Annotated in this window: 52 protein-coding genes, 1 tRNA gene and 1 pseudogene (2 of these 54 only partly in view); 28 read left to right on the top strand and 26 right to left on the bottom strand. The window is 67.8% G+C overall.

What is annotated here, in order from left to right; all coding sequences use genetic code 11:
- Positions 1 to 1,766, bottom strand: the 5' portion of a protein-coding gene (locus tag RBB84_RS16285) for an acyl-CoA dehydrogenase C-terminal domain-containing protein (RefSeq protein WP_006552663.1). It extends 70 nt beyond the left edge of the window; the window shows 1,766 of its 1,836 coding nt (coding positions 1–1,766); it begins with the start codon at positions 1,764 to 1,766; its stop codon lies off the left edge, out of view.
- 97 nt (positions 1,767 to 1,863) lie between these two features.
- Positions 1,864 to 2,472: a class I SAM-dependent methyltransferase gene (locus RBB84_RS16280; protein ID WP_064256142.1), complete on the bottom strand. Its 609-nt coding sequence runs from the start codon at positions 2,470 to 2,472 to the stop codon at positions 1,864 to 1,866.
- 163 nt (positions 2,473 to 2,635) lie between these two features.
- On the opposite strand from RBB84_RS16280, the gene RBB84_RS16275 reads away from it, so the two are divergent.
- On the top strand, positions 2,636 to 3,658 hold the full coding sequence (locus RBB84_RS16275; RefSeq protein ID WP_006552661.1) for a beta-ketoacyl-ACP synthase III: 1,023 nt from the start codon (positions 2,636 to 2,638) through the stop codon (positions 3,656 to 3,658).
- 41 nt (positions 3,659 to 3,699) lie between these two features.
- Complete coding sequence (locus RBB84_RS16270) at positions 3,700 to 4,407, top strand: HNH endonuclease family protein (RefSeq protein WP_006552660.1); 708 nt, start codon at positions 3,700 to 3,702, stop codon at positions 4,405 to 4,407.
- Between the two features lie 16 nt (positions 4,408 to 4,423).
- Here RBB84_RS16270 and RBB84_RS16265 read toward each other — a convergent pair whose 3' ends face one another.
- Together RBB84_RS16265 and RBB84_RS16260 are read right to left on the bottom strand one after the other, a co-directional pair.
- On the bottom strand, positions 4,424 to 6,544 hold the full coding sequence (locus RBB84_RS16265; protein ID WP_156666072.1) for a thiamine pyrophosphate-dependent enzyme: 2,121 nt from the start codon (positions 6,542 to 6,544) through the stop codon (positions 4,424 to 4,426).
- Between the two features lie 19 nt (positions 6,545 to 6,563).
- Positions 6,564 to 6,808: pseudogene (locus RBB84_RS16260) on the bottom strand (cytochrome P450); the annotation flags it as partial.
- 85 nt (positions 6,809 to 6,893) lie between these two features.
- On the opposite strand from RBB84_RS16260, the gene RBB84_RS16255 reads away from it, so the two are divergent.
- Genes RBB84_RS16255 through crcB form a run of 3 tightly spaced genes read left to right on the top strand, consistent with a single transcriptional unit; the run spans position 6,894 to position 8,604 of the window.
- Entirely contained in the window at positions 6,894 to 7,793 is a 900-nt protein-coding gene (locus RBB84_RS16255) for an alpha/beta hydrolase (RefSeq protein WP_006552657.1), read from the top strand.
- Positions 7,778 to 8,239: a CrcB family protein gene (locus RBB84_RS16250; RefSeq protein WP_019290899.1), complete on the top strand. Its 462-nt coding sequence runs from the start codon at positions 7,778 to 7,780 to the stop codon at positions 8,237 to 8,239. Before RBB84_RS16255 ends, RBB84_RS16250 begins: the two co-directional genes overlap by 16 nt.
- Positions 8,236 to 8,604 (top strand): fluoride efflux transporter CrcB, encoded by a 369-nt coding sequence (gene crcB / locus RBB84_RS16245; RefSeq protein ID WP_064256207.1) that lies wholly within the window; start codon positions 8,236 to 8,238, stop codon positions 8,602 to 8,604. The genes RBB84_RS16250 and crcB overlap by 4 nt, the downstream gene beginning before the upstream one ends.
- Here the strand turns inward: crcB and aroD are convergent, their stop codons facing one another.
- The 3 genes from aroD to RBB84_RS16230 all read right to left on the bottom strand — a co-directional run bounded on the left by aroD (position 8,605) and on the right by RBB84_RS16230 (position 11,502).
- Positions 8,605 to 9,375 (bottom strand): type I 3-dehydroquinate dehydratase, encoded by a 771-nt coding sequence (gene aroD, locus RBB84_RS16240; protein WP_064256143.1) that lies wholly within the window; start codon positions 9,373 to 9,375, stop codon positions 8,605 to 8,607.
- A 42-nt stretch (positions 9,376 to 9,417) separates the two neighbouring features.
- Positions 9,418 to 11,061 carry an MDR family MFS transporter gene (locus tag RBB84_RS16235; protein WP_064256144.1) on the bottom strand — a complete coding sequence of 548 codons (1,644 nt, stop codon included), beginning with the start codon at positions 11,059 to 11,061 and terminating at the stop codon, positions 9,418 to 9,420.
- A 117-nt stretch (positions 11,062 to 11,178) separates the two neighbouring features.
- The gene (locus tag RBB84_RS16230) at positions 11,179 to 11,502 is read right to left on the bottom strand and encodes a hypothetical protein (protein WP_024102029.1); all 324 of its coding nucleotides are present in this window, start codon (positions 11,500 to 11,502) and stop codon (positions 11,179 to 11,181) included.
- 110 nt (positions 11,503 to 11,612) lie between these two features.
- On the opposite strand from RBB84_RS16230, the gene RBB84_RS16225 reads away from it, so the two are divergent.
- Entirely contained in the window at positions 11,613 to 13,187 is a 1,575-nt protein-coding gene (locus RBB84_RS16225; RefSeq protein WP_064256145.1) for a hypothetical protein, read from the top strand.
- 4 nt (positions 13,188 to 13,191) lie between these two features.
- On the opposite strand, the gene RBB84_RS16220 is transcribed toward RBB84_RS16225, so the two are convergent.
- Positions 13,192 to 13,572: a hypothetical protein gene (locus tag RBB84_RS16220; protein ID WP_016696235.1), complete on the bottom strand. Its 381-nt coding sequence runs from the start codon at positions 13,570 to 13,572 to the stop codon at positions 13,192 to 13,194.
- Between the two features lie 66 nt (positions 13,573 to 13,638).
- Positions 13,639 to 16,950, bottom strand: coding sequence for a bifunctional proline dehydrogenase/L-glutamate gamma-semialdehyde dehydrogenase (locus tag RBB84_RS16215; RefSeq protein WP_064256146.1), 3,312 nt, complete (start codon positions 16,948 to 16,950; stop codon positions 13,639 to 13,641).
- Between the two features lie 180 nt (positions 16,951 to 17,130).
- On the opposite strand from RBB84_RS16215, the gene RBB84_RS16210 reads away from it, so the two are divergent.
- Positions 17,131 to 17,916 (top strand): DUF1206 domain-containing protein, encoded by a 786-nt coding sequence (locus RBB84_RS16210; RefSeq protein ID WP_006552648.1) that lies wholly within the window; start codon positions 17,131 to 17,133, stop codon positions 17,914 to 17,916.
- Positions 17,917 to 17,919: 3 nt separating this feature from the next.
- Here RBB84_RS16210 and RBB84_RS16205 read toward each other — a convergent pair whose 3' ends face one another.
- Complete coding sequence (locus RBB84_RS16205) at positions 17,920 to 18,348, bottom strand: hypothetical protein (protein WP_006552647.1); 429 nt, start codon at positions 18,346 to 18,348, stop codon at positions 17,920 to 17,922.
- Between the two features lie 236 nt (positions 18,349 to 18,584).
- On the opposite strand from RBB84_RS16205, the gene RBB84_RS16200 reads away from it, so the two are divergent.
- Positions 18,585 to 19,091, top strand: a complete 507-nt coding sequence (locus RBB84_RS16200; RefSeq protein ID WP_064256148.1) for a VOC family protein — start codon at positions 18,585 to 18,587, stop codon at positions 19,089 to 19,091.
- A 79-nt stretch (positions 19,092 to 19,170) separates the two neighbouring features.
- Here the strand turns inward: RBB84_RS16200 and RBB84_RS16195 are convergent, their stop codons facing one another.
- Positions 19,171 to 19,593, bottom strand: coding sequence for a hypothetical protein (locus RBB84_RS16195; RefSeq protein ID WP_064256149.1), 423 nt, complete (start codon positions 19,591 to 19,593; stop codon positions 19,171 to 19,173).
- Positions 19,594 to 19,693: 100 nt separating this feature from the next.
- On the opposite strand from RBB84_RS16195, the gene RBB84_RS16190 reads away from it, so the two are divergent.
- On the top strand, positions 19,694 to 19,936 hold the full coding sequence (locus RBB84_RS16190; RefSeq protein ID WP_016696229.1) for a DUF2630 family protein: 243 nt from the start codon (positions 19,694 to 19,696) through the stop codon (positions 19,934 to 19,936).
- Here the strand turns inward: RBB84_RS16190 and RBB84_RS16185 are convergent.
- Entirely contained in the window at positions 19,924 to 20,733 is an 810-nt protein-coding gene (locus RBB84_RS16185; RefSeq protein WP_197481827.1) for an alpha/beta hydrolase, read from the bottom strand. The genes RBB84_RS16190 and RBB84_RS16185 overlap by 13 nt on opposite strands.
- Before the next feature lie 205 nt (positions 20,734 to 20,938).
- Between RBB84_RS16185 and ahpC the strand changes: the two genes are divergently transcribed.
- The 3 genes from ahpC to RBB84_RS16170 all read left to right on the top strand — a co-directional run bounded on the left by ahpC (position 20,939) and on the right by RBB84_RS16170 (position 24,338).
- A complete protein-coding gene (gene ahpC / locus RBB84_RS16180) occupies positions 20,939 to 21,502 on the top strand; it encodes an alkyl hydroperoxide reductase subunit C (protein ID WP_016696227.1) in 564 nt (187 codons plus the stop codon).
- A gap of 146 nt (positions 21,503 to 21,648) precedes the next feature.
- On the top strand, positions 21,649 to 23,244 hold the full coding sequence (gene ahpF, locus RBB84_RS16175; RefSeq protein ID WP_033096297.1) for an alkyl hydroperoxide reductase subunit F: 1,596 nt from the start codon (positions 21,649 to 21,651) through the stop codon (positions 23,242 to 23,244).
- Between the two features lie 287 nt (positions 23,245 to 23,531).
- Entirely contained in the window at positions 23,532 to 24,338 is an 807-nt protein-coding gene (locus tag RBB84_RS16170; RefSeq protein WP_231912007.1) for a hypothetical protein, read from the top strand.
- A 160-nt stretch (positions 24,339 to 24,498) separates the two neighbouring features.
- On the opposite strand, the gene RBB84_RS16165 is transcribed toward RBB84_RS16170, so the two are convergent.
- Positions 24,499 to 24,569 (bottom strand) — tRNA-Gly (locus RBB84_RS16165).
- Complete coding sequence (locus tag RBB84_RS16160; RefSeq protein WP_006552640.1) at positions 24,560 to 24,757, bottom strand: hypothetical protein; 198 nt, start codon at positions 24,755 to 24,757, stop codon at positions 24,560 to 24,562. Before RBB84_RS16160 ends, RBB84_RS16165 begins: the two co-directional genes overlap by 10 nt.
- Before the next feature lie 223 nt (positions 24,758 to 24,980).
- On the opposite strand from RBB84_RS16160, the gene RBB84_RS16155 reads away from it, so the two are divergent.
- The 3 genes from RBB84_RS16155 to RBB84_RS16145 all read left to right on the top strand — a co-directional run bounded on the left by RBB84_RS16155 (position 24,981) and on the right by RBB84_RS16145 (position 27,392).
- Entirely contained in the window at positions 24,981 to 25,616 is a 636-nt protein-coding gene (locus RBB84_RS16155; protein ID WP_006552639.1) for a TetR/AcrR family transcriptional regulator, read from the top strand.
- A 34-nt stretch (positions 25,617 to 25,650) separates the two neighbouring features.
- Positions 25,651 to 26,241, top strand: coding sequence for a dCTP deaminase (dcd, locus tag RBB84_RS16150; protein WP_016696219.1), 591 nt, complete (start codon positions 25,651 to 25,653; stop codon positions 26,239 to 26,241).
- Between the two features lie 86 nt (positions 26,242 to 26,327).
- The gene (locus RBB84_RS16145; RefSeq protein WP_064256163.1) at positions 26,328 to 27,392 is read left to right on the top strand and encodes a hypothetical protein; all 1,065 of its coding nucleotides are present in this window, start codon (positions 26,328 to 26,330) and stop codon (positions 27,390 to 27,392) included.
- On the opposite strand, the gene RBB84_RS16140 is transcribed toward RBB84_RS16145, so the two are convergent.
- The 4 genes from RBB84_RS16140 to RBB84_RS16125 are packed head-to-tail and all read right to left on the bottom strand — an operon-like array spanning position 27,384 to position 33,968.
- Positions 27,384 to 29,030, bottom strand: a complete 1,647-nt coding sequence (locus RBB84_RS16140; RefSeq protein ID WP_197481829.1) for a glycosyltransferase family 39 protein — start codon at positions 29,028 to 29,030, stop codon at positions 27,384 to 27,386. The two genes, RBB84_RS16145 and RBB84_RS16140, sit on opposite strands and share 9 nt — an antisense overlap.
- Positions 29,027 to 30,502 (bottom strand): glycosyltransferase, encoded by a 1,476-nt coding sequence (locus tag RBB84_RS16135; protein WP_064256164.1) that lies wholly within the window; start codon positions 30,500 to 30,502, stop codon positions 29,027 to 29,029. The genes RBB84_RS16140 and RBB84_RS16135 overlap by 4 nt, the downstream gene beginning before the upstream one ends.
- Positions 30,487 to 31,971, bottom strand: a complete 1,485-nt coding sequence (locus RBB84_RS16130; protein WP_231911999.1) for an archaeosortase/exosortase family protein — start codon at positions 31,969 to 31,971, stop codon at positions 30,487 to 30,489. Before RBB84_RS16130 ends, RBB84_RS16135 begins: the two co-directional genes overlap by 16 nt.
- Before the next feature lie 5 nt (positions 31,972 to 31,976).
- Entirely contained in the window at positions 31,977 to 33,968 is a 1,992-nt protein-coding gene (locus tag RBB84_RS16125) for a hypothetical protein (RefSeq protein ID WP_064256166.1), read from the bottom strand.
- Between the two features lie 176 nt (positions 33,969 to 34,144).
- Here RBB84_RS16125 and RBB84_RS16120 point away from each other — a divergent pair, with 176 nt between their 5' ends.
- The 9 genes from RBB84_RS16120 to RBB84_RS16080 all read left to right on the top strand — a co-directional run bounded on the left by RBB84_RS16120 (position 34,145) and on the right by RBB84_RS16080 (position 41,599).
- On the top strand, positions 34,145 to 35,287 hold the full coding sequence (locus RBB84_RS16120) for a glycosyltransferase family 4 protein (protein ID WP_064256167.1): 1,143 nt from the start codon (positions 34,145 to 34,147) through the stop codon (positions 35,285 to 35,287).
- An 83-nt stretch (positions 35,288 to 35,370) separates the two neighbouring features.
- Positions 35,371 to 35,532 (top strand): hypothetical protein, encoded by a 162-nt coding sequence (locus RBB84_RS16115; protein WP_019290926.1) that lies wholly within the window; start codon positions 35,371 to 35,373, stop codon positions 35,530 to 35,532.
- A gap of 217 nt (positions 35,533 to 35,749) precedes the next feature.
- Positions 35,750 to 36,076 (top strand): SelT/SelW/SelH family protein, encoded by a 327-nt coding sequence (locus RBB84_RS16110; protein WP_024102010.1) that lies wholly within the window; start codon positions 35,750 to 35,752, stop codon positions 36,074 to 36,076.
- A gap of 108 nt (positions 36,077 to 36,184) precedes the next feature.
- Positions 36,185 to 36,841 (top strand): hypothetical protein, encoded by a 657-nt coding sequence (locus RBB84_RS16105; RefSeq protein ID WP_024102009.1) that lies wholly within the window; start codon positions 36,185 to 36,187, stop codon positions 36,839 to 36,841.
- A gap of 129 nt (positions 36,842 to 36,970) precedes the next feature.
- On the top strand, positions 36,971 to 37,765 hold the full coding sequence (locus RBB84_RS16100) for a hypothetical protein (protein ID WP_006552627.1): 795 nt from the start codon (positions 36,971 to 36,973) through the stop codon (positions 37,763 to 37,765).
- A gap of 91 nt (positions 37,766 to 37,856) precedes the next feature.
- Positions 37,857 to 39,359, top strand: coding sequence for a hypothetical protein (locus RBB84_RS16095; protein ID WP_156666076.1), 1,503 nt, complete (start codon positions 37,857 to 37,859; stop codon positions 39,357 to 39,359).
- Between the two features lie 118 nt (positions 39,360 to 39,477).
- On the top strand, positions 39,478 to 39,636 hold the full coding sequence (locus RBB84_RS16090) for a hypothetical protein (protein WP_156666077.1): 159 nt from the start codon (positions 39,478 to 39,480) through the stop codon (positions 39,634 to 39,636).
- Between the two features lie 73 nt (positions 39,637 to 39,709).
- Positions 39,710 to 40,357: a PhoU domain-containing protein gene (locus tag RBB84_RS16085; protein WP_024102005.1), complete on the top strand. Its 648-nt coding sequence runs from the start codon at positions 39,710 to 39,712 to the stop codon at positions 40,355 to 40,357.
- A gap of 42 nt (positions 40,358 to 40,399) precedes the next feature.
- Positions 40,400 to 41,599 (top strand): aminotransferase class I/II-fold pyridoxal phosphate-dependent enzyme, encoded by a 1,200-nt coding sequence (locus tag RBB84_RS16080; protein ID WP_064256169.1) that lies wholly within the window; start codon positions 40,400 to 40,402, stop codon positions 41,597 to 41,599.
- Between the two features lie 16 nt (positions 41,600 to 41,615).
- On the opposite strand, the gene RBB84_RS16075 is transcribed toward RBB84_RS16080, so the two are convergent.
- Positions 41,616 to 42,737, bottom strand: coding sequence for a glycosyl hydrolase (locus RBB84_RS16075; protein WP_024102003.1), 1,122 nt, complete (start codon positions 42,735 to 42,737; stop codon positions 41,616 to 41,618).
- A 165-nt stretch (positions 42,738 to 42,902) separates the two neighbouring features.
- Between RBB84_RS16075 and RBB84_RS16070 the strand changes: the two genes are divergently transcribed.
- Positions 42,903 to 43,985, top strand: coding sequence for a GNAT family N-acetyltransferase (locus RBB84_RS16070; protein ID WP_064256170.1), 1,083 nt, complete (start codon positions 42,903 to 42,905; stop codon positions 43,983 to 43,985).
- Here the strand turns inward: RBB84_RS16070 and RBB84_RS16065 are convergent, their stop codons facing one another.
- From RBB84_RS16065 to RBB84_RS16045, 5 genes are read right to left on the bottom strand one after another with little or no spacing between them, the layout of a single operon-like run.
- Positions 43,986 to 45,095: a cellulase family glycosylhydrolase gene (locus RBB84_RS16065; protein WP_350246277.1), complete on the bottom strand. Its 1,110-nt coding sequence runs from the start codon at positions 45,093 to 45,095 to the stop codon at positions 43,986 to 43,988.
- Between the two features lie 7 nt (positions 45,096 to 45,102).
- Complete coding sequence (locus RBB84_RS16060) at positions 45,103 to 46,650, bottom strand: flippase (RefSeq protein ID WP_231912001.1); 1,548 nt, start codon at positions 46,648 to 46,650, stop codon at positions 45,103 to 45,105.
- 12 nt (positions 46,651 to 46,662) lie between these two features.
- Positions 46,663 to 47,745 (bottom strand): glycosyltransferase family 1 protein, encoded by a 1,083-nt coding sequence (locus RBB84_RS16055; protein WP_064256173.1) that lies wholly within the window; start codon positions 47,743 to 47,745, stop codon positions 46,663 to 46,665.
- Positions 47,628 to 49,025 carry an O-antigen ligase family protein gene (locus RBB84_RS16050; protein WP_156666078.1) on the bottom strand — a complete coding sequence of 466 codons (1,398 nt, stop codon included), beginning with the start codon at positions 49,023 to 49,025 and terminating at the stop codon, positions 47,628 to 47,630. The genes RBB84_RS16055 and RBB84_RS16050 overlap by 118 nt, the downstream gene beginning before the upstream one ends.
- A complete protein-coding gene (locus RBB84_RS16045) occupies positions 49,022 to 50,833 on the bottom strand; it encodes an alpha/beta fold hydrolase (protein WP_064256174.1) in 1,812 nt (603 codons plus the stop codon). The genes RBB84_RS16050 and RBB84_RS16045 overlap by 4 nt, the downstream gene beginning before the upstream one ends.
- Positions 50,834 to 51,010: 177 nt before the next feature.
- Between RBB84_RS16045 and RBB84_RS16040 the strand changes: the two genes are divergently transcribed.
- The 3 genes from RBB84_RS16040 (at position 51,011) to RBB84_RS16030 (ending at position 54,546) form a co-directional block, all read left to right on the top strand.
- Complete coding sequence (locus RBB84_RS16040; protein ID WP_064256175.1) at positions 51,011 to 52,126, top strand: glycosyltransferase; 1,116 nt, start codon at positions 51,011 to 51,013, stop codon at positions 52,124 to 52,126.
- A gap of 357 nt (positions 52,127 to 52,483) precedes the next feature.
- Positions 52,484 to 54,004, top strand: coding sequence for a sugar transferase (locus tag RBB84_RS16035; RefSeq protein WP_064256176.1), 1,521 nt, complete (start codon positions 52,484 to 52,486; stop codon positions 54,002 to 54,004).
- Positions 54,005 to 54,087: 83 nt separating this feature from the next.
- The gene (locus RBB84_RS16030) at positions 54,088 to 54,546 is read left to right on the top strand and encodes a DUF6098 family protein (RefSeq protein ID WP_064256212.1); all 459 of its coding nucleotides are present in this window, start codon (positions 54,088 to 54,090) and stop codon (positions 54,544 to 54,546) included.
- Between the two features lie 90 nt (positions 54,547 to 54,636).
- Here the strand turns inward: RBB84_RS16030 and RBB84_RS16025 are convergent, their stop codons facing one another.
- Both RBB84_RS16025 and RBB84_RS16020 read right to left on the bottom strand, forming a co-directional pair.
- Positions 54,637 to 56,679, bottom strand: coding sequence for a CocE/NonD family hydrolase (locus tag RBB84_RS16025; RefSeq protein WP_064256177.1), 2,043 nt, complete (start codon positions 56,677 to 56,679; stop codon positions 54,637 to 54,639).
- A gap of 12 nt (positions 56,680 to 56,691) precedes the next feature.
- Positions 56,692 to 56,796: the 3' end of an ATP-grasp domain-containing protein gene (locus tag RBB84_RS16020; protein WP_064256178.1), read on the bottom strand. It continues 1,188 nt past the right edge of the window; the window shows 105 of its 1,293 coding nt (coding positions 1,189–1,293); its start codon lies off the right edge, out of view — the gene reads right to left on this strand; the stop codon is at positions 56,692 to 56,694.

The raw sequence follows: 56,796 nt of genomic DNA, 5'->3' as shown, positions 1-56,796 counted from the left end.
AGCTCCGGCAGGACGTTCTTGGCGAAGAAGGACGCGGCCGCGACCTTGCCCTCGTAGAACGCCTTGTCCGAGGCATCGACGCCGGCATCGAGCGCGGAGAGAGCGATCTCGGCGTGCTCGAGCAGCAGCCAGCCGATCATCAGGTCGCCGAACGCCTCGAGGAAGCGGACCGAACCGAGGCCGACCTTGTACAGCTCGGTGGGCTGTTCCTGCGCACCCATGAGGTACTGGGTGAGCGTCGCGACCATCGTCTGGGTCTCGCCGAGCGCGGTGGCCAGGAGCGTGCGCTCCTTCTTCAGACGCTGGTCGGCGTCGTCGCGCTCGACGAACTTCTTGATCTCACCGGCGATGTGGGCGAGCGCCACGCCACGGTCGCGGGCGATCTTGCGGAAGAAGAAGTCCTGCGCCTGGATGGCCGTGGTGCCCTCGTACAGCGAGTCGATCTTCGAGTCGCGGATGTACTGCTCGATCGGGTAGTCCTGAAGGAAGCCCGAACCGCCGAGGGTCTGGAGCGAATCCTTCAGGTACTGGTAGGCCCGCTCGGAGCCGCAACCCTTGACGACCGGCAGCAGCAGGTCGTTGATGCGGTGCGCGAGAGCGGCGTCGGCACCCGAGACCTGCTCGGCGACGACGTCGTCCTGGTGCGCCGCGGTGTACAGGTACACGGCGCGCAGACCCTCGGAGTAGGCCTTCTGCATCGCCAGCGAACGCCGCACGTCCGGGTGGTGCATGATCGACACGCGCGGGGCGGTCTTGTCGGACATCTGGGTCAGGTCGGCGCCCTGGATGCGCTCCTTGGCGTAGTCGAGGGCATTGAGGTAGCCGGTCGACAGGGTCGCGATGGCCTTCGTGCCGACCATCATGCGGGCGTGCTCGATGACGTCGAACATCTGTGCGATGCCGTTGTGAACCTCGCCGACGAGCCAGCCCTTGGCCGGAACGCCGTGGCCACCGAAGGTGACCTCGCAGGTCGCGGAGGCATTGAGGCCCATCTTGTGTTCGACGTTGGTGACGAACACGCCGTTGCGCTCGCCCAACTCGTCCTTCTCGAAGTCGAAGTGGAACTTCGGGACGAAGAACAGCGACAGGCCCTTGGTGCCGGGGCCGGCACCCTCGGGGCGGGCGAGGACGAGGTGGAAGATGTTCTCGAACAGGTCGTCGGAGTCGGCCGAGGTGATGAACCGCTTGACACCTTCGATGTGCCAGGAGCCGTCGTCCTGCTTGATCGCCTTGGTGCGACCGGCGCCGACGTCGGAGCCGGCGTCGGGCTCGGTGAGGACCATGGTGGCGCCCCAGCCGCGCTCGACGCAGGTGGCGGCCCACTTCTTCTGCTCATCGGTGCCGTTGTCGTAGAGCACGCCTGCGAAGGCGGGGCCGGCCGCGTACATGAAGGCCGCGGGCTGGGCGCCGAGCATCATCTCGTTGACGGCCCACAGGAGGCTGCGCGGTGAGTCGGTGCCGCCGAGCTCCTCGGGGATGCCCATGGACCAGTAACCGGCGTCCCACCAGGCGCGGAACGACTTCTTGAACGGCTCGGGAAGCGACACCGAATGGGTCTCGGGGTCGAAGACCGGCGGGTTGCGGTCGGCGTCGGCGAAGCCTTCGGCTGCCGGCCCCTCGGTCAGTGTCTTGACCTCGGCGAGAATGCCGCGCGCGGTGTCCTCGTCCAGGTCGCCGAACTTGCCTGCTTCGAGGACCTTCTGAATCTTCAGGAACTCGAAGAGGTTGAACTCGAGGTCGCGGAGGTTGCTCTTGTAATGGCCCATGTCGTCGGTGTCTCCCAGTGTGGTGCGGTCCAGCTGGCTTCAAGTACCGCCCAAGTTATTACTCGTCGGTAACATCTCCATGTTACTCGTCGGGCAACTAACTGCCAAGAGGTGGTTTGCTCGCCACGACGAGCGCGTCGATCGCCGTTCCCGCATCGGTTTCCCGATATCGCCGTTCGGCAATCCTGATGTCCAATCTGCCGTCGATTTCCTCGACGAGATCGGTTGGTGTGTAGAGGATTTCCTTGTCCTGGGGTCCGCCCACTCCTTCGTCGGGATTTATTGCGTCGTGCCCCAGGAATATGAGGATTCCTTCAGGTTTCAGTGAATTGATCGCGTGGTCGAGAAGCGCCTTCCGCTGTGGCGGAGGAAAATGCAGGAAGACCGAGAGGATCAGGTCATATTCTCCGTCGAACGAGTCGGCCGTCACATCCGCGCGGACGTAGCGGAGCCGGTCTCGTGAGCGGGACGGCGCCTGCGCAGCGATCTGCCGGGCCTTGTCGAGGGCGACCTCGGAGAAGTCGACGCCCACGACTTCCCATCCGCGCGTCGCCAACCACAGGGAGTGACGACCTTCACCGCAGCCGAGATCGAGGGCGCGACCGTGCGGTAGCGACGCCACGTGTTCGACGATCACCGGATTGGGCGGCGCGCCCCAGATCAGTTCCGACGCCGCGTACTTCTCGTTCCAGGCCTGTGCATCCATGACCGCGACGCTAGCCTCGCGTGGCGATTGGGACCCCCGCTTGCGGTGAGGGTTACGGAAGCGCATCGTCGGGGTAGCGCTGTGACGAAATCGTGACCTGCGATATCGTTGACCGGATGCGATGTGCCGACACGCGGTACGTCGAGGAGGAGGAGTTCGTCTGATGGGTGCACAGATCGCTGTCCCTGCCCCGCTGAGGAACAGCGCGCTGCTCGGTCTGGGTGTGCACCGCCCCGAGCGCATCGTCACCAACGACGAGATCTGCCAGCAGATCGACTCGAGCGACGAATGGATCCAGTCGCGCTCCGGCATCAAGGAGCGCCGCTTCGCGAAGCAGCATCCGGAGGAGTCGGTCGTCGACATGGCGACGAGCTCCGCCGAGCAGGCCCTCGTGGCCGCCGGCCTCACGGGTGCGCAGATCGACACCGTGATCGTCGCGACCTCCACCTACCCCTTCCAGACCCCGCAGGCGGCAGCTCTCGTCGCCGACCGCATCGGCACCGGCGGTGCCGCGGCGCTCGACATCCAGGCCGGCTGCGCGGGCTTCTGCTACGCCCTCGGTGTCGCCTCCGATCTCGTGCGCGCCGGAACGGCCGAGCACGTGCTCGTCGTCGGTGTCGAGCGCATGAGCGACACCACCGAGCCCACCGATCGCTCGGTGCGCTTCATCTTCGGCGACGGGGCCGGTGCCGTGGTCGTCGGCCCGTCCGACGAGGTCGGCGTCGGTCCCACCGTCTGGGGCTCCGACGGTTCGCAGGCCAACGCGATCCGTCAGGAACCCGACTGGGTCGATTTCGCCACCAACCCGGACCAGAAGCGTCCCTGGATCATCATGGAGGGCACCGCGGTCTTCCGCTGGGCCGCCTTCGAGATGAGCAAGTTCGCCCGGCAGATCGCCGACAAGGCCGGCGTGGCCCTCGCGGACCTCGACGCCTTCGTCCCGCACCAGGCCAACCTGCGCATCAACGACGTCATCGTCAAGCAGCTCGAACTGCCCGAGACCGTCGCGGTCGCCGACGACATCATCGAGACCGGCAACACCTCCGCCGCGTCCATCCCGCTGGCGATGGAGAAGATGCTGCGCACCGGCCAGGTCGGGGTCGGATCCACCGCGCTGCTCCTCGCGTTCGGTGCCGGCCTGTCCTATGCGGGCCAGGTCGTGAAGATGCCCCCGCTCGCGAAGTAGGAAGCAGCGGTAGCAATACGACTTCGTAGCAGTATCGACATATGGCGAGTATTCGCACGTCGTCCGTTCCCCGTTGGGTCTGGATCCTGTGCTTCGTCGTGGTCTCCGTGGCCGTCGTCCTCCTCGAACCGATCGGGGACGACGAGCCGGGCGGTACCGGCGGGGGCACGGTCGAGAACCCCTCCGAAGCCCTCGAGGCGCTGGAGGCACTGCCCGTCCGGCCCGCCGAATCGCAGAGCGGCTACGACCGCTCACTGTTCGGTTCGGCGTGGACCGACGAAGTGACCGTCGACCTGGGGCGCAACGGCTGCGACACTCGTAACGACATCCTGCAGCGCGATCTCGTCGACGTCTCCTTCGAGCCCGGGAAGAAGCAGTGCACGGTCACTGCCGGCACGCTCGAGGACCCGTACACGGGGAAGACGATTTCCTTCCGTCGCGGGGTCGAGACCTCGTCCGCCGTGCAGATCGACCACGTCGTCGCCCTGTCGGATGCGTGGAAGAAGGGCGCCCGCCATCTCGACGACCAGCAGAAGCGGAATCTTGCGAACGATCCGCGCAACCTGATCGCCGTCGACGGCCCCACCAACCAGGGCAAGGGCGACTCCGACGCGTCGGAGTGGCTGCCGCCGAATACCGCCTTCCATTGCGAATACGTCGTGCGGCAGATCGAGGTGAAGACGACCTACGAACTGTGGGTCACCCAGGCTGAACACGACGCGATGTCGCGGATCCTCTCCTCCTGCTGATACCGCTTCCTGCTGATCACGCCTCCAGCAGGGCCCGCGCGATGTCGTCCTCCGACATCAGTACGTGCGCCGCGGCCGGCCCGAGGGGCACGTAGCTGTCGTGGGAGGTGACCCGCGTGATCCGGCCCTGCCACGCATCGTCGACGAGCGTCGCGACGACCGATTCCGCGACACCTCCGCTGCGGCGCGTCTCGTCGACCACCACCACGCGCTCGAAGCGGCGGACGTGCTCGAGCAGCGCGGTCGTCGGCAGCGGCGACAACCACTGCAGGTCGAGGACGGTTGCCGCGACTCCCGCGCGACGGACGGCACGCAGACTCATCGGCACCCCGTTCCCGAAAGTCACCACCAGCACGTCGCGCCCGTCGCCGTAGACGCACACCGATCCCGGTGGAAGCCCGGCGGTGTCGGGGATCTGCTGCCACAGTCCGTCGCCCTCGTCGTAGAGGTCGCGCCGGTGGTACAGCGCGATCGGTTCCAGGTAGACGCACACCCGGCCCTCCTGACGAGCCAGCTCGACGCACGTGCGCAGCAGGGCGCCGGCCGTGGCGGGTGAACTCGGCACGGCCAGCACGAGACCGGGGATGTCGCGCAGCACGGCGACAGAATTGTCGTTGTGGAAGTGCCCGCCGAAGCCGCGCTGGTAGGGCAGGCCAGCGATGCGCACGACCATCGGATTGCGGTACCGCCCGTCGGAGAAGAACGCCAGACTCGCCGCCTCCCCGCGCAACTGGTCCTCGGCGTTGTGCAGGTAAGCCAGGTACTGGATCTCCGGGATCGGCAGCATGCCCGCGACGGCGAAGCCCAGCGCGGTGCCGAGGATCGTCTGCTCGTCGAGCAGGGTGTCGAACACGCGCAGGCGCCCGAAGCACTCCTGCAGCCCTCGGGTGACGCCGTAGACCCCGCCTTTGAGGCCGACGTCCTCGCCGAACACGCAGGCGTGGGGATCCTCCTCGAGGAGCTGTCCGAGCGTGCGGGTGACGGCCCGGGCGAGCGTGAGCGGTTCACCGGCAGGATGCGGATCGTCGTCGACGAGCACGAGCCCGGATTCGAGCGGGCGCATCACGTCGGCGGCGGTCGCCAGTCGCGGCGGCCGGGTCAGTGAGTCCGCGACGGAGCCGACTTCGACCCGTATCCGCTCGTACCGGTCGAGAACCCCTGCCGCATCGAGCATTCCGCGTGCGACGAGTTCACGGGCCGTACCCACCAGTGGGTCCCGCTCGTGGTCCGCGGCAAGATCCGACGGGCTGCGGTAGGCCGACTCGACGTCGGAACCGGCATGGCCGAGGAAACGCACTGCCCGCACGTGCAACAGGACCGGAGCCCGGGTCGTGCGCACCGTCTCCACGGCATCGGTTGCGGCAGCGAGCATCTCCACCGCATCGGCGCCGTCCACCGACCGGTACTCGATCCCCGGATACGACGACAGCGACCGCTCGAGCCAGCCGGGCGGGGTGGGCACACTGATGCCGAGTCCGTTGTCCTCACACACCAGCAGCAACGGCAACGGCAACCCGCGGTGCCGGCAGTAGGCGGCCGCGTTCAGGGCGCCGACGGCCGTCGAATGGTTCGCCGAGGCATCACCGAAACTGCACATCACCACCGAATCCCACGGCCACGCCGCGTCGAGCCCGAGTCGCTGCATCCGCGGTAGCGCGAGGGCGAGACCGACGGCCCGCGGCATGTGCGAGGCGATGGTCGACGTCTGCGGCAGGATGTTCAGGCCGGCGTTGCCGAACACCTTGTGCCGGCCCGCCGAGATCGGATCGAGCGTGGACGCCGCACATCCGGCGAGCACGTCGCGGATCGGGGTGCTGTCCTCGACGAGCGACGCGCGAGCCGCGTAGAAACCGCCCGAACGGTAGTGCAGCAGAGCGGGATCCGTCACCCGCGTGCACAGGCCCAGCGCGGCGTTCGATTCGTGGCCCGCCGATGCGATGGTGTAGAAGCCTTCGCCGCGTCCCTGCAGGGTGCGGGCCGCGACATCGAGGTGCCGCGACTGCACCTGGGCGTCGAAGTACCGCGCCAACAGGTCGTCGTCGACCCGCCGGTCGACCGGACGCGTCGGCGGTGCGTGCCCGGGCAGAGCGCGCACCGCGGTGACGAAACGTTCGTCGAGTTCGTCGGCGGCGGTCACTCCTTCTTTCTACGCCCGATCACCTCGGAAGGAGGTGGATCGGCCCCCCGTCGTTCGGGAACGGCAACGACGTGAAGTTCATCGGCGCGACGTAGTCGGCCGGCACGTGCCAGCGGAAACGCAACAGCAGATGGTGCAGCACCGTCTTGATCTCCGCTCCCGAGAAATGCATGCCCAGGCACCGATGCGCGCCACCGCCGAAGGGCGCCCACGCGCGTACTTGTGCACCTTGTCCTCGCGGCGCTCCGGCGAGAACCGCTCGGGAAGCGTGCATCACATCTCGGTTGCGTCGATTCGTCCCACGGGACGGTCGCTGGTCGGGCGTGCGGGTGCGTGCCATGCTGGCGCCATGGACGTCGAACGCCCCAAGCTCGAAGGCACCGTCGCGGTCGGGGAGGGCCGCCGGCTCGGTTTCGCCGAGTTCGGGTCGGCCCAGGGCCGCACGGTGTTCTGGCTGCACGGCACGCCGGGTGCGCGCCGCCAGGTTCCCATCGAGGCCCGCGCCTTCGCCGAACGGAACCACATCCGCCTCATCGGGATCGACCGCCCGGGGATCGGCTCGTCGACACCGCACATCTACGAGAACGTCCTCGCGTTCAGCGACGACCTGCGCATCGTCGCCGACACCCTCGGGGTCGACCGCATGGCCCTCGTCGGACTGTCCGGCGGCGGCCCCTACACCCTCGCCGCGGCCTATGCACTGCGCGAACGGGTCGTCGCGGCTGCGGTCCTCGGCGGTGTGGCACCGGTCGTCGGTCCCGAGTCGATCGACAGCAACCTGATGAAGCTGGGCGCCTTCGTCGCGCCGGCACTGCAGACCGCGGGCGTCCCCATCGGCGTGGCGATGAGCGCGGCGATCCGCGTGGTGCGCCCGTTCGCGTCGCCGATCATCGACCTGTACGGACGGTTCTCACCCGAGGCCGACCGCCGCCTGCTCGCCCGTCCCGAGTTCAAGACGATGTTCCTCGACGACCTGCTCAACGGCAGCCGACGTCAGATCTCCGCGCCGTTCGCCGACATCGTGGTATTCACCCGCGACTGGGGTTTCCGCGTCTCCGACGTGAAGGTGCCCGTGCGGTGGTGGCACGGCGACACCGACCACATCATCCCGATCGAACACGGCCTGCACATGGTGGACCTGCTGCCCGACGCCCAGTTCCACCACCTGCCCGGCGAGAGTCATCTCGGGGGTCTCGGTGCGTCGGAGGAGATCCTCACTACGGTTCTGAAGTTGTGGGACCAGGACTGACCGAGGGCGAACGCCCGCTGCCGAGAGCGCTGCACCTGCGACCGTCGGCGCTGGCGGCGGTCGCCGTGGGCGGTCTGCTCGGGACGAGTGCCCGCTACGGCCTCGGCCGGTGGTTCCCCGTCGAGTCCGGGGGCTGGCCGGTCACGACCTTCGCGATCAACGTCCTCGGTGCGCTGCTGCTCGGATTCCTGCTCGAGGCACTGATCCGCATCGGTCCCGACACCTCCTGGCGTCAGGTGGTCCGGCTCGGGGTGGGCACCGGTGCGCTGGGCTCGTTCACCACCTACAGCGCGCTCGCGGTCGACACCGACCTGCTGCTGCGCGACGGTGAACTCGTCGCCGCGGCAACCTATGCGCTCGGCACGGTGCTCGTCGGCCTTCTCGCGACCGGCATCGGTGTCGCGCTGGGCGCGTGGTTCGGGAGTCGCCGAGCGGCACGGCGATGATCGCGGTGTGGGTGGCGTTGGCAGGCAGCGCCGGTGCGGTGACGCGGTTCGTCGTCGACAGTGCTCTGCGTGCCCGCTCCGGATCGTCCCTGCCGTGGCCGACCGTGCTGATCAACGTCATCGGTTCGTTGCTGCTGGGGCTGCTCACCGGTGCGGTGCTGTTCCACGACGCCGCCGCGGAGTTGCTCGCCGTCGTCGGGGTGGGGTTCTGCGGCGGGTTCACCACCTTCAGCACGACCAGCGTCGACTCCGTCCGCCTGATCGTGGCGCGCCGCTACGGTGCCGCCTGCGCGATCGCGCTGGGCACCCTGGCGACCACGCTCATCGCGGCGGCCGCCGGGCTCGCTCTCGCCGCCGTGTGGTGATCAGCGAGCGCGGTCGATGAGGCCGAGAACCGAGCGCAGTTCGTCGGCGTCGACCTGCCCGGGTGCCGAGGCGGTGCCGACCATCCCGAACGTCGCCGCCGATCCGAAGACCTGCCCGGCGATCCGCGACACCACGCCGAGGCCGCCCATCGACATGGTGATCAACGGGCGGTCGGCGTGGTCCTCGTGCATGGTGCGGGTCGCGTCGAGCAGGGTGAGCACGTCGGCCGTCGACTGCGGCATGACGGCGATCTTGCAGATGTCGGCGCCGAGTTCCTGCATCTCGCGTAGCCGCGCGACGATCTCGTCCTTCGGCGGAGTGGCGTCGAAGTCGTGGTTCGACGCCACCACCGCAACACCGCAGGCGTGGGCCGCCGCGACGGTCCGCTCGACGGCGGCACGGTCGCGGCGGTACTCGACATCCACCAGATCCGCCGCGCCGCTCTCGGCGAGCGCGACCGTCAGATCGGCGTACGCCTCGTCGTCGATCGCGATCTCGCCGCCCTCGTCGGCGGTGCGGCAGGTCGCGAGCAGGGGAGTGCCCTGCAACTGCTCGGACAACGAGCCGGCCTGCGCGACCACCGAGGCGACGTCGTCGACGGTGTGGAAGAAGTCCACGCGCCATTCGACGACGTCGGCCCGCTCGGCGACGGCCGCGATCTGTTCGCGCAGCACCTCGGGGGTGCGGCCGGTGACGGGGACGAGGATCGTGGGTGCGCCCTCACCGATCACCACGTCCTTGACGCGAACCGGTGTGATCGTTCGTCCCACGTGCCGTCTCCGTTCCCTCGTCCGATGATCGGCCCTATTCGATCACGACCGCTTCGAACCGCTGTCCGCAGTGTCCGCACCGGACTCGGTCCCCTCGACGACCTCGACGGCGTCGTCCTTCGCCGCCTTCGACGGGTCGGCGATCGCCTCGCCACGCGCGACCATGAGTGCTTCGTCTGAGAGCGGGATCTCCTTGATGAAGCACGCCAGGACGAATGCGATGAGCAGGAACGGGATGAGGTACCAGAACACCGGCGCCAGCGAGTCGGCGTAGGCGTCGACGATGCCTTCGCGGACGGGATCGGGCAGCAGCTTCATCGCCGCCGGATCGACGGTCGCGGTGGCCTGGCCGGCCTGCTCCGGTGTCGCACCGGCCGCGGTGAAGACCTCGACGAGCTTCTCCGCCAGGCGGTTGGTGAAGATGGTGCCGAAGATCGCGACACCGAGCGCCGCACCGACCTCACGGAAGTAGTTGTTCGAGCTCGTCGCGGTGCCGATCTCGTCGGCGGGCACCGCGTTCTGCACGATCAGGATGACGACCTGCATGATCAGGCCGAGACCCAGACCGAAGACGAACAGCATCGAGCAGATCACCCACAGCGGGGTGTCGCCCTCGAGCGTGGTCAGCCACAGCATGCCCGCCGCGGTGATGAGCGAACCGACGATCGGATAGATCTTGTAGCGCTGGGTCTTGGTGATGGCCAGACCCGAGCCGATCGAGGTGATCATCAGACCGGCCATCATCGGCAGCAGCAACAGACCCGAGACCGCGGCCGAGGTGCCCGACGACATCTGCAGGAAGGTCGGCATGAACGCGATCGCCGAGAACATGCCGAGGCCGAGGACGAAGCCGATGGCCGTGGCGTTGACGAAGATCGAGTTGCGGAACAGCGACAGCGGGATGATCGGATCCTGCGCCCGCGACTCGACGAGCACGAACAGGCACACGAACACCACGAGTCCGGCGCCGAACATCCACGTGAGCGGAGCGGTCCAGCCGCGATCGGCGTCGCCACCGAAATCCGTGAAGAAGATCAGGCAGGTCGTGGCGAGGGAGAGCGTGAGCACGCCGAGGATGTCGATCCGCTTCGTCGGCTTCTTCACCGGCAGGCGCAGCGCGAACCAGGTGATGACGAACGCGATGATGCCGACCGGCACGTTGATGTAGAAGCACCACTCCCACGTCAAGTGGTCGACGAAGAAGCCGCCGATCAGCGGGCCACCGACGGCCGACAGACCGAAGATCGCGCCGAGCGGGCCCATGTACTTACCGCGTTCGCTCGCGGGCACGATGTCGGCGATGATCGCCTGCGACAGGATCATCAGACCGCCACCGCCGAAGCCCTGGATCGCGCGGAAGACCACGAAGGTCCAGAAGTCGTCGGTCATCGAGCACGCCGCGGAGGCGAGGGTGAACACACCGATCGCGATGAGGAACAGGTACCGGCGCCCGAAGACGTCGCCGAACTTGCCGTAGATCGGCATCACGATGGTCACCGCGAGCAGGTAGGCGGTGGTGATCCACGCCTGGTGTTCGACGCCGCCGAGTTGCCCGACGATCGTGGGCATGGCAGTGGAGACGATCGTCTGGTCCAGGCTGGCGAGCATCATGCCCGCGATGAGCGCGGAGAAGATGATCCAGATCCGTCGCTGGGTGAGAACCAGAGGTTCCGAAGTGGTGGTCACGGTGTTCCTGTCGGAATAGGAATATCGAGCTGTTAGGCGAAGGTGGCCTGCACAGAGGTGAGGCGATCGGAAATTGTTGCACTCGGTAACTTCTGCTGCAAGGCAATTTCCTCCGGGTCACTCGAACCAGGACCGCACGGGCGGTTTGACCCACATGATCTTCTCGTCCTCGTCGGTGCGGACCGCTGCCGGATGATCCGGGTGCTTCTGCGCCCACGCCGTCTTCTCGTCCATCAATCTCGCGGCGAGTTCCCAGGTCTCCATCGTGCGCGGCGGATGCGCATCCGCGGCCCGCGCCAGCTTGCGTCGCGTCTCGTCGGTCATGGCGAGCAGTTCGGCTCCCGAGATGCCGCGGTTCCATGCATACCGGGCCAGGGTCACGGCCTTGTCCCGCCGGTTCTTCTCGGCGCGATCGGTGTGGGCGAAGTCGGCGTCGCTCATGCTCCGAAGGTACGCGCCGGCCCGGATCGGGTTCACCGTCGACGATCCCGGATCCGGCCACGACGGTGCTGCCGTCTGTCTACCCTCGATGAGGGGGCCGAGGAGGCGTGATGACGGCCGACGAGATCCCGGAGGGCACACCCGACACGGTCGTGGCCCGTGCCGCCCGGCCGCCGCGGGTGCCGGTGTTCGACCCGACCCTCGGCATCGACGTTCCCCGGTCCTTCCGCGGCACACCGCCACACCGATTGGTGGCGCTCGGCGACTCCCTGCTGCAGGGCTTCCAGAGCGGCGCGATCTACAACACCGACGTCTCCGTCCCGGCGATCGTCGCCCACGAGCTCGGCGCCGATCTCCGATACCCGCGCTTCGGTGGACCGGGCGGACTGCCGCTGAACGTCGAAGTGCTGTTGCGCCGGATCGAGGAGCGGCACGGATCGACGCTCGAACCGTGGGAGCTGCCGACGGCGCTGTTCACGGCGCGCGGCTTCATGGACGAGGTCGAGGACTACTGGGAACGCGGACCCGGCGCGACACCACCGCTCGTCGGATATCTCCACAACCTGTCGTGTTTCGGCTGGGATCTGCGCGACGCGCTGCAGAAGACCGCCCGCGTCTGCGCCGAACGCATCGCAACACCCCGCGACGATCTCGTGCGGCAACTCGTCGAGAACAACGGGGAGCGGGCGGCGCTGTACGTCTATCCGAACACCGACGACCGGCGCCGCGAGATGACACTGTTCGACGTCGCGGCCGAACTCGGTGCCGAGCACGACGGCGACACCGAGGCGGGCATCGAGACACTCGTCGTCTTCCTCGGTTCGAACAACGCGCTGCAGACCGTCACCGAACTGCAGGTCGTGTGGAGCGGCGACGACTTCCGCGACCTCGACGCGAAACAGGCCTACACGATCTGGCGGCCCGAACATTTCGACAGCGAGTTCGCGGAGGTCGTCGCGAAGCTCCGCGACATCGACGCGCGGCACGTGGTGCTGTGCACCGTCCCGCACGTCACCATCGCTCCGATCGCCCGGGGGATCGGGACGAAGAACGGCTCGCCGTACTTCCCCTACTACACCCGGCCGTGGGTGGACGCGCGCCGCTTCGATGCGAGCCGCGACGAACACATCACCGGTGCGCAGGCCCGCATGGTCGACGCCGCGATCGACCTGTTCGACGAGACGATCACCGAAGTGGTCGCCGACGCGCGACGTGCCGGACTGGACTGGTATCTGCTCGACACCGCGGGCATCCTCGACCGCCTGGCCGCGCGCCGCTACGTCGACGACCTCGATGCGCGACCCGCGTGGTGGCAGCCGTACCCGCTACCGCCGGCGCTCGCCGCGCTCGACCCGGTACCGGACACGCGTTTCCTGTCGGCCGACGGTCACGGCGGTCGCGACAGCGGGGGATTGTTCTCCCTGGACGGTGTGCACCCGACGACAGTCGCCTACGGGATCCTCGCCCAGGAGATCATCGACGTGATGGTGCGTGCCGGCGTCGAATTCCGGTCGCCGAACGGAACGGTGCGAAACGGTCCTGTCGCCGTGGATTTCGAGCGTCTGCTCCGGCACGACACCCTTGTGCGTACGCCACCGCAGAACATCGATTCGACGCTGTCGATCCTGGGATGGGTCGACGAGGTGCTCGACGTGTTCCGGGTGCAGTTGCGTTTCGGTCTGTGAGGGATCAGGTCAGGTTGATGACGTGAGCGTGTGTCGCCACGGCGTCCTGCATCTTCTTCCGCGACAGCGAGCGCGGACCGCACGCGCATCCCGACGGAATGGCGTCGTCCTCGAACTGCGTCACCTCCAGGGTGTCCACATACTCCGAATTGAGTGATGTGCCGTTGTGCGGTGTCGCTTCGCGGTCGCGGTTGCCGCGGCCGCCGGGACCGCTGCGGGAGACCACGACCTGACCCTCGGTGGTGTTGTACACCGCCGCTACGGTGTGGCCCTTGGGACAACGAACCTTGAGGACGGCCTTCTCGGTGCGCTGGGGTCCGAGTTCCTTCACTGCGGCGAGTGCGAGCTTGCGACGTTCGGTAGGGGGTGTCGTGGCGATATCCATTTTCCTATTCCACCTCACAGTGTCGGGGTTCACAGGGCTTCGGCAGAACCGCTTCGGGGTTTGTTTTCAGATGATCTCGTCGGTGAGCCGGTGCGGTGTGCCGAATCGATGAGCGGTGATCGTGACGGACTGTTCGGCCAGGAACGGCAGCATTTCGATTCGTCCGGATCCGGTCACCGGATGGTCGAACACCGCGATGTCGCATCGGGTGTTCCATTCGGCGGGCGGCGCGGCGCCGATCAGGCGGACACGCGCCGGGGTCGTGTCGACAATCCGTTCCTCCCATTCCACATCACTCTCCACGCGCACGCGACCGCCGAAACGTGCTGTATTCGAGCATCTTACGAGATCGACGGCGAAAGCCGAAGAGATTTCCACCGGCGCGCCCGCCCTGGCCGCGGCACCGAGCACGCGCACGAGTTCGTCGGGCCGCCCGGCCTCACCGAGGCGTACGTGTGTGCGAACGGGCCGGTACCGGAACAGGTTCCGCTCTGCCGAGAGTCCTGTGACATCTTGTGTCACAGCGAATTCCGACGTCCATGCCCGCTCGTCGTCCTCGAACGCCCGGCGCAGCGTGTCCTCGTCCCAGATGCACGGTTCCCAGGAACCGAAGCCGAAGAGATAGTTCGGCCCGCCCGCCTTGAAGCCCGCTCCCACCGACGACTTCTTCCAACCCCCGAAGGGTTGCCGTCGCACGATGGCACCGGTGATACCGCGATTGACGTACACATTCCCGGCCTGCACCCGATCGAGCCAGCGGGCGATCTCGTCCGAATCCAGCGAATGCAGACCCGCCGTGAGCCCGTAGTCCACCTCGTTCTGGATCGCGATCGCCTCGTCCAGATCGGCCGCGGTCATCACCCCCAGCACCGGACCGAAGAACTCGACGAGATGCGTGCGCGACCCGCGTCGCACCCCGGTGCGCACACCGGGCGTCCACAGCCGGCCCTCCTCGTCGAGCCGGCGCGGTTCGACGAGCCACGACTCGCCGTCGTCGAGTTCGGTGAGCGCGGTGAGCAGTTTGCCCTGCGCCGGTCCGATCAACGGCCCCATACGTGTTCGCGGATCGTGCGCAGGCCCGACCGGCAGTGACCGCACCGCGTCGACGAGCTGGTCGCGGAACCGGCGGGAGGTCGCCACGGAGCCGACGAGGATCACGAGCGACGACGCCGAACACTTCTGCCCGGCATGCCCGAACGCCGACTGCACGACGTCGCGCACCGCCAGATCCGGATCGGCGCTCGGCGTCACGACGATCGCGTTCTTGCCGCTCGTCTCGGCGAGCAGTCGCATCCCCGGACGCAGCGAACGGAAGAGTTCGGCGGTCTCGTAGGCACCGGTGAGCACCACCCGGTCGACGCGCGGGTCGGAGACGAGCTTCGTGCCCAGCGACCGTTCGTCGGCGTGGACGAGGTGCAGGACGTCGCGAGGCACGCCGGCATCCCACATCGCCTCGGCGAGCACCGACCCGCACCGAGCCGTGAGCGTCGCGGGCTTGAGGACCACCGCCGAACCGGACGCCAACGCCCCGAGCGTCGACCCCGCCGGGATCGCGACCGGGAAGTTCCACGGCGGCGTCACGACGGTGAGGGTCGACGGCACGAACCGCGCACCGCCGATCTCGTCGAGCGCGCGGGCCCGCTCGGCGTAGTACCGCGCGAAGTCGATCGCTTCCGAGACCTCCGGATCGGACTGGTCGAGCGTCTTACCGCCCTCGGCCGCCATCACCTCGAGCAGATCTGCGCGCCGCGCCTCGAGCACATCGGCCACCTGTTCGAGGATCCGTGCGCGTTCGGCACCGCTGCGGGCACCCCAGACACGACCGGCCGCGTTCGCGTCGACCAGCACGCGCTCGAGGTCGTCCTCGGAGGAGAGGGTGTGGGCGCGCACGGTGTCGATACCGAGTTTCGACGACGGCACCCGCTCGAGGATGCGGCGCCCCCACTCCCGGTTCTGCGGCAGGGACGGATCGGTGTCCGGTGTGTTCGTGAACACCGGCGGCGCAGGGGTGGGAGGACCCTGCCGGTTCTGCGTGCGGTTGGGGGAGGGGACGCTGTCGTCGAGCGCCGCCACCGACGCACGGAACCGCTGCTCCTCGCGTCCGAACAGGGCGGGATCGTCGGCCAGATCGAACACCGCCGACATGAAATTCTCCTGCCCCGAACCCTCGTCGAGCCGACGCACCAGATACGAGATCGCGACGTCGAACTCGTCGGGGCGGACGACGGGTGTGTAGAGCAACAGGCTGCCGACGTGTCGACGGATCACCTCGGCCTGGCTCTGCGCCATGCCGAGGAGCATCTCGAAGTCGATCCCGTTGCGCACCTGCCGGCGACCGGCGAGCTCCCACGCGTAGGCGATGTCGAAGAGATTGTGCCCGGCCACCCCGATCCGCACGTTCTCGATCCGCTCGGGCGTGAACGCGTAGTGCAGCAGCCGCTTGTAGTTCGTATCGGTCTCCTGCTTGGTACTCCACGTCGCGAGCGGCCATCCGTGCAGCGACGCGTCGACCCGTTCCATCGGCAGGTTGGCGCCCTTGACCACCCGGATCTTGATCGCGGCGCCGCCGCCTGCGCGTCGCGCCGCCGCCCACCGCTGCAGTTCGATCATGGCGGTCAGGGCGTCGGGCAGATACGCCTGCAGCACGATTCCGGCCTCGAGATGGAGGAACTCGGGACGGTCGAGCAGCGTCGTGAACGCCGCGACCGTCACGTCCAGGTCGTGGTACTCCTCCATGTCGAGATTGACGAACTTCGGCGTCGGCGAGGTCGCGGCGAGACGGTACAGCGGGGTGAGCCGCTCGACGATGTCCGCGACGGTCTCGTCGAACGCCCATGGCGAGTGCGGCGCGACGGCCGCCGAGACCTTGAGCGAGACGTAGTCGACGTCGTCACGTGCCAGCAACGCATGGGTGCCCTCGAAACGGCGACGCGCCTCGGCCTCGCCGAGGACGGCTTCGCCCAGCAGGTTGAGGTTGAGCCGGATGCCGGGTCGTTGCAGTCGTGCGATGGCCCGGCCCAGCGCGGCATCGTCGGTGTCGACGACGAGGTGCCCGACCATCGTCCGGAGCGCGCGACGCGCGGCGGGGACGACGAGGTGCGGGAAGCGGGGACCGATCGCGCCGCCCGCCCGCACGGCCGCGCGGAGGTGGACGGGAAGGAAATCCGGTATGTTCCGCGACAATTCGGCAAGGGCATGCGCTGCGGTCGCCGGATCCTCGGGGCGGATGACCTCGTCGACGAAGCGCACGGTGAACTCGAGTCCGTGGGGATCCTTCAGAACGTCGGCGAGGTGGCGGGCCGCACGGTCGGGTGCGACCTCCGACGATTCCTCCACCCACCGGCGGGCCAGGGCGACAGCATCCTCGACGATCCGCACGATGCGCCTCCGATCGACGGCGTTTCGAACCTGACGCCAATCTACCCACCGGAGCCGGTTCGCGTTTGCGGTCCGCGGTGCCGGGAATACAGCGCGAAGGGGACAGTCCCGACCGATGAGGAGACGAGAGTGAACCGTCAGGCCCCCGCGTCACGTGGCGCGGCGTCATCCGCCGAGCGCATGGCGCAGAACGGTGTATTCGAGAAGTTCGCACGTGCCGGCTACGTCGGCAGTGGCATCGTGCACCTGCTCATCGGCTACCTCGCGATCAGGGTCGCGTTCGGTCGCGGCGAGCAGGAGGCGTCGCAGTCCGGTGCGATGGCGGAACTGGGCGAGCAGCCCGGCGGGAAGATCGCGTTGTGGATCGCCGTCGTCGTCTTCGTGATGATGGGCCTGTGGCGGTTCGCCGAGGCCACATTCGGCAAGGCGTCCGAACCGGAACAACCCGACGCCGACATGAAGGACAAAGCGTTCGACCGGTTCAAGGCCGCCTGCGTCGGTGTCGTCTATCTCGCCTTCGCGTACACCGCGTTCGGGTTCGCCCGCGGCAGCGGCAAGTCCAGTGGTGAACAGAACGCGGGTCTGACGGCGAAGCTGCTGCAGTCCGGTGCCGGCAAGTTCGTCCTCGTCGTCGCGGGACTCGTCATCCTCGGTGTGGGCGCCTACCACGTCTACAAGGGCGCGTCGAAGAACTTCGTCGACGATCTGAAGAGCCACCCGAGCACGTTCGTGAAACGTCTCGGGCTTGTCGGTTACGTCGCGAAGGGTCTCGCGCTCGGTCTCGTCGGTGTTCTGGTGATCGTCGCGGTCTTCCAGGCCGACCCGCAGAAGGCAGCGGGCCTCGACGGTGCTCTGAAGACGTTGGGCTCGCAGCCTTTCGGTACGGTGCTGCTCGTTCTCATGGGCCTCGGCATCGCGGTCTACGGCCTCTACAGCTTCGTCATGGCCCGCGACGCGAAGATGTGACGCTCAGTCGTCTGCGTCGTCGAACCAGAACGACTCGGTCGCGACGTAGTGGAGGGTCGGTGGGCCGGGCAACTCGAACTCGATCGCGCCCACCGGCCGCAGCTCCCCGTCGTTGTCTTCGCAACTGGCGGTCGCGATGTTGAGTCCTGCGGCGATCCCGGTGAACTCGAGGGTCTGGTAGTTCGCTCCGAAGATCTCCGCGATTCCGGACTCGCCGGTGCCGAGCGCCGCGACGCAGATGAAGGGGTGGTCCTCGTCCGGTGGGGACGTGTACATCAGCTTCACCAGCACGGTGTCTCCGCGGGTGCTGACCGTCCACAATCCTCGGGTGTCCGTATCCGCCGCTGCGCTCGCGGCGGGTGCGAAACCGGCGAGCAGTGCGAGCGGTGCGAGCAACGAGACCGTCGCACGCAGGGTCCTGCGATGGTTCATGGGATCTCCTCGGAACCGCGGTGAGTCCCCGACATATTCATCGTCCGCACTCGACATCCGGGGAACGGGCGAATCGGATGTTCGTGAAGAAGACGTGACGGCGACGAGATCGTCGTACCCGGTCCGTGACTCCCCGGGTCACGAAGAGCTACCGCCTCGACCCAACTAGTTGACAACGCAACTAGTTGGGATCATCCTGGTCGAGAAAGCAACCACATCGGAAAGAAGGTGGATCGATGATCGCCGACGAGCAGCAGCGCTCCGAAGAATTCGAGCGTCGGCGTGCACTCATCCGCGACGCGCACCTGAAGCCTGCCGACGCGCGCCCGCAGTCGTCGGCGCGGGGATTGCACCACACCGCGCTGATCAGCAGCGACGTCGAACGGACCGTGCGCTTCTACCAGGATCTCCTCGAGTTCCCGCTGACGGAGCTGATCGAGAACCGCGACTATCCAGGCTCCTCGCACTTCTTCTTCGACATCGGCAACGGCAATCTGCTGGCCTTCTTCGACTTCCCCGGTCTCGACGTCGGTCCCTACCAGGAGGTCTTCGGCGGTCTGCACCACATCGCGATCAGCGTCGCCCTGCCCACCTGGGAACGCCTGCGCGACAAGCTGATCGACGCGGGTGTCGAGCTCGTCGAACACAGCGACGTCTCGTTGTACTTCCGCGACCCCGACGGAGCCCGTCTCGAACTCATCGCCGACCCACTCGGCGAGATGTACGGCTCGAAGGTGCTGTAGCGCGAAGTAAGGGGAGGTTGTGTGCATGTCCGTCTACCGGACACGCACACAACCTCCTCTTCGTCTGTTCGCCGAACTCCTACTCCACGATCGGGAAGAGCGACTCCCCGTCCTCGGGCGCGCCGCTGACCTGACCGCGGTCGACGCGCGAATCCTCCACGATCACCCCGTCGACCTCGTCCGCAAGTTTCGAGTCTTCGGGCGCGCCGGTGGTGGCGTCGTCGACCACCTCGTCCACGTCTTCGGTCAGTTCGTCCTCCGGCGTCGCCGCGACAGGCTTGTCCAGCGGCTCGGCGGGTTCGACGTCGGGTTCCTCCTCGGCGAGACGCTGGTCGAGCGACTCGCCTTCCTGCTCTTCACGCTGGGTCGTTCCGAACTTGTCGGCTCCACTCCAGTCCTCGGGCGGATCGACGACCTCGTCGCCGTCGTCGTTCCGCACCTCGTCGGCGTCGAGGCCTTCGCTGGGGCTGAGGGTGTCGCCGGGACCGTCTTCGATGCTCATGTCGAGGAGATACCCGGCCGGTCGGGTGCGAAACCGTCGGCGGTTTCACTCCGGGCGGATCAGGCTATGCCGACGGAACACCACATCGAGGGAGTCACACATGGACGAGAATGATCTCTTCCAGCACATCGAGAAGCTGGTGGACGAGGAGAAGGTGCTGCGCTCGCGGACGGGCGCGGACGGCCTGAGCGACGAGGATCTGCAGCGCCTGCGCGCCGTCGAGAAGCGGCTCGACCAATGCTGGGACCTGCTGCGTCAGCGTCGTGCGAAGGCCGAGTTCGGTGACGATCCGGACGAGGCGCAGGCACGACCGGTCGACGAGGTCGAGTCCTATCGGCAGTAGGTACTCGCCCGCGCGGCGGTCCGGCGCACGAGGTCGACGATGGCCTCGGGGCAGTCGGACTGCGGCGCGTGGCCGGCCCAGGGGAGTGGCACGAACCGTGCCCCGGGAATCAGCGGGACGTACCGCACGGTCTGCGCCGACGCGACCGTGTCGAGGACGCCCTGCCCGAGTGTGACGGGACAGTCGATCCGATCGAGTCCTGTCGGCACATCCGTCAGGATCGCGTCCCACAACATCGACCAGAAGCCGGCCGACTCGGCGAATCCGCCCTTGACCGAAAGCGCTTCGGCGCGGGTCGTCTTCCACGGCATCGCGCGTAGCCCCGTCGTGAGTGCGGTGCGGCCGAGGACGTTGCGCGACATCGGCTCGATGAACGGGTTGCGGGCCTTGTTGAGCAGGCGCGCGGCCGTCATGAGCGCGCCCTGGTAGACGCGCTCCGGCGGCAGTCCGAGCCCGGAGGGCGACAGGGCCACCACTGACAGGGCACGGTTGCGCACGGCGAGTTCGATCGCCAGTCGTCCGCCGAGCGAGTTGCCCAGGACGTGCACCCGGTCGAGTCCGTGTGCGTCGAGGTCCGCCTCGAGAACGTCGGTGAGGGCGCTGATGGTGGGCCGGCCGATGTGCTTCGGTGACGACCCGTGCCCGGGTAGGTCGACGTTCAGCACGTCGAAGTGCTCGGCGAGTCGCGGGACGAGGGCGGAGAAGTCGTCCATCGTGGCGCCGATGCCGTGCAGGAGGAGTAGGGGTTCACCGGATCCGGTGCGGCGGTAGCTCAGTCGTGGGTGCATCGGTTCCATTCTCCCCTTCCGGACGGGCCGGAGTGCTCTGTCGCAAAGGTTGTGTGTTCTGTCACATTCGTGAGGAAGGAAAAGCAACGACCTGGTCGAATGCTGTGTTATAGCCCTTGCTTATCGAATTTCTAGAAACTATCGATTGGCACAATCAATAGTTCGCGGATAACGTCGGAGCCGTCAACCCCATCGAGACGAGTGAGGTTTCTACATGTCGCTGATCAACAAGAAGATCAAGCCCTTCAAGGCCGAGGCTTTCAAGGACGGCGCCTTCGTGACCGTGTCCGACGAGGACATCAAGGGCAAGTGGGCGATCTTCTTCTTCTACCCCGCAGACTTCACGTTCGTCTGCCCGACGGAGCTCGGCGACCTCGCGGACCACTACGAGGAGCTGCAGAAGCTCGGCGTCGAGGTCTTCTCCGTCTCGACCGACACGCACTTCACGCACAAGGCGTGGCACGGCTCGTCCGAGACCATCGGCAAGATCAAGTACGCCATGATCGGTGACCCGACCTTGCAGATCAGCACCGACTTCGAGGTCCTCCGTGAGGACCAGGGCCTCGCCGACCGCGGCACCTTCCTGGTCGACCCGGACGGCGTCGTCCAGTTCACCGAGGTCACCGCTGAGGGCATCGGCCGCAACGCCGCCGAGCTCGTTCGTAAGGTCAAGGCCGCTCAGTACGTCCGCAACCACCCGGGTGAGGTCTGCCCGGCCAAGTGGGAAGAGGGCGACGACACCCTCGCTCCGTCGCTGGAGCTCGTCGGCAAGATCTGATTCGTCGACGGAAATTCGTTCCGGTGGCACGGGACCGAACGTCCCGTGCCACCGGGCACCGTCCGGGTCCGCTCGGCTCGAGCTGAGAAGTTCGCCGACTCCCATCTCTTCCGGTCACAGTTCTTCCACCTCTGGAGTGAATCCTCATGCTCGATGCCTCCCTTGCCGCCCAGTTGAAGTCCCTTCTCGAAAAGGTCACCCAGCCGATCGAGCTCGTGTCGTCCCTCGACGACCGGCCGAAGTCGAAGGAACTCGCCGACCTCCTCGACCAGATCGCCGGCATGTCCGATCTGGTCACCCATGTGCGCGACGGTGAAGCCACCCGTCGCCCCTCCTTCCTGATCCGCCGGGTCGGCACCGACATCGCGGTCGAGTTCGCGGGTATCCCGCTCGGCCACGAGTTCACCTCCCTCGTGCTCGCCCTGCTGCAGGTCGGCGGCCACCCCTCGAAGGAGGCCGTGGAACTGCTCGAGCAGGTGCGCGATCTCGAGGGCGACTTCCACTTCGAGACCTACTTCTCACTGTCGTGCCAGAACTGCCCCGACGTGGTGCAGGCCCTGAACGTGATGTGTGTGACCAACTCGCGCATCAAGCACACCGCGATCGAAGGCTCGCTCTTCCAGGACGAAGTCGACGCACGCCAGGTGATGGCAGTGCCGACCGTCTTCCTCAACGGTGAGCTGTTCGGCTCCGGACGCATGAACCTCGAGCAGATCGTCGGCAAGCTCGACAGCGGTTCCGCCGAGCGCACCGCCGCCGCGATCAGCGAGAAGGATCCCTTCGACGTCCTCGTCGTCGGTGGCGGCCCCGCCGGCGCGACTGCCGCGATCTACGCCTCCCGCAAGGGAATCCGCACCGGCGTTCTCGCCGAGCGCTTCGGTGGCCAGGTGCTCGACACCATGGCCATCGAGAACTTCTCCTCCGTCCCCTACACGGAGGGCCCGAAGTTCGCTGCCGAGCTCGAGAACCACGTCCGCCAGTACGACGTCGACATCATGAACGTCCAGAAGGCCTCGAAGCTCACCCCGGCCCCCACCGAGGGCGGCCTCGTCGAGGTCGAGCTCGAGAGCGGCGCCCGGTTGCTTTCGCGCAGCGTCGTTCTCGCGACCGGTGCCCGCTGGCGCGCGATGAACGTGCCGGGCGAGCAGGAGTACCGCAACAAGGGCGTCACCTACTGCCCGCACTGCGACGGCCCGCTGTTCAAGGGCAAGCGCGTCGCGGTCATCGGTGGCGGTAACTCCGGTGTGGAGGCCGCGATCGACCTCGCCGGCGTCGTCGCCCACGTGACCCTCATCGAGTTCGACTCGGTCCTGCGCGCCGACGAGGTGCTGCAGCGCAAGCTCCGCAGCCTGCCCAACGTCGACATCATCGTCAGCGCCCTCACCACCGAGGTCCTCGGCGACGGTTCGAAGGTCACCGGCCTGACCTACACCGACCGCACCACCGACGAGTCGCGCACCCTCGAGCTCGACGGCGTGTTCGTCCAGATCGGTCTGCTGCCGAACACCGAATGGCTCACCGGCACGGTCGAACTCAGCCCGCGCGGCGAGATCGTCGTCGACGACCACGGCCGCACCTCGGTGCCCGGCGTGTTCGCCGCCGGCGACTGCACGACCGTCCCGTACAAGCAGATCATCGTCTCCGCAGGTGCGGGTGCGACGGCCGCGCTCGGCGCGTTCGACCACCTCATCCGCACGAGCGCCCCGGCCCAGGCCGAGGAAGCGGTCGCCGCGACCGTCTAGGCGTCACTGCAGCCCTGTGGCCGTCACCCCTTCCGGGTGGCGGCCACGTTGCTTCCTCGGGGAGGTTGTTGTCGAAGATTCTGCGGAAATCGCCCATATCCTCCCCCAATTCACCCAGCACAGGCATTGACGCGCTCTTTACCCCGGCGCTTCACTGAAATGCGTACGTGTGTCCCCATCGCGACGGTGTCCCAGGAGGTCGACCTATGCGCAGCACACGGAAGTCCGAACGGCGGCGCAGACGCGAAGGACGCCTGTATCGCAGAGCCGCCACGGCGGTGGCGCTCATGGGACTGGTCGCCCTGTGGGTGAATCCCGCGGCGTCGGCGGACGAGTCCACGGGATTCTCGCTTCCCTTCTCCGGAGCACCGGCCTACGAGCATCTGGCGCCGACGCAGGTCACCGACCCGTCCCGGTTGCACGCTCCGCTCGGTCGGGAATGGGTCGAGGACATCGCCCGGCAGATCGGGCTGAAGCCGGAAGATGCGTTGTCCGAGCAGCAGGCCCGTGATTTCACCACCGGCGGGGGAGTGGGCGGCAGCAAGGAGGCCGCCGAGATCATCCAGGGTTCCATCGACATCCTCATCAATACGACCGGCCACCCCCTGTACTCCGACGTGAACGGTGTCTCCACCCCGACGGTGCTGGGCAGTTACGGCCTCTACGTGACGCCCGACGGGATGCTGCAGAGCCCGGCGAACGCGTCGGCGCCGACGAGGCAGGTGAACACGCTCATCGCGCCCGGCGGGTACGTCGACACCTGGTTGCGGAACAACGACGCGACGGACACGCTGGTGGCGCTGTACCGGTCGGCGTACCCGATCGAAGCGACCTTCGGTTTCGCGGCGCAACAGATGTCCGGCGCCGCACAGCTGGTCACCAATACGAAGGGCGACGTCGTCTCGACCGTCGGCATGTCGATGGCGCCACCGCTGTGGATCGTGAACTTCGCTCTCATCTACGCCGTGAGCCCTTCCCTCGCGGCCGCGATGCCGGCCTACTGGGCTCCCATCCCGCCCGAGGTTGCCGAGGCCATCGAGGCGAGCCCCACGGGTCAGGTGCCCTACGCCGATTACGCGTCGTACCTCCAGTGAACTTCGGGGAGCCGCGCGTACCTCGAAGGCTGCCGGTAGGGCCGTCGAGGTAGGTGTTGTTGTCGAAGAACGCGGGAAAATCGACAACAACGTCGGCCCCGATACGACGAACGCCCCGATACGACGAAGCCCCGACCGTGTGGTCGGGGCTTCGTGTGAGAGCCGATGACGGGAATCGAACCCGCGTATTCAGCTTGGGAAGCTGATGTTCTACCATTGAACTACATCGGCACGCTGGGCTTTTGCCGATTCTCATCGACTCCGGCCCGAGCTTTCGGAGCAAACTGTAGCAGACTCTCCGGGTCGATCGCGGGACCCCTCGACCACACCGAGAGCCCGCAGACGCGGTCGAAGCGACGCTGGTCGCGCGGCGTCCACGGCAGCGGCATCTGCTCGAAAATCGTGTCGTCGATCTTCATCTTGTGGAGGTTGTCCTCCCAGTACTGCTTTCCGGGTCCATCGCGTTGTATTCGACCGGGCTCGACTCGGTGGAGCGCACCTGCGCGTGTGCCTTGTCGACGGGCGTCGTCATCGAATGTCCCTCCATCGTCAGAAGTGACCACGACTGTCACCCAGATGCGCGCCGACGGTAAAGACCGGAGGTTGCGCGGCACGGGAAGCGGACGCTGCGAAGATAGAGGCATGGCAACTGGACGGCTCTACGGTGGACGCGCAGGCGAGGAACGACAGGCCGATCGGCGAGCGCAGCTGATCGAGGCCGGTCTCGATCTCCTCGGAGCTGCCGACGGCGAAGCCACCCTGTCGGTGCGCGGTGTCTGCAAGCGCGCAAGTCTGGCCTCGCGCTACTTCTACGAGAGCTTCGCCGACCGCGACGAGCTCACCGGTGCCGTCTACGACCACGTCGTCCAGCGCATCGCCGAGAGCACGCTCGCCGCCGTGGCCTCGGCACCGGCCGACGACGACCGCGCGATCGTGCGGGCCTGCGTCGAGAACATCGTCCGCGAGATCGACGAGGACCCGCGGCTCGGCCGCATGCTGTTCTCCGTCAGCCAGGCCAACACGCAGCTCGCGAAGCGGCGCCTCGACTCGACCCGCATGTTCGCCGGGCTGGTCACCGCCCAGGCCGAGAACATCTACGCCATCACCCCGAGCCCCCGGCTCGACCTGGCGGCGCACTACGTCGTCGGCGGACTCGCCCAGGCGCTGACGGCCTGGCTCGACGGCACCGTGCCGCTGAGCCACGACGACGTCGTCGAGGAGTGCACCGAACTGCTGATCACGATGTCGGCCCAATTGCGACGCGACTCGGCCACGTAGAACCCCGCGGCCGCGCGATTGTTAACCTCTACGCGTGCTGCTCTCCGATCGCGACATCCGCGCCCAGATCGCCTCCGGACATCTGGGCATCGACCCGTTCGATCCGGAGCTGGTGCAGCCCTCGAGTGTCGACGTCAAACTCGACAGCCTGTTCCGCGTCTTCAACAACACGCGTTACACGCACATCGACCCGGCGAAGCAGCAGGACGAACTGACGTCGCTGGTGCAGGTTCCCGAGGGTGAGCCGTTCGTGCTGCACCCCGGCGAGTTCGTGCTCGGATCGACGATGGAGCGGTGCACCCTGCCGGCCGACCTCGCCGGTCGCCTCGAAGGCAAGTCGTCGCTGGGCCGCCTCGGTCTGCTCACGCACTCGACGGCCGGGTTCATCGACCCGGGTTTCGACGGGCACATCACCCTCGAGCTGTCCAATGTCGCTAACCTGCCGATCACCCTGTGGCCGGGCATGAAGATCGGTCAGCTGTGCCTGTTCCGGCTGACGAGCCCCGCCGAGCACCCGTACGGCAGCGCGAAGGTCGGGTCCAAGTACCAGGGCCAGCGCGGGCCTACGCCGTCGAAGGCGTACCTGAACTTCGTGCACAAGCATCCCGACGCGCGCCCGAGCTAGTTCGTCCTGCGCACGTCGCAGACGAACCCCGGGGTGAATCTCGTCCGTGCGGTCGGGCACCCTCTCGCCCGGGTTAATCTCTGCATGTGCGCGTCGCTGCGGTCGCCACCACACTGCTGCTCCTGCTCGCGGCCTGCGCGCAGGACACCTCGTCGCGCCCCTCGCCTCCCGAGGATCTCCCGGTAGTGCGTGCCGACGGTGACCGGCTCGTTCTCGACGGCCGGACGTGGTGGCCCGCCGGACTCAACGCATACCAGCTCGGTACCCGCTGGGAGGTCAACCACGGATGCGGTGCCGAGGTGGACCTCGACGACTTCTTCGGCACGCTGGCGCCGCGTTCGATCGTGCGTTTCGACGCCTTCCAGTCCCACGCTGTCCACCGGATCGGCGGCACGCTCGACTTCACGGCGCTCGATGCCGTCTTCGACGCCGCCGAGCGGCACAGGGTGTACCTGATCCCGGTGCTCGCCCCGCAGGACAGTGATTGCGACGCGGGTGGATACAAGCAGGCGGACTGGTACGACGCCGCTTGGCACGACCCGCTGCCGGGGCATGTGCTCGCCTACGACGACTGGGTCGCGACCGCCGTCGAACGGTGGGGTTCGTCACCGGCGGTCGCGATGTGGGAGCTGATCGGCGAACCCGAGACCGCGACCTGCACCGACGACGAGTGCACCCTCGAACGACGCGAGTGCTTGCCGGGCGGTGCTCGGCTGCTCCGCAACTGGATCGACGAAGCAGCCGGCATAGTCCGCGAGCACGACCCGGACCGGCTCGTCACCGTCGGCACCATCGGAGGCGACCAGTGCGGTTCCGCCGGCGACGATTTCGCGACCGTCACCGACGCCGAGCAGCTCGACGTGGTGCAGTACCACGACTACGACGACGCACAGTTCCTCGAACGGCGGCTCGACGGATTGTCGAAGCCGATGCTCGTCGCCGAACTCGGTGTCCGGGCCGGTTCGTGCCGCGCGGTGAGCGAACGTGCCGATATCGTCGACCGCACGCTCACGCGGTACCGCGATCTCGGGGCCGATGGCGCACTGATGTGGTCGTTCGTCCCCGACCCGCGACCGGACGAGTGCACCTACGACATCGGCCCGGACGACCCGGTCCACTACGTCCTACGGCGTCACCACGGCTCAGGGTGACGTCCGGTCGAGTACCCGGAAGAGTCGCCAATTTGGTTGTTCGGCACCGTCGTTGGGGATTTCGAGTTCGAGTACCGCGATGTCGCTGCCGGTCTCGTAGATGGTGGGGTAGCGGCGGTTGACGGCGTCCGATGTTCCGCGGCTCTCGTTGGGGACGGTCAGGATGTACTCGACCCCGGAGGCGGAAGGGCGGTTGAGCACGGCCGTGAAGTCGGAGTCCGAAGGGATGACGAACGTCTCGGGGCGTTCGGTGGCCGAGAAGATCGCGAACCCGTAGACCGTGTCCATCAGCACCGAGCCCGGCGGTAGGTCCATCGCGTCGAGGTATTCGGCGATGCGCCGTTCCGTGGAGAATGCCGCGATCACCTGTCGCTGCTTCTCACGCACCTCGGACGGATCGTTGTCGTCCGGGAACAGGACCGTGCGCAGCGCGTGCTGTTCCTGCGACAGGGTGGGCGAGCCCATCGCGACGAACGTGACGGGCAGGCTGCACACCAGGAGCACCGCACCCAAGGGTGCTGCGCCGCTGGGGTCCTCCGTCCTCGGAACGGCATGCGGCCCGGGGCGTCGCGCCGTGAGCAGTCCACGTCGCGGAGCCAGTTGTACGACCCACACCGCGAGCAGCGGGATCGCGCAGATGTAGAAGCGCAGGAACGGGAAGGTCATTCCGCGTGCATAGGACAGGGCCGCGAAGCCCAGGACCGCGCCGAAGACGACGAACGGCACGAGCGGTTCGAGATCGCGTCGTCGCCATGCGAGCACCGCCACGACCGGGATCAGCAGCGGAAGCGCCGGCCCGAGCACGACGGTCTCGGCGAGCGAGAAGGCGATCGCACCGAGCCCGCCCGACGACCCGCCACCGCTCTGCTCGAGGATGGCGGCGTTGCCGTAGGCCGAGGTGAACTGCGCGAGCCATTCACCGGTGACGAGCCAGCTCGTCACGGCGAACGCGACGAAGGCCAGGGCGAGGGGAGCGGCGACGAGGATCGCGTCCATGATCGCCGGCTGCCATCCCGAGCCGGGAGCGTACCGTCGCGATCGGTACCGGACGAGCAGTGCGACGAAGACCGTCACCGCCCCGCCGACGGCCAGCGCGTCGTACCGCGCGAGATACGCCAGTGCCAGGGCGATTCCGGCCAGCGCCAGGTCGTGGATGTCGTCGGTGCTGCACCAGCGGATCAGACGACGCGCGGCCCAGCACAAGGCGAACAGGAACGGCGCCTCGCTCATCCCGTTCGCGCCGTAGTAGACGATCATCGGGTTCAGGGCGAACACCGCCGTCACCGTCCACACGAACCACGGCGTGCAGCCGCGATCGCACGCGATGCGGTGGATCTGCACCGCCGCGCCGGCCATGAACGGCGCCGACATGAGCACGGCCGTCACCGCATAGGCCGACAGTCCCGGGAACCACGCCGACAGTCCTGTGAGGGGCACCTGGACGAGCGCGGTGAGGGGTGTGAACACGAAACCGATGGCGGCGAGGTGCGGGTCGCGGCTGAGCAGCACCGACCGCGCAGCGCTGACACGGCTGAGCGAATCACCCTGGTAGTACTGCACGTCCAGCGCGAGCCACAGTCCTACCACCAGATAGATCAGGCAGGCGGTCCAGAACACCCACGTGCTGCGGGTCCTCACGACGACAACCCGTGGAAGGTCTTCTCCCAGTAGGAAGGATTACGGATGAGCTGATAGGTGCCTTTGATCGCCGCGATCGACATGAGGACCCAGTAGAACGGCACGGTCAGGCACGGCCACCACAGGTTCGAGTGGCCCGTCTCGCGGCACGCCACGAAGTTCATGTACATCACGGCGACGTTGCCGAACACGAGCGAGATCAGCGCGGGGAAGTAGGCGTACCAGGGGAAGATCTCCTCGATCAGTTCCGCCTGGCCGAGCAGCCACGCGAGCGTCGTCATCCAGAACACCATGTTCAGGCACGCGATGATCGGCGTGCCCGCGAGCAGGGTCGTGAAACGCAGCATCCCCGCGGTGCCGATCACCCGCCACAACCGGACGGGCCGGCGCATGTGGACCAGCCAGGTCTGCAGATAGCCCTTGTACCACCGGGATCGCTGCCGCACCCAGTTGATCGGATCGCTGTTCGCCTCCTCCAGCGTGGTCGAGTCGAGAACCGCAGTGGAGTAGCCGGATTCGGCGATCCGGACGCCGAGGTCGGCGTCCTCGGTGACGTTGTACGGATCCCACGCACCGATCTCGTCGAACACCGATCGGCGGATATGGTTCGACGTCCCGCCGAGCGGGATCGGCGAGTGCGACTTCATCAGTCCGGGCAGGATGAAGTTGAACCACAGTGCGTAGTCGGCGGTGAACCAGCCGGTCAGCAGATTCTGGGTTCCGTTGTGGAAAGCCAGCTTCGCCTGTACACATGCCACGTCGTCGCCGAGACGGTCGAAGACGACGACCACCCGACGCAACTGCAGGGGCTCGGGGAGGTCCTCGGCGTCGAAGATCGTGACGATCTCACCGGTGGTGAAGTGCAGTCCGTAATTGCACGCCTTCGGTTTCGTCCGTGGGTCGGCGGCCGGGACGAGCAGGATCTCGACGCTCTCGCCGAGCCCGGCCTTCTCCGCGGCCTCGATCGTGACGGTGTCGTCCTCCTCGAGGAGCAACAACACCTGGAGCTTGTCGGCCGGATAGTCGAGCGCGGCCATCGCGGCGAGCAGATCGCCCACCACCTCGGGTTCGTTGTAAGCGGGGACGAGCACCGTGTACGGCGGCAACTGGTCGTCGGTGAGGGCGAGAGCTTCCTCGTCGTCGACGATGAACTGCGCGTCGCGTGCCATGCCGCGGGTGAACAGCAGCAGCCGGTCGGCGAGGGTCGCGATGTACCCGAAGGTGCACAGCACGGTGAAGACGATCAGGGTCGGTTTCGTCGCCACGACGAGCGCGAGCGCGAAGGCCCCCGCGAGTGCGAATCCGAGGTATTTCTGCCACGGCACGAACGCGACCGACGCCGACGAGACGGGGCTGCGTTCGCGCAGTCCGTGCACCGCTTCGTGCAGGGCCGCGGTCCGGTAGGCGTCGAACTCGACGGTGTCTTCGGGCGGAACATCGTGTCCCGAGCCGACGTTCACTCGCCCTGCCATTGCGCCTCCACGAGTTCGCGACCCACCTCGATGAGCATGGAACGGTCCTTGTACTCGGGATCGGTGTCCTCGACGGTGCCGTTGCCGCGCAGCAACACTCGCATCAACGTGCGCGCATTGGTGACGGTGTTCGGCTCGGGCTGCGGGAACGGCGCATCGAGTTCGTGGTTGTCCACCGTCAGCAGGCTCACCCGCTGGGCGACGGTGTCGCTGCGGGTCCACACGAAGCTGAGCAGGCTCCACGTCAGGAGCAGGTTGTCGTCGACGACGGTGAAGTACTCGGCGGTGACGCCGCGACCCAGATCGACATATTCCTTCGGGCTCACCCGTGATTTGCCCAGTGCGTACATCGATTCGGTGGGGTACACCGCGAACGAACCGACACGACGCACCTGCAGTGTCTGCACGGCGACGGTGCGGGGACGCAGCAGCCGATCCCACTCCGGGTTCGGTTCCTCCGCCCGGAGCATCTGCCGGCGCAGCACCGATCCCTGACGGAAGTATGCGCGGGGCCAGTCGTAGTCGACGGACGACAACTGCACCCATCCGGATGGGACGATCTGGGTGGCGGTGCCCGAGTAAGGGGGCCCGACCGAGACCGGCGTCAGGCGCTGGTCGGGAAGCGGCACGAGTGCGGCGAGCAGGGTGGCCACCGCGACGCACATCGCTCCGCGCACGGCCTGGGGAACCGACACCGGATTCGGTGGCAGCGTGCGTGGCGCGAGCCCGCGGTAGGTCCACAGATAGGCACCGGCCCCGACGACCACCGTCGCGACCACCGCCGGCACGTACTGCGACACGGCGATGGGTGCGTCCGGCCACCGCTGATCGACCAGGACGAGCACCACCAGACCGGTCACGAATGTTGCGGAGCCGTAGAAGAATCCGCGGGCCCGGGTGCGCCGCGTCGCGAGTCCGACAGCCGTGGCGGCGAGCACGAGCGTGACCTGTCCCGCCGCGAGCTTCGTGCCCCCGGCCTCGACGAGCACGATCCGGTAGAGCACGGGCGAGCTCAGGAAGAGCATCGCCCACGCCTGCCAGTACGCCGCGGTCACGCGCAGACCGAACATCGCGACGCACGCCCCGCACACGAACACCCACGCGGCGAGCACGTCGAGGTGCATCACCTGATAGTTCGTCGCGTAGCGCGGCATCAGCAGCCCCTTGATCGCGAGCGCGATCAGCAGCAGGAGCACCGACGTGATGATGTCGGTCTGCCGGTCGTGGATCGGCAGTTCGTTCTTCCGCTGCCGCGTGATGCCGATCGCAACGATCGCGACGAGAGGAGGCACGATGAGGACGTAACCACCCGTGGTGCCGGTGCGGATCTCGTCGAGCAGCTGCAGCCAGGTGGAGTGGAAGCCGATCAGGGTTGCGGCGACTATCGCGATCCACCGATTGGTGGTGTGCAGCATCGCGTTCGTGAAGAACCGCTCGATGAACGACGGATGCTCGGTTGTCGTGGTCATCGTGTTCACCGCGACTGCGGACGGCGCCGACGGGTGAGCAACCACACCGCGGCGCCCGCCGCACCGACGACGAGCAGGACGACCCCCGCGACGACCACTGCGGTCACCGTGCTGTCCGATTCCGACGACGCCGCGTCGACGTCGTCGTCCCGGGTGTGGGGATCGATGAGGGTGATCGGTTCGCGGTCGGGCGCGGTGAACAGCACGCTGCCCTCGAGTTCGAACCAGCGACCGGGCTCGGCGGCGAGCCAGTCGAGCGTCCGATCGAGTTCCTCGGGAGCACCGGTCGACGTGGCGACCAGCACGGTGCGTCCGTCGTCCCGCACGACCTGCAACGAGGCGAAGTCCACCTCGGTGCCGAAAGTGAGGCTGGTGCTCTCGCCGTCGGCGTTGCGGACCTCGAACCGGCGGTCCTCGGTGCGGACGAGCGGCAGCTGCGACTGCAGATCTTCGGGCAGGAGACCGTTCGCGGCTACGATCACTGCCGGTCCCGACGAGGCGAGCGCTTCGTCGATCGTCACCCATTCGGGGTCGAGCGGACGGCTGGTGAGCGACTGGAGCCCGGCGACGAGCTCGACGGCACGGGCGACGTCGACGAGGCTGCGATCGGAGGTGGCGACGTCGACCTTCGGCATCAGCGTCTGGGGCAGCGACGGGAAGCCGACGGGCAGCGGCGGATCCGCGAGGGTGCTGAAGACACGACTGCCGCCGTCGATGCGCAGGGTGACGGGTTGCTGCAGACCGCACTGCTGCTGCGCGCCGGTGGTGCGGAGTTCGACACTGATGTCGGTGAGCCGCCCGAGGGCCGAGTTCGGAACCGTGACGACACGGTCGATGACGCCGCTCGCGTCGGCGGCCCACGAATCGAGCATGATGTCGCCGACGGAGACGGTGATCGACCCGCCCTGGGTGGCGGGGAGCGGGGTGTAGGTGCCCTGCAGGTCGATGCGCACATCGCGCACCGGCCGCCCGAATTCGGTCTGGTCGAGGAAGAGGTGTACGTCGGCGAGGCCGAGACCGCTCGTCTCGAGGTCGGACACGCGTAGGTCGTACAGGGTGGTCGAGTCCGGAGCGAGGATGGGCGGGACGTCGAAGGTGCCGACGGCGACGTCGGAACCGACGGCAAGACCGGACAGGATGCTGTTCACCAGGCCTACCTGGTCGAGGAGGGTCTGGGCGTCGCCTCGGACATACAGGGCGGGCGGCCCGTCGGGCACCGGCACGACCTCCGCACCCGTCTGGTCGCCCTCGCTGACGACGATCTGCCGGACGAGCGGGGTGTCGGCTGCAGGGGGTACGCCGTTCGCCGGGAGTTCACGTACGTCCACGGGCACCTGCCGCCCGGGATACCGGGCGCTCACGGTCGCTGCGAGGTCGAGGGCGACGCCCGCTTCGGCGTCCGTGGGGTCCTCGGCCAGATACAACTCGAGGCGATCGAGGACCGGCGGGAGGTAGTCGGCGACCGCTTGCGGCGCCGCGGGTGTGCCCGCGTACCGGACCAGACCGTCGCGCAGACGTACCGAACCCAGCGTCCAGTCGTCGGGGCAGATGTTGTCGACGGCGACCAGGTGCAGATCGAGCGAGACCACCGCGGCGCCGTTCTCCACCTTCGCCCCGGCGAGCGGAATCGTCAAGGGCACGATGGCGCCACCGGGCGGCAGTTCCACGCGGGTGAGCAGGCGCCCGTCCGAGACGACGTCGATCCATCCGCGCGCGACATTCGTGGGCAGTTCGGCGGTGGTGTCCAGGAAGGCGGGAGTATTTCCGGCCGGGACAGGAAATGCGAGTGTGACGACATCGGAATTGCCACGGAATTCGATGTTCGGCCCGAGCCCGAGCTTGCGGGTCGGGAATGCGACCTCGCCCGGAGAAGTCGGTTCCGTCGGTTCGAGATCCTGCGCTGCAGCGGTAAGCGGGTTCGCGCACAACGTCATCGAGGCGGCAAGAGCCAGCACGAGGGTGCGACGGGAACGGCGACCGGTTCTGGGCGATGTCACTCGAGCAGCGTATTGCGTCCGATCACGAGAATATTGCAGACGCGGCGACAATTCGGTGTGACGTTGCGCTGTTGTAACGGAACGACGGCCGGCCTCGATTTCAGCCGACGACTCGAATCGGACGAATCAGGAGGCCCCGTGGCGGAAGCAGCGAGGGATCGGACGGTTGCGGCGCCGTGAGCGATCCGCTGTTGTTCGTCGCGCACACCGGTGAGCGGTCGGGTGCCGAGAAGGTCATGCTGATGCTCGTCGACGTCGCTCTCGCGCAGGGGCGTCGGGTCGTGGTGGCGTGCCCTGACGGGCCGCTCGCCGACGCCCTCCCGGCCGGATGCGTCCGTGTCCGGTTGCCCCGGCTGGGCATGTGGGGTCAGAGGGGAGTCGGGCGGATCGCGGGCCTGGCGGGTCTTCCGGTGCGGTGGCTGGTGGGAGCGCGCAGGCTCCGTCGCGTGCTCTCCGCGGAGCGGCCGCGGGTCGTGTGCAACTCGTTGTTCGCATTGCCGTCCCTGCGGCTCGCCGTGCTCGGCACGTCCCACCGTGAACGTGCCGGGTGGCTGGTGCACGACACTCTGTCCTCCCGTAAGCAGCGCATCGTCGCCCGGATGGGCAGGGGTGCCGTGGGTGGAGCGGTCGCCGTCTCGCGGGCCTCGGCCGTGCCGGTCCGTGAATGCGGATATCCGGTGGTCGTCGCACCGCACGGCGTCCCGATCCCGCCTGTTCCATCCCGGTCGACATCTCCCGATGCCTCGACTCCCGAGGACTCGACTCCCGATGCCTCGACCGTGCGGGTGGGCATCCTCGCGTCGGTGACGGAATGGAAGGGACACCGCGTCCTTCTCGAGGCGGTGGCCGAGGTGCCCGGGATCCGTCTCGATGTGGCGGGGGAACCGTTCCCCGGCGACGAAGCCTTCCTCGACGAACTGCGGCGTCGCGCACACGCCCCCGACCTGCGCGGACGAGTGTCGTTCCTGGGTCGGGTCGATCCCGCCGAGGTCTTCGCGGTGTGGGACGTGATGGTCTCCGCGAGCACCTCGCCGGAGGCGGGGCCGCTGGTCGCACTGGAGGCGATGGCGCACGGTGTGCCCGTCGTCGGCACCGATCACGGAGGGACCGCCGAGCACCTGGCCGACGGCGCGGGACTGCTCGTTCCGCCCGGCGATGCGAAGGCTCTGGCAGAGGCGTTGCGGCGACTGATGTCCGCTCCCGACCTGCGGAACGACATTGCCGTCACCGCGCGTCGCCGGGTGGAGGAGCGCCACGACATCGAAGTCACGTTGCCGGCCATGGTGAACGCCTTGTGGGCGACGGGCGTCACATCGTGAGGCGGCCTCGAGTATTGCTTTTGCAACCATGTTGTGATCGCCGATGTTTGGTGTTCCCGGCGGATTCGCGCACACTGTGAGCCATGTGGGTGTGGATCGCATCGGCGCTGGCGGCGTGGCTGGGCCTCTCGGCTCTCGGCGCGCTCGCGGTCGGTCGGTTCCTGTTCGTCTCCGAGAGGGAGGAACAGCTCGTCGAGATGCAGCGGGAGCAGCGCGATCCTGCGAATCCTCCCGTCGCTTCCTGACACGCCGGACGTCCGCCTGCGCGATACTCGCGAGTAACAATTTCTCGTGTCTAGACTCGGTTCCGCGTCGTCCTCCTGTCCCCCATGTGAGGACGGCCGCACGGGTCGGTTACCCCCCATCACCGGTTCGTGCAGAAGCCCCGGCCGATCCACCACCACGATTGCCGGGGCTTCACCTATTCTCGGGCCTGTTTCCGGCGGAGATATCCTGTCGCTCATGACCGAGCAGGCTCCCCGCGTCGCGATCACCTATTGCACGCAGTGCGAGTGGCTGCTGCGCGCCGGATGGATGGCGCAGGAAATGCTGAACACCTTCGGTACCGCTCTCGGCGAGGTCGCGCTCGTTCCCGGGACGGGGGGAGTGTTCCGCATCGTTGTCGACGACACGGTCGTGTGGGACCGCAAGGAGGACAAGGGCTTTCCCGAGATCGTCGTGCTCAAACGGCGAGTGCGTGATCTCGTGGAGCCGGATCGTGATCTCGGGCATGTGGATCGGGCCGCCCGGGCCGATGCCCCACCTCGTCGCGACAGCAACGACATCTAGCGGTAACGTTCTCGTATATGTGCCCGCGTTCTACGCGCGTCGGGCACGGTCGACGGCGTGCCGCTCACGAAAGTGGTCGCCGACATCGAAATACGGGGAGGAAAATCGATGAATTCTGTTGCGAAGAAGGCTGCAGTCGCGGCCTCCGGTGCCGCACTGCTGGCACTGGTCGTTCCGGGCGTCTCGTCCGCTGCGGGTCCGAGCGTCTCGGCGAAGGCGGAGAACGGCGCCATCGTCGTCGACTTCGATCTGACGCGCGCCGACGTCGACCGCGGCGTCACCTGCGTCACCTACGTCCTGAAGCCGGGCACCGTCGACACGGCCGATCCGTCGGGCCGCATCGACGCGCAGCCCGCCGGCACGAGCTTCTCGGTGACCAACACGAGCACCTCGAGCGCGCTGTACATCAAGGACGGCGCACCCTCGCAGGCCGGCCCGGAGTCGATCACCGACGGCACCTACAACGTCTTCTGGGGCTGCCAGGACGCCTCGGGTGCGCAGTACGAGAACATCTTCGACGCGTCCGGTCGCCCCTTCACCGGTGGCATCTCCGTCACGGTCGGCGACGGCGGGTCCGCACCGCAGGGCGAGTCGGCTCCGCAGGCGCAGTCCGCGCCGCAGGCCGAGTCCGCGCCCGCACCGCAGGGCGAGGCCGCGCCCCAGGCCGACAATGTTCCGCCGGCCCCCCAGTCGCAGCCGGAGCCGGTCGACCCGCTCCAGTTCGCGATCAAGTTCCTGCGCGACTTGATCGGCGCCTACCTCTGATCGGAGTCCACACTCCGATCCGCACGTGACGGCATCGGCGGCACCCATCGGGTGCCGCCGATGCCGTTTTCGTGCCGACCCTGTAGGTGTGGTCCGGGGTCGATTTCTGTGGCAGTGGAAGGAGAAGGGGTGGACGCCGCCTCGATCGCGACGGTTCTCGCATCGTCGCTGCAACTGCGACGTGCGTACGGCGCGAGCATGCGGCCGCTGACGTCCGGGGGCCACTGGTCCGAGGGTGACGGCTGGTGGATCGGCATCACCGCAGCCCCCGACCCCGACTACAACCTCGCGCTCGTCCACGGCGGCGACGTGACCGCTCACGCCCAGCATGTCTACGAGACGCTGACGGAGGCCGGTCACCCGTCGATCGTCCTGCTCGCCGGGGACGGCCTCGGCGCCGCCCAGGTTCTCGCCGACCACGGCTGGGTGTGTGCAGGTTCGCTGGACCTGACCTACCTCGTCGCCCACGACGCTCCGATCGATCCGGGCCTTCGGGTTCTCGGCGAGGACGACATGGTGCATGCCCGCGAACTCGCCGCCGCGACCTTCGGGATCGCCCCGGGGACCGCCGCGGTCGCCTACGCCGACGTCGTCGCCCGCACCACCGGCGTCGAGGTGATCGGGATCTTCGACGACGCGGATGCGGACGACGGGGCTGCAGCTCTGCAGTCCTGCACCCTGCTCGTCGACAGCGGACCGATCCGGACGGTGTGGTCGCTCGGCACCCGCACCGGCCGGCAACGTCGCGGATACGCGAACCGGCTGATCCGGGCCGGCGCCGCCCACACCCACACGCAGCGCGGCCCGGTCGCGATGTGCGGACTCACCAGGCCGCGTGTCACCCCGCTCTATCTCGCGGCCGGAGCGCGCGTCGCCGAGACCTGGCAGATGTGGTCCCGTCCGCGCTGGCTGCTCGGCAGCTGACGGACGTTCGGGTCGGTAACATTTGCCCGATTCGTCGCGACACACTGGCGACGTGCCCACTCCCGGGGCGACAGCGAAAGGCCTGTGCATCGTGTCCGAACGAAGCATCCGCGACGCCGAACTGCGTCGTGAGCTCGGTGTTCCTCCCACCGTCGATCTTGTGGGGCACGCCCGCGATCTCGCTCGCGTGGCCGTGCCTGCCGCACTCGTCGCCGCGCTCGCCGCGGTCGCGGTCTTCTCCGTCCGTGACAGCGGCCCTGGGGTGTACGAGTCGTCGCTCGTCGCGGAGATCCGCTCGTCGGCATCCGTGTCCGGCAACGACGCGACCCTCGGGCAGCTCATCGCTCCCTATGTCGCGCTGTCGCAGGACTCGGCGGTCGTGGCCGCGATCGCAGCCGAGACGAACGAGGACCCCGCGAAGCTGCCGTCGAGGATCGACGTCGGCTACGGCTCGTCGCCCACCCTGCTCACCGTGACCGCCCGCGACGACTCGCAGGCCGACGCCGACCGGCTCGCGCAGACGGTCGTCACGCAGCTCGACCGCGCACAGACCGAACGCAATCGCGTCGCCCTCGACGCGCGCATCGCCGAGCTGGACGCGGTCGTCGCCGGTCTGCGTGCCGACCTCGCCGCGAGTATCGCCACCGACGAGGAGGGCGTAGCCGATCCGGTGGTGCAGGCCGAACTCGATGCGCGGCTCGAGCAGCTCCGGCAGGCACGCTCGGGTGCGAGCCTCGAATACCTTCAGGTGCTGTCGATGCCCGCCGGTACCGGGACGAAGGTGTCCCCGATGCCGCGCACCGAGGCCGCGGTCGCCTTTCTCGCCGTGTTCGTCCTCGTCGCCGAGTTGCTGGTCGCGCTGAACGGACGCTTCGGAGCGTCGAACAGCCCGGCCTGGGCCCGGCGGGTCGCGCGCCGCCACCGGACAGCTGTGCAGATCGAGCGCGACGATCGGGAGACGCTTCCTCTCGACACGATCGTCATGCTCGGACAGCGCGCTTCGCTCGGCGACCACATCCTCCTCCTCACCGGCGAGGGCGTGACCGTCGAGACCGACGCCTTCGGCGATGCCCGCGACCGGATCGTGTGCTGCGGAGTCGGGGAACGGTGGTGGATCCGCGCGAAGACCGAGGGGCTCGCGCTCGCCGTGATCGTGCTGCAGGCCGGGGCCGAGGAGCGAGCGCAGGCGGAGGACACACTGCGTGCCCTGGCCGAGATCGAGGTGCCCACGCGTCTCGTCCTGCTCGGTGCAGGACGCGAGTTGGTGCCCGTGCTTCCGGCCCGGCGCCGCGAAACGGCCGTGGAGGCGGCTCCCGAGCCCCCGGCTCCCGTCCCGGCCGCCGCACCTGCACCTGCACCTGCACCCGCGGCGCCTGCACCGCGACCGGTGCCCGACGACCGTCGCCGGGCTCCGCAGCCGGTGCCGTCGCAACCCGAGTCGCTGTTCGTCCCGCCCCAGGATTCGGCCTACCGGCAGTACCGCTACGACGAGGGGCACGACTACGGATACGCCGACCGACAGAGCTACCGGGACGGGCACGCTCATCCCGAGCAGAACGGTTACGGCGAATCTCGGGAGACGTCGCGCTACTGACCGTGTTCCCGCCCGAGTTGAAGCTTCGCGCCGACAGGCTATAGTGATGGCGGTCACTCCAGGGGATGGGTTTGGCCTGCGCAGCCGAGCACATCGGCGTCACGACGAGGAAAATGATTTGTCTATCTGCATTTCCGGCACACCGCAGCACAGCACCGCGACGCCGGGAAGCACCGAATGGATCAAGGCTCATCTCGCCCGCATGGACGACGGTGCGGGCTCCGCATCGCCCTCCGAGGACGTCGCCACCGAGAGTGTCGTCGACGCGCGCCGTTAGGCTCATCTCCAGGACTGCACAGAGGACCAGCCGGGTACACGTGCCGTGAACCGGGCGACGGAGGGAGCGAGACATGAGGGAGTTGTTCCGAGGACAGCTCGACGACCTGGTCGAACGTCTCGGTGAGCTCGCCGCGGTCGCAGCCGAAGGGCTCGACCTGGCCACTCGCGCCCTGTTCGACACCGATCTCGACGCAGCCCAGGCCGCCCTCGATCTCGATGCACGGATCGCCGAACTCGACACCGACTGTGCCGAGCGAGCGGTGCGGATCCTCGCCCTGCAGGGTCCCGTGGCCGCCGACCTGCGGTTGGTCTTCTCCGCGGTTCGTATCACGGGCGATCTCACCAGGATGGGCGAACTGAGCCTGCACATCGCGCGGGTCGTACGGCGTCGCCATCCCGAGTCGCTGGTGTACGACCTCCTGCGCGACGATCTTCGCCGGATGGCCGAACTCGCCGCGCAGATTGTCGCGATCCTGCGCGACGCGTTCACCGACTTCGACCTCGAGACGATCAAGGGCACACACGCCATCGAGACCGAACTCGATGCGGTGCACTCGCGACTGCTCACCCTGCTCGAGAGCCCCGAATGGGACGGCGACATCCGGACCGCGGTCGACACCGCACTCCTCGCGCGTTTCTACGGGCGGTTCGGCGACCAGGCCGTCGACGTCGCCGATCGGTTGATCTTCTTCGTCACGGGCCAACGACCAGCTGCCTGACTTCGCCGCGCGTACTGCCGCGAACCGTGCGATTCTCTCACCATGACCCGCGACGAGCGCCTCTCGGTCGGCGGTCCTGGGGTGCCCGGGTTCGACGACCTCGACTTCGATGCTCTGTCGGTGCGGTCCGGCGCCAAGTGGGCACGGGCGGCCGCCGACGGGCTGGCCCCCGCCTGGGTCGCCGACATGGATTTCCCGGTCGCACCGCCGATCGCGCGTGCGCTGCACGAGCTGGTCGACCGTAGCGATCTCGGCTATCCCGACTGGTTCCACGGCACGCCGCTGCGCGAGGAGTTCGCACAGCGCATGCGAACGCGCTACGGATGGGAACCCGATCCCGGAGCCGTGCGCGAGCAGACGGATCTCATCCAGGCGTTGCAGCTCGTGTTGCACCTGAGCACCACGCGCGGCGATGCGGTGGCGATCCAGACACCGAACTACCCGCCGTTCCTCGCGTCAGTGCGACGGATGGGTCTGCAGCAGATCGACTTTCCGTTCGTCGACCGGGGCGACGGGTGGGTGCTCGACTTCGATGTGTTCGAGCTGTTGGCGGCGCGTCGTCGTCCGCGGGTGCTGGTGCTCGTCAACCCGCACAACCCCACCGGGCGGGTGCTTACGCGTGAGGAACTCGAGCGGATCGCCGATCTCGCCGAACGGTTCGACATGCTCGTCGTCAGCGACGAGATCCATGCCGAACTGATCTACGAACCGCACCGGCATATCCCGTTCGCTTCGCTCGGGCCGGAGACCGCTGCCCGCACGGTGACTCTCACCTCCGCCAGCAAGGCGTTCAATCTCGCGGGGATGCGGTGCGCGGTGGTGCATTACGGCTCCGAGGCCCTGTTGAAGCGCCGGGACGCGGAGCCGTTCGACCTGTACGGGACGGTCTCGGTGCCGGGCGTGGTCGCGACGCTCGCCGCGTGGCGCGAGGGCGGTGCATGGCAGCGCGACCTGCTGCAGGTCCTCGACCGGAACCGTCGACGGGTGGACGAGGTTCTGCGCGAACGGATTCCGGATCTGCGGCACCACCTGCCGCAGGGTACCTACCTGACGTGGTTGAACACCGGGCCGCTCGGCATCGACGATCCGGTGTCGACCGTCCGCGATCGGGGACGTGTCCTCGCCGACGGTGGGGTGCGGTTCGGGTCGGGCGCACGCAACTTCCTGCGCATCAACTTCGCGACGTCGGGGCCGATCCTCGATCGCATCCTCGACGGGATCACCGACGCGCTCGGTGCCTGATCGTCAGCACACCCCGTCACCACACCGCGTCGGCCGGGGTGTTCGTGGACTCGAGTGTGTCGTTCGCGGCCGCGCATCCGGAGGTCGCCGAAGCGACCACGGCGCGTGAGGGTTTGGCCGAGAAGTTCTGGTAGAGCAGCCCGAAGTTCTGCTCGACGTCGGCCTGGTTCGTCCCGCGGTCGCGCATCGAGTAGACGAAAACCTTCTGTACCCAGCCGAGCCGGCGGGCCTCTGCGATACCGTCGGCGATGATGTCGGCCTGCCGTTGCGTGCTCACCGCGTTCGCGGCGGTGCCGGTCGGGGCGCCGAACTCGGTGGCCCACACCGGTGTCGCGGCGTCGCCGTACTGCACCATGGTGTCGCGCATCAGACGCATGCGGTAGAAGGTGTTCCAGCTCTGCGTGCTCACATCGGACGGCAGTGCCGGATAACTGTAGGGGTGGACGGAGAGGATGTCGAAGTACTGGTGCGCCCCGCGCGCGTAGAGCTGCTGCACGTAGGTGACGGGGGAGATGTCGGAACCGTTGTCCACCGCCGGTGCGAGTCCGCCGTTGAGGATCCGGGCATTCGGTTGCACGGACTTGACGGCCGGAGCGGCCGCGGCGAGCAACTCGACGTACTTGCCGACGTCGGGACGGGGACGGAAGAAGTTCGTCAGGTTCGGTTCGTTCCAGATCTCCCAGTGCGTCACGCGGGTCGAATAGCGCTGTGCTGCCTGCCGGGCGAAACCGGCGAAGGCTGCCGGGTCGGCGGGGTATCCGTGAGTGTCGCCGCCGCCCGCGACGCGCGCCCAGGCCGGGGTGTACGCGACGATGCCGACCACCTCGAGTCCGCGGGCCCGAGCACGATCCACCACACGGTCGGGCACCGACCAGTTCTGTTGTCCGCGGTTCGGTTCGATCACCGACCAGTCGATGTCCACGCGCAGCCACCGGGCGCCGACCGCCCGGATCGTGTCGAGTTCGCGGTCGAGTTCGGAGTCCGGCAGATACATCAGCGGTGCGCCGGCGGCGATGCCGATGTCGTCGGTCGCGCAGGTGGTCGGCGGAGGGGGTTGGGGCGGTGGAGCGCACGCTGCGAGTGCGGCGAGGGTGCACGAGAGGGCTGTGGCCAGTGCAACGTGTGCGAGACGACCCATCGACTCTCCTGATGTACCATTCGGACAATTCAGGCATCGGTCGTAACGTCGCGCCGCCGACCTGCGATTCTTGCGGTGGAGCGAGCGGCAGACCGACGCCGCGAATTCACTGTAACGAGCAGGAGGCCGGAAGATGCGGGATTCGTGGACCGAAGGTTTCGGTGCATGCGCACCGTGAATTTCGAGATCCACGACGAAACATCCGCAGTCCGGCTCTCCGCGGAATGGGACGATCTCGCCCAGGAGGTGGGTCGGCGCGTCGCGACCCGCCCCTCCTACGTACTGGCCTGGAATCGGATGGGGCGCGGCCGATCGGCCGTGTGCACCGTCCGGCGCGACGGGCGCCTCGTCGGACTCGCGCCCCTGCACGCCCGCACCCGTCTCGGGGTCACCGCTCTACGACTCCCGGCTCACGGCCTCGCCACGATAGGAACCTTCCTCGCGACCGACGAGGCCGCGCTCGCCGACCTGCTCGACGGCATCGCCGATCGGAACATGGCACTGCAACTCGACCACGTCGATCTCACCGACCCTCTCGTCGAGATGCTGCATGCCTCGCCTCGCTGGAGCATCGACATCGCCGGAACCGAGCGGTGCCTGACTGTCGATGTCGCCACCGGTGCCGGCGCCGAATCGCTGCGTGGTCGGCGCACACTGAGAACACTGTCTCGGCTCGAACGCTCGCTGGAACGCGAAGGCACCCCGGTCTCCGTCGAAGTGGTGCGCGATCCGGACCATCTCGCGCAGAGGTGGCGCGATATCACCGCGGTCGCCGCGGCCGCCGACGCACACAGCGGGCGCGACAACTTCTGTGCGCCGCCGTTCACCGCGTTCACCCGGCCGCTGCTCGACGCCGAGGCCCGCGCCGGCCGGCTGCTCATCGTGGGCCTGCTCGTCGGCGACCGATGGACGGCACACGAGATCATGTTCCGCACCGGGACCACGGCCGAGATGTGGTTGAGCCGCTTCCATCCCGAGGCACGCCGCTACCAGCCCGGCCAGTTGCTGCAGCGCCACCTCGCCGACCGCCACGACGAGCTGGGCATCGACCGCTTCGACTATCTGCTCGGCACATCGGAATTCAAGGAGCAGTGGTCGAACGGTGACTACCGGGTGGGGCGGATCGTCGCCGTCCCCACCTCGCGACCGCACCACCGATGGACCCTCCGCGCCGCGGATCTCGGAGCCGACCTCGTCCGTCCCCTGCGCCTGGCGGCGCGCGATGCTCTCACGTCGAATCGCTGCTGATCAGAGGCAACCGGGAGTGACCGCGGCCGTGCGCAGCACGTCCCAGGCCGGCTTGGGCGACCCGTCGTGCGCGAGGACCCCGAAGTTCTGTTCGCGATCGGCCACCTCGGTGCCCCGGTCGAGGAGGCTGTAGACGAACAGCTTGTCGACGAAGCCCAACGCGCGTTGCTCGGTGATCCCGTCGCGCAGGATGTCGGCCTGCTCCGTGGGCCCGACCGCGTCGGTGTCCGTGCCCGTCGGTGCCCCGAACTCCGTTGCCCAGATGGGCTTGTCGGAATCCCCGTGCTCGACCATGACGGTGCGCATCTCGCGCATGCGGTAGAAGGAGTTCCAGTCGGAGGTCGAGGCGTCGGACGGGAGAGCGGGATAGCTGTAGGGATGCATGCCCACCACGTCGAAGGCCGGCGACACGCCCTGATCGTACAACTCGGTGAGGAAGGTCGTCGGGGCGATGTCGGAGCCGTTGTCGGTGCCGGGGGACAGGCCTCCGGTGATCACCACCGCCCCGGGGTCGACGTTGCGGATCGCCTCCGACGCCGCCACGAGCAGGTCGGCGTACGCGCCGACGTCGGGTTGCGGGGTGAAGAAGGCCGTCAGGTTCGGCTCGTTCCAGATCTCCCAGTGCGTGACACTGTCCGAGTAGCGATCGGCGACGTCGCCTGCGAAGCGCCCGAATTCGCCGGGGTCGGCAGGCATCCCGTGCGGATCGCCGGGGTCGGCCTCCGACGTCCGCGCCCAGTGCGGAGTGTGGGTGAGCAGGCCCAGCACCTGCAGGTCGTGCGCGTCGGCCGCGGCGACGACCCGGTCGGTGCCCCTCCAGTCGAAGCGTCCGCGCGCGGGTTCGATGATCGACCAGTCCATGTCGAACCGGATCCAGCCGGCGCCGCTGTCGGCGACCTTCGACATGTACGCGTCGAGGTCGTCGGCGTCGAGGGAGTCGAGACCGGCTCCCGTCGCGACCCCGAGACTGTCGGCGGTCAGATCTGTTCGGCAGTCGCGTGCCTCGGTGCTCTGGGTACACGACAGAGCGAACACACCGACAAGGGTGAGAACGGCGCGGAGCGGCATGGACCGCGACACGCGACGCGGCATCGACCGCGAAAGGGACACTGCAACCTCAACGGGACTTGACGAGACCGGCGAGGCCGAGCCCGCCGGTGATGGGAAGGACATGGGTTCCGGCCAGAACACAGACAGCCGAGAGGACAGCGGTGACGGGCCAGGGAAGATCGTAGCGTTCCGCGAAGAGCGACATCCACACGGCCACCGAAACACCCAGCATCGCGATCGCCATGGTCTGGGTGAAGGGGAACAGACCCCTGATCCGGACGCTCCGGACCACCACGATCCAGATGGCGACGAGCATCGCAGCCTCGGTGAGCACCGTCGCCAGCGCCGCCCCGTCGAACGACATGCGGGGGATGAGGACGAGGTTCGCACCGATGTTCCCGGCGAGCGCGGCCAGTGCCACCCACGGGTAGACGCGGTGGCGTCCGGTCGCGATGAGCACCATGAGACCGAGTTCGGTGAGCATCGACAGAGCGCTGCCGAGCACCAGCATGCGCGAGGCGCCGGCCGCCTCGGCGAACCGCTCGCCGTAGAGGAGGGACAGCACGCCGTCCGCCGACGACCAGAAGACCGCGGTAGCGGTCGCGCCCAGCACCGCGAGGAGCATCGCCGCCTCCCGCGTGCGCTGCCGGAACATCTCGCTCTGCGCCGGCCAGGTGGCGACCAGCAGCGTGGTCACCGGACCCACGACGGTCGACGACACCATCGACAGCAGATCGGCGAACTTGTATCCGACGGTGTAGAGACCTACCGAGTCGAAAGTGTCCATCCGCCCGAGCATCAGCACGTCGATCTTCGACAGCAGGGTGAGCAGAGCGAAACCGATGCTGAGGGGGACGGCCTCGACGAGCATCTCGCGCCACCGCCACAACTGGGCACGTGCGGCGGGCAGGGGACCGGCCTTGCCCGCTCGCACGCCGCGCACGAGGATGCCTGCGCCGACGACCTCGTTGATCACGGCCGGCACGACGAGCACGAGCAGCACCGGATTCCACAGCACCGCGGCGATGGTGGCGATCAGCTGCGCGAGCTGGCCGAAGGTCTCGGCGACCGCGACCGATGCCATGCGTAGTCGACTCTGGTACATCACCGACAGTGCGTTGTTGGGCGTCGCGATCACCACGACGAGACCGGCGATCACCGTCGCCCAGACGACATCGGACGAGTATCCGAGCAGCAGCACGTACCCGATGGCCAGCGCGTACCCGAGCAGACCGAGCACACCGCGCAACGCGATGAACGCGGTGGTGACGTAGGAGACTTCCCACGGATTGCACTCGACGAGCTTGGCGAGCACCACTCGGCCCACGCCGAGATCGGTGACGACGGACAGCAACCCGAGCAGGCCGAAGACGAAGGAGAACTTGCCGAAGTCGTCCGGTGCCAACGCGCGGGCGACGATCATCGAACCGGCCCAGCCCATCGAGGCGACGGCTAACCGGCTGCCGAGCATCACGACGGTGTTGCGTCGCGCGGCCCGCCCGTCGAGCTCCGGGGTCTGCGGTTCGTGGAGAGTACCGCCGGGGTCGTGCGCCGCGACGATCCGCTCCATCACGACGGTTTCGGCCATCCGGTCGGCCAGCGAATGTCTACCCACGCGACGGCCTCGTCAGATTCTCAGGCCCGCAGAGCGGTAGGCATCGCGCGTGAGCTCGGCGGTGCGCGTCCATGTCGAGGTCGCGGCGACCTCGCGTCCACGGGTACGCAGCGCATCCGCGGTATCGCGGTCGTGGACGACGACGCGCAGGGCCGCGGTCCACGAGGTCACGGTGTGTTCGGTGACGAGCAGCGCTCCGTCGTCGACGACGTCGGGCAGTGCACCGACAGCGCTCGTCACCACCGCCCCACCACACGCCATCGCCTCGAGCGGCGGTAACCCGAAACCCTCGTAGCGTGAGGCGTATGCGACGGCGGTCGCTGCGGCGTACAGCGCGGGAAGGTGTGCGGTGGGAACGTAACCGAGACCGATCGAACCGGCCGGTGCGTCGGGTCCGGTGGATCCGGCTCCGGCGAGCACCAGCGGGACGTCGAGGATACGGCACGCGTCGGCGACGAGCGCGACGTCCTTGCGGGGTTCGACGGTGCCGACCTGCAGGACGAACCGTTCGGCCAGCCCGTAGACCCGGCGGATGTCCCGCACCTCCTCGGGAGTGGGAGGTTTCGCCCACGCCGCGGGGGCGAGCGGGGTGACCGCCGCGTCGCGGCCGCACAGCGCGTGGAGACGTTCGGCGGTGAAGTTCGAGACCGCGACGAGCACGTCGGCCCGTCGCATGGCATCGCGCAGCAGCGCGCGCTCACCGGCGGCGCGGTACTTGCTGAACGCCCACGGGGTGTCGAAGACGGCGAGATCGTGGAACGTCGAGACGGTGACACCGGAACACAGGACGGGCAGGTCGACGTCGAGGCTGTGGAACAGGTCGACCCCGCGGACGGGCATCTTGGCGTACAGCATCCGCCGCACCCCGTCGGCGACCGGTCGTACCGACGGGGTCACGCGAGGGGGCAGTTCACCCACGGCATCGCACTGCACCGTCGCGCGCAGCGCAGCCGAGGGGAACAACGGGTCGAGCGCGGTCAGCAGCTCGCGGACGTAGGTCTGGACTCCACTGCCGGACGGACGGAGTGCGAGGGCGCCGAATCCGATGCGGTGAGCGAGCTTCGGTGAGGTGACCAGTGTTGCGTCAGTGCGCATCCGACAGTTCCTAACAGTAGCCAGAAATAGACGTCGAGAGGGAAGATCTCCAGATAGGTCGCCACGGTGGAGGCGACCGCCGCCGCGACGATCGTGCCGCTCACCCCGAGTGCGAGTGCGGCGTCCTGCCCGCTCAGCACCCGGGATGCACGCAGCGTCGAGACCGCGGCGCACACGAGTACGAGGATGAACAGCCACACGCCGATCGGGCCGAGTTCCACGGCGAGCTTCATGTAGTAGTTGTCGGGCTGATAGGGCATGAACCCGAACTGCACGGCCGCCGTGTACGACAGTTCCGACAGCATCGGGTTGCTCTGGGCCACCGTGTCGGCGGCAGCCGAGCCGGTCGCGCCGAGCCCCTGACCGAAGGGGTGCACCCACAGCGACGACAGGGTCTGCGACCAGCCGTCCCCGCGCTCACCGAGGCTCGACGAGGAGAACAGTGGAGCGAGAATCGAACTCGGCACGGCGAAGAGGACGAGCGGTGCGAGCGCCGCGGTGGCGCCGAAACCGAGGAGCAGGGTGCGGTAGCGGTGGACCGCCAGCCACAACAATGCGACGGCGAGACCGATGTAGCTGGCGCGCACGATCGTCACACCCATGCCCAGCACCATGATCGGTGTCGCGCACAGGAACAGTCTGTTGCGGAGCCGGTGCGGATCGGCGAAGGAGACCGAGCACCCCACGATCAGTCCGATCATCACGAACAGGCCGAAGGCGAAGGGTGTCGTGAACGTGCTGAAACTGCGCAGGATTCCGCCGCTGATGCGCAGATGCTCGTCCCAGCGGTAGCCGAGTTCGGCGAGTCGCTCACCGCCGATCACCTGTTGCGCGAGTCCGATGACGGCGGTGACGGCCGTCGTGCCCATGAGGATCGTCACCAGGTGGTCGCGGTCGCGGGCGTCGAACGGTGCACGCCACAGGATCACCGGGATGACGAGGTAGAAGTAGGTAATCTTGATGGCGATGATGCCGGCGAGCCCCGAGACGAGCAACGCCGACAGGACTCCGATTGCCACCCATGCGACCACGGCCGGCCACCACGGATAGGACGGTGCCGGCAGCCGCCGTCGGTAGGGGCTGACGAAGGTCGCGGCGAGGGTGAGGAGCAGCAGCCCCTCCTTCCACGGCGACAGTGATTCACCGCCGGGGACGATCGCGAGCAGGCCGTGGAACGGCGTGAGCGCGGCGATCGCCAGCAACCCGCGTTGGGGTCGCCGCCAGAGCAACACACCCAGCACGAGCACGACCGGAACGGCGAGCATCAGCACAGGAGTCATGAGACGTACTCGTCTGCAGCGGGATCCGCGATGCGGGACCCGAAACGGGAGAGCACGGTCGAGGTGACCGCCGTGCGGAGGAACTCGCGCCCGTCCCGCTGCCGACCGCTGTGCTCACCGACCTCGCTGGTGAGGATGTCCCCGGTGAAGCCCCGTCGGCGCAGGCGGCGAAGTCCTTCTTCTCCGCGCTGGGTCAGGAACCACCGGTGGTCCTCGGCGGACAGCACGACCGTGGTCGACACACCCGCGCGACGCAGTGCCTCCAACCCGACCTCGGGAACCTGGGTCACGCCGATTCGGCCCAGCAGCAGCCACAATGGATAGGGCAGGTACTTCTGCGCCCACGGTTTGATGCGGGCTCGCAGGGAGATCGTCTGCGGTTCCGCCGGGGCTGCGATCGCCGGAACATCGGGTGCGTTCGGACCGAGATCTGCGCGCAACGACTTCCGGCGGTGGGTGCACCACAGGATCACGTTCACGAGCACGGCGGAGTGTGCTGCACCCCGGAGGGCGACCCACGACGAGTACCACGCACCCGAACACAGGCCGATCACCACGAGGTCCTGCGGATCGATGCCGAGGGCGGCGACGGCATCGAGGGCGTCGCGGTCGGAGTCGTCGGAGTACAGCGGCGTGGGCGTCGCCCCGTGTGCCGTGCCGGTATCGCCGACCCCGGTCCGGTCGAACCGGATAGTGGAGATGCCGTGCGCGGCGAACTCGCGTGCGAGCTCGACCCAGAGACGACTCGGGCCGAGTCGGTGCTCGTAGGCGGTGCCGAAGAACAACACCGTCGGGGTGGACCGGCGCGGGGCGCCGAACCTGCCGGTGTCGAACCCCTCGGTGTCGAACCCCTCGGTGTCGAACCCCTCGGTGTCGAACCCCTCGGTGTCGAACCGTTCGGGGGCGACCCCGTGCGTGCGCAGCGCGAACATCTCGTTCGGGCCGAGATATTCGACGCTCTCGTGGATCGGGAGCCCGGAGTCGGTGGTCGCGACGACCGCGCGGCCGCACTCGGGGAAGTGGACCTCGCGGGTGGCAGCCGGCGCGCCCGCAACTACCCAATCGGCGATCCGGGTGAGCTGCTCGATCGGGATCGCGGAGTGGAGTGTGCTGGGGGTGACGAAGGATTCGTGGGCGTCGAGGGAGAGCTCGTCACCGCCGAGTGCGGTGGCGAGCGCCGACACCGCGGCGGTCTCGCGGGCTGTGGGTCGGGTCGCGAGCAGGGTTCGTGTGCCGTTCAGCGACCTCGGATCGATCTTCAGGGCGCCGAGCGCGTCGGCAGCTTCGGGGGCGAGAACCCCGCCGACGATCGAAACCCGGGGGTCTTCGGGATCGTCGGCGCCGAGGGCGAGACGGTAGAGGGCGCGTTGTTCGCGCAACATCGCTCGGCCCGAGACGATCGGATCCCACAGCACGACGGCGTCGGCCCGTCCGCACTCGGGCAGTGCCGTCGCCGCGATCAGTGCGCCGGCGCGCAGTCCGACGACGGTGATGTGCTCGGCGCCGCTCGCGCGGGCCGTCTCCACTGCGGTGACGACGCTGCGCTGCCATGCCGCGACCGCGTCGGGCGAATCCTGATCGCCGGCCGAGTCTCCGGTGCCCGTGTAGTCGAAGCGCACTGCCGCCAGTCCCCGCTCGGCGAGTTGCTCGGCGAGAGCCTTGACGCCTCGATAGGTGTCGAGGTGTTCCTTGCCGAGGGGTGGGCACAGCACCACCGCGCCGCGCGCGCGGCGGTCGGCGGGAAGGTGGACGTGCCCGAGGATCGGGGACGCAGGGTCGCCGAACCACGACGCGTGTCGCACATCCACTCCGTGACCTCCACTGTCGAGGGGGTGAAAGAGGGGGTGATTTCCCGCCCCGTCTCGGACCCTGAATCTTCTTGCCGTTCGGACGCATTCGTATCGAGGGATCGTGCCGACCCGTTACCTCTCGGCGTCGGCAGGGTCATAAAGTACCCTCCCGATCGGCTCGGGGTCTTCGGAGGGATGGCTGTGCCTGGAATCTTGGTGCACGAATGGATCGCACGCGACGGAGGTTCGGAGAAGGTTCTCGACGAGTTCGTCCGCACCTTTCCCGACGCCGACGTCCTGTGCCTGTGGGACGACGCCGACCGGTATCCGGGGCGGACGGTGCACGAGAGCGGTCTGGCACGCACACCTCTGCGTAGGAGCAAGGCGCTGGCGTTGTCGGCCATGCCGTACGTCTGGCGTCGCCGACCCGGTTCGTACGACTTCGCCCTGGTCAGCTCGCATTGTTTCGCCCACCACGTGACCTTCCGGGGCGCACCGAGCGGGTTCGAGAAGTTCGTCTACGTACACACTCCGGCGCGCTACCTGTGGAATCCGGAACTCGACGATCGGGGTGCCTCGCTCGCGGTGCGGTGCGCGGCACCTCCGTTGCGTGCCCTCGATCGGCGTCGCGCGCGGGAGGGTGCACACTTCGCCGCGAACAGCGATTTCGTGCGTCGTCGCATCGAGCGGTCCTGGGATGTCGAGGCGCGTGTGATCTTCCCTCCCGTCGAGACGGCCCGCATCTCGTCGGTGCCCGACTGGCGTGACGAACTGTCCGCCGCCGAATCCGCCCTGCTGGAGGGGCTTCCGGAGACCTTCGTGCTGGGGGCGTCGAGGTTCGTGCCGTACAAGCGACTGGATTGGGTGATCCGGGCAGCCGACCTCGCCGGGGTGCCGGCGGTGATCGCGGGTTCGGGGCCGGAGGAGGGCCGGCTGCGGCAGCTCGCCGACGAGGCGACGGTGCCGGTCCACGTGCTCGCTCGACCGTCGGACGCCCTGCTCTACGCGCTCTACCAGCAGGCCCACGTCTACGTCTTTCCTGCGGTGGAGGACTTCGGGATCATGCCCGTCGAGGCACGTGCGGCAGGGGCGCGTGTGGTCGTCAACGCGCTCGGAGGTGCTGGTGAGACGGTTGCCGAGGGGGTCGACGGGTTGTGTTTCCGCGAGGACAGGGTGGAGGCGGTCGCCGAGTGCATCGCCGCGATCGACGGTGTGCCGAAGGGCCGTAACGAGGCCGTCGCCGCGCTGTCCTCGGAAAACTTCCGGCAGCACATCCGCGACTGGGTCGGGGAGGGGATCGGAACGGCGTGACTCACATCATACTACCGACGAGTAGACGAACTCTTGTCGCCGGTTCGTCTCTGTTGTACCTTTCTCCCGGGTCGGGGGCCTGCTGATGGGGTTCGATGGGGGATCGTCATGGCTCACTGCCGCCGGCCGGGCTGCGTTCGTCGCCGCTTCATGAATGTGTTCTTTGCTGAAGTAACTACGCGCACAAGTAATTCGAGTTACGCGTAGCTTCTTCGCTTCAGGGTGGAATCACCCGCGTCACTGTGATCCGTTGCACTGAAACAGGATTCGCGTTCCTTCGAAAAAACGGACATAATCACCGAATCGTTCATCTGGCTGTCGGGGCCACTTCGCGTGGAGTAGGCAAGCAGGAGAAGTATGGGGATCGGACCCGAGTTGGCGCGCCGCAACGCGCCGACCCACGACACGAGCGACGGTCACGCAAGTGTCCCGCGCAGACAATGGCAGCGCACCTATCTCCGGTCGCTGGCGATCACCGACACGACGATCGTCGTCACTACCGTCGTCCTGGCGCAGGGGGCCGGGACGATGATCGGTGGACCGGTCGACCCGGGGTCCTCGGTGACCCGGGGACTCGCCTCGGCGATCGTGGTGGCCGGCCTGTGGCTTGCGATTCTGGCACTCAACGGAACTCGCAAGAAGCCGATCGTGGGCAGCGGCGAGGAGGAGTACCGGCTCGTCACGAGGGCGACCCTGCAGACCTTCGGTCTGCTCGCGATCGCCTCGTTCCTCGTCGACTCGTTCGCCACCGACCTCGACACGATCCGGGTCTACGTGTTGCTGGCCATGCCGGTCGGCCTGGTCGTTCTGCCGCTCGGACGTCGATGGTGCCGTCGTTCGATCGAACGCCGGCGTGTGCGGGGCGAGTTCCGGACCTCGGTGCTCGTCGTCGGCTCCGAACGCGCGGTGGATGCGATGGTCGGATCGTTCGTCCGCGACACCTCGGCCGGATACCGCGTCGCCGGTGTGTGCACCACCGGGTACACGGGGGAGAGCGGGCGCACCATCACCGTCGCCGGACAGGAGATCCCGGTACTCGGTGCGGAAACCGACGTGATCAACGCCGTCAAGCTCTCCGGCGCCGACACCGTCGCGATCGCTGCCGGAACGCACTGGGGGAACGGTGATATCGGCGAGCTCGCATGGGAACTCGAGCCGTATCGCGTCGATCTCGTGGTGGCTCCCGGCGTCACCGACATCGCCCTGCCGCGACTGTCGATGCATCCCGTGGGTGGGTTGCCGTTCGTGCACGTCGAGGAGCCGCAGTACCGCGGGTCGCATCGGATCGCCAAGACGACCTTCGACCTCGTGTGCACGGTCCTCGCCCTCACGATCGCGGCGCCGGTCATGCTTGTGGTCGCCGCGCTGATCAAACTCCAGGACGGCGGTCCGGTCTTCTATCGGCAGGAACGCGTCGGCCTGGGCGGCACCGTCTTCCGGATGTGGAAGTTCCGATCGATGGTCGTCGATGCCGACCGGATGGTCGATACGGTCCGCGCGCAGACCGGTCAGGAGGACGCGACCTTCTACAAGTCCGCCCGCGACCCGCGGATCACGCCGGTGGGACGGTTCATCCGCCGCACCAGCATCGACGAACTGCCACAGCTGTTCAACGTCCTCGCCCGCGACATGAGTCTCGTGGGGCCGCGTCCCCTCGCGGTGGGTGAGGGCGAGAAGATCCCGGGCTTCGTTCCGCGCCGCATCCTGGTGCGACCCGGCATGACGGGATTGTGGCAGGTCTCCGGGCGATCCGATCTGTCCGAAGCCGACCGCATCCGCCTCGATCTGTTCTATGTGGCGAACTGGTCGATGGTGCAGGATCTGCTCATCGTCGTGAAGACGGTGCGGGCGGTGCTCGCGAGCGACGGCGCCTACTGACCCCACCGCAGTGCGGGGTTTCGTAGCCGGTGGGCAGGGAACCCTTCGACTTCGTCCTGGAGTATCGGCAGGAGGAGGAGAAGGTGAGCACGTCCGTCCGAAGTTTCCATCCCGACCCCGACGACATCCCGCTGATCACCTCGCTCGACCAGCTCGTTGATCTGGCGACGGATCCGCTGCTCTACCTGCGGTACTCGAAGGGGCCGGCGGCGGACGCCGAGGACGGACCGAGCCGCGATCGCGAGGCGAACGTGACCCTGCCCGGGCTCGTCGCCACCACCCTCGCTCCGGAGTCGTGGTGGCGCCGGCCCGTCAAGGACTGGGTCGCCCGCCGTGTCTGCACGTGCACCGGGTTCGGCGACGAGGACGGTCGGTTCGTCTGGATCCTCACGGGCAGGATGGTCGGGCGCGGTCCCGGCCACGAACCGTTGCTCGTCGACGTCCGGCCCCATGCCCGCCTGAGCAAGGGTGTGCTCGACGAGGCGAAGAAGTGGTACGAGGAGCACTTCGACGTCGGCAACGATTCGCGCAGGAGCGCCTGAACACTGTTCGCGCAGAACGCAGGAAGCCCACCCCGCGCCACGTCGCAGGGTGGGCTTCCGTTGTGATTCCGTCAGGCCGGATCGCCGTCGTCAGACCAGATCACGCGGGATCCGTCGCTGCCAGCTGTCCGAGTGGACCCGTCGATCGCCGTGATCGTCGTCGAGTTCGAAAGCGTCGAGCTCGGCGTTGATCACGAACTCCTCCGGGGTGGACGTGAGGATCGTGCGGGTACGGACCTCGGTGCGCCAGTCGTCCCGCTCGTAGCGGCGCAGGGTCTGCGTCTCGCCGCGCACCGAGTTGGGATCGTTGCCTCCGAAACTGAACCACTCCTGGGTGCGACGCCTGATGACCGTGCCGGTCTCGTCGATCCGGAACGACCCCTGGTCGTCGAGGATGTCGAGCGTCGACACGCCGGTCGCGAGGTCGCGGGTGGTCCGCCAATGGTGCTCGCCCGGCTGCAGCAGGGTGATCCCGAGCTCCGGAGCCGCTTCCGGTTCACCGAATTCGCGGAGATGCGCATCTTCCGCTCGGGACGGGCGCACCGGCAGATACAGACCGCCACCGGTGTACACCGTCACCTCGGCGGGTGTCGGCGACGGCCACGCCAGCGGGAAGTAGGAGGTGGACAGCGACAACCGCAGACGGTGACCTGCCGGGAACACGTGGCCCATGCCGTTGAGCTCGATCCGGACGCGATAACGCCGTCCCGGTTCGAGAGCTTCCGGTTTCTCGCTGCTGTCGCGATGCGTGAGATTGAGCAACCCGTAGGTCACGCGTGTCGCCTCGCCGTTGGGCGCGACGTCGGACAGCCGAGCGGCGAGCATCGCCACCGGTCTGTCGGACGAGACCTCGAGCTCCAGCTCGGGACGGCCGAGAACCTCCGTCGTGGTGTCGAGCGCCTCGGTCTCGAAGACGAGCGCACCGCCATCCTCCTCGCGCTGATCCGACGGCAGGTCGGGAGTCGCGGCGTAGGACGCCCACTTGCCGGCGAACATGCCGACACCCAACGGGGATTGCAGTGCCAGGGGCCGTTCGTCGACGGTGAGGGTGCCGTCGTCGTCGGGATGCAGCGCGTACCGGTCGAAGGTGTAGCGGCGGTTCTCGATATTCGGCGACGGCCACGACGGTTCGGCCACCCAACGGCCCGGACGTTCCGCGTAGGACGGGTTCGGCTCGATGGAATCCTGCATCCAGGCACGCACCATCGGTTCGTCCATCACTCCGGTGTCGACGCCCTTGAGCCAGTGGTCCCACCACCGCACGACCTCCTGCAGGAAACCGATCTCCGGGCCGGGGACCCCGAGATGCGGGTACTTGTGGCCCCACGGTCCGATCAGCCCCTTGCGGGGGACGTCGAGATGTTCCATCAACCGGAAGATGGCATTGGTGTAGCCGTCGGCCCAGCCACCCACAGCGAGGACCGGGCACTGCACGGAGGAGTAGTCCTCGTTGACGGAGGCGCGCTTCCAGTAGTCGTCCCGGTGCTGATGTTCGAGCCACTTCTCGATCCACAGGCCGCTGCCCTCGAGACGTTCGTGCCACATCTCGCGCCAGCGATCGCCGACGATCGCGGGATCGGGAGGCAGGCTGTTGAAGGCGAACATCACCGTCGCCTCGGACAGGTTGTCGGACAACAGGCAACCACCCATGTAATGCATGTTGTCGACGTACAGGTCCTCGGTGGCGGAAGCGCTGACGATGGCCTTCAGGGCGGGTGGCCGGCGTGCCGCGACCTGCAGGCTGTTGAAGCCACCCCACGAGATGCCCATCATGCCGACCGAACCGTCGCACCACGGTTGCGCCGCAAGCCATTCGATGACCTCGCAGGCGTCGTCGTGCTCGTCGGCGAGGTACTCGTCGCGCAGCACCCCGTCGGAGTCGCCGCTGCCGCGCATGTCCACCCGCACGCAGGCGTAGCCGTGGCCGGCCATGTAGGGGTGGTTCAACGCGTCACGTCCGCGCGTGGAGTCCCGCTTGCGGTACGGGATGTATTCCAGCACAGCGGGTACCGGATGTGCTTCGGCGTCGACGGGCAGCCAGACCCGCGCCGCGAGCCGAACGCCGTCGCGCATCGTGATGAAGACGTTCTCGATGACACGGACCTCATGGGGGAGGTCTGTGATCGTGCGCATGTAGTGCTCCTCCTAGTCCTCGGGTGCCGGATCGAAGGAGAACGGAAGTGTCTCCAGGCCTTCGTGATAGCGCTGCTCGAGCTGTTCGACACTGTCGGCGCCGATGTACATCGTGCC

The organism is Rhodococcus sp. D-6 (genome assembly GCF_040256695.1).
GTDB lineage: Bacteria > Actinomycetota > Actinomycetes > Mycobacteriales > Mycobacteriaceae > Rhodococcus > Rhodococcus pyridinivorans.
Note: the sequence above shows the minus strand (reverse complement) of the source record. Positions and strands in the feature narration are given on the sequence as shown.

What these genes read in the sequence shown, in the direction of transcription:
- RBB84_RS16280 (WP_064256142.1), bottom strand. Translation starts at nt 2,472, where the DNA reads ATGGATGCACAGGCCTGGAACGAGAAGTACGCGGCGTCGGAACTGATC.
- RBB84_RS16275 (WP_006552661.1), top strand. Translation starts at nt 2,636, where the DNA reads ATGGGTGCACAGATCGCTGTCCCTGCCCCGCTGAGGAACAGCGCGCTG.
- RBB84_RS16270 (WP_006552660.1), top strand. Translation starts at nt 3,700, where the DNA reads ATGGCGAGTATTCGCACGTCGTCCGTTCCCCGTTGGGTCTGGATCCTG.
- RBB84_RS16255 (WP_006552657.1), top strand. Translation starts at nt 6,894, where the DNA reads ATGGACGTCGAACGCCCCAAGCTCGAAGGCACCGTCGCGGTCGGGGAG.
- crcB (WP_064256207.1), top strand. Translation starts at nt 8,236, where the DNA reads ATGATCGCGGTGTGGGTGGCGTTGGCAGGCAGCGCCGGTGCGGTGACG.
- RBB84_RS16230 (WP_024102029.1), bottom strand. Translation starts at nt 11,502, where the DNA reads ATGAGCGACGCCGACTTCGCCCACACCGATCGCGCCGAGAAGAACCGG.
- RBB84_RS16225 (WP_064256145.1), top strand. Translation starts at nt 11,613, where the DNA reads ATGACGGCCGACGAGATCCCGGAGGGCACACCCGACACGGTCGTGGCC.
- RBB84_RS16220 (WP_016696235.1), bottom strand. Translation starts at nt 13,572, where the DNA reads ATGGATATCGCCACGACACCCCCTACCGAACGTCGCAAGCTCGCACTC.
- RBB84_RS16210 (WP_006552648.1), top strand. Translation starts at nt 17,131, where the DNA reads ATGGCGCAGAACGGTGTATTCGAGAAGTTCGCACGTGCCGGCTACGTC.
- RBB84_RS16205 (WP_006552647.1), bottom strand. Translation starts at nt 18,348, where the DNA reads ATGAACCATCGCAGGACCCTGCGTGCGACGGTCTCGTTGCTCGCACCG.
- RBB84_RS16200 (WP_064256148.1), top strand. Translation starts at nt 18,585, where the DNA reads ATGATCGCCGACGAGCAGCAGCGCTCCGAAGAATTCGAGCGTCGGCGT.
- RBB84_RS16195 (WP_064256149.1), bottom strand. Translation starts at nt 19,593, where the DNA reads ATGAGCATCGAAGACGGTCCCGGCGACACCCTCAGCCCCAGCGAAGGC.
- RBB84_RS16190 (WP_016696229.1), top strand. Translation starts at nt 19,694, where the DNA reads ATGGACGAGAATGATCTCTTCCAGCACATCGAGAAGCTGGTGGACGAG.
- RBB84_RS16185 (WP_197481827.1), bottom strand. Translation starts at nt 20,733, where the DNA reads ATGGAACCGATGCACCCACGACTGAGCTACCGCCGCACCGGATCCGGT.
- ahpC (WP_016696227.1), top strand. Translation starts at nt 20,939, where the DNA reads ATGTCGCTGATCAACAAGAAGATCAAGCCCTTCAAGGCCGAGGCTTTC.
- ahpF (WP_033096297.1), top strand. Translation starts at nt 21,649, where the DNA reads ATGCTCGATGCCTCCCTTGCCGCCCAGTTGAAGTCCCTTCTCGAAAAG.
- RBB84_RS16170 (WP_231912007.1), top strand. Translation starts at nt 23,532, where the DNA reads ATGGGACTGGTCGCCCTGTGGGTGAATCCCGCGGCGTCGGCGGACGAG.
- RBB84_RS16160 (WP_006552640.1), bottom strand. Translation starts at nt 24,757, where the DNA reads ATGAAGATCGACGACACGATTTTCGAGCAGATGCCGCTGCCGTGGACG.
- RBB84_RS16155 (WP_006552639.1), top strand. Translation starts at nt 24,981, where the DNA reads ATGGCAACTGGACGGCTCTACGGTGGACGCGCAGGCGAGGAACGACAG.
- RBB84_RS16135 (WP_064256164.1), bottom strand. Translation starts at nt 30,502, where the DNA reads ATGGCAGGGCGAGTGAACGTCGGCTCGGGACACGATGTTCCGCCCGAA.
- RBB84_RS16130 (WP_231911999.1), bottom strand. Translation starts at nt 31,971, where the DNA reads ATGACCACGACAACCGAGCATCCGTCGTTCATCGAGCGGTTCTTCACG.
- RBB84_RS16115 (WP_019290926.1), top strand. Translation starts at nt 35,371, where the DNA reads ATGTGGGTGTGGATCGCATCGGCGCTGGCGGCGTGGCTGGGCCTCTCG.
- RBB84_RS16110 (WP_024102010.1), top strand. Translation starts at nt 35,750, where the DNA reads ATGACCGAGCAGGCTCCCCGCGTCGCGATCACCTATTGCACGCAGTGC.
- RBB84_RS16105 (WP_024102009.1), top strand. Translation starts at nt 36,185, where the DNA reads ATGAATTCTGTTGCGAAGAAGGCTGCAGTCGCGGCCTCCGGTGCCGCA.
- RBB84_RS16085 (WP_024102005.1), top strand. Translation starts at nt 39,710, where the DNA reads ATGAGGGAGTTGTTCCGAGGACAGCTCGACGACCTGGTCGAACGTCTC.
- RBB84_RS16080 (WP_064256169.1), top strand. Translation starts at nt 40,400, where the DNA reads ATGACCCGCGACGAGCGCCTCTCGGTCGGCGGTCCTGGGGTGCCCGGG.
- RBB84_RS16075 (WP_024102003.1), bottom strand. Translation starts at nt 42,737, where the DNA reads ATGGGTCGTCTCGCACACGTTGCACTGGCCACAGCCCTCTCGTGCACC.
- RBB84_RS16070 (WP_064256170.1), top strand. Translation starts at nt 42,903, where the DNA reads ATGCGCACCGTGAATTTCGAGATCCACGACGAAACATCCGCAGTCCGG.
- RBB84_RS16055 (WP_064256173.1), bottom strand. Translation starts at nt 47,745, where the DNA reads ATGCGCACTGACGCAACACTGGTCACCTCACCGAAGCTCGCTCACCGC.
- RBB84_RS16050 (WP_156666078.1), bottom strand. Translation starts at nt 49,025, where the DNA reads ATGACTCCTGTGCTGATGCTCGCCGTTCCGGTCGTGCTCGTGCTGGGT.
- RBB84_RS16040 (WP_064256175.1), top strand. Translation starts at nt 51,011, where the DNA reads ATGGCTGTGCCTGGAATCTTGGTGCACGAATGGATCGCACGCGACGGA.
- RBB84_RS16035 (WP_064256176.1), top strand. Translation starts at nt 52,484, where the DNA reads ATGGGGATCGGACCCGAGTTGGCGCGCCGCAACGCGCCGACCCACGAC.
- RBB84_RS16025 (WP_064256177.1), bottom strand. Translation starts at nt 56,679, where the DNA reads ATGCGCACGATCACAGACCTCCCCCATGAGGTCCGTGTCATCGAGAAC.